This window comes from Streptomyces cellostaticus (assembly GCF_023630175.1).
Taxonomy (GTDB): domain Bacteria; phylum Actinomycetota; class Actinomycetes; order Streptomycetales; family Streptomycetaceae; genus Streptomyces; species Streptomyces cellostaticus_A.
This window is the reverse complement of the sequence record NZ_JALLIN010000014.1, coordinates 57,672-113,963: the sequence shown is the minus strand read 5'-3', so window position 1 is coordinate 113,963 and position 56,292 is coordinate 57,672. Positions and strand designations below refer to the sequence as shown.

52 protein-coding genes, 7 tRNA genes and 2 pseudogenes (2 of these 61 running past the window's edge) are annotated in these 56,292 nt (G+C 73.0%); 45 read left to right on the top strand and 16 right to left on the bottom strand.

Features of this window, described 5'->3' with window-relative positions:
• The 5 genes from MXD57_RS11695 to MXD57_RS11675 form a co-directional block, all read left to right on the top strand.
• Positions 1-1,044, top strand: the 3' portion of a protein-coding gene (locus MXD57_RS11695) for an argininosuccinate synthase (RefSeq protein ID WP_250401292.1). The gene continues 150 nt to the left of window position 1, outside the view; only the last 1,044 of its 1,194 coding nucleotides appear in the window; the start codon falls outside the window, past its left edge; the stop codon is at positions 1,042-1,044.
• Between the two features lie 107 nt (positions 1,045-1,151).
• Entirely contained in the window at positions 1,152-2,609 is a 1,458-nt protein-coding gene (gene argH / locus MXD57_RS11690) for an argininosuccinate lyase (protein WP_250401291.1), read from the top strand.
• Positions 2,610-2,724: 115 nt separating this feature from the next.
• Positions 2,725-3,696 carry an aldo/keto reductase gene (locus MXD57_RS11685; RefSeq protein ID WP_250401290.1) on the top strand — a complete coding sequence of 324 codons (972 nt, stop codon included), beginning with the start codon at positions 2,725-2,727 and terminating at the stop codon, positions 3,694-3,696.
• Between the two features lie 94 nt (positions 3,697-3,790).
• A complete protein-coding gene (locus tag MXD57_RS11680) occupies positions 3,791-4,360 on the top strand; it encodes a TetR/AcrR family transcriptional regulator (protein ID WP_250401289.1) in 570 nt (189 codons plus the stop codon).
• Positions 4,357-5,880 carry an MFS transporter gene (locus tag MXD57_RS11675; protein ID WP_250401288.1) on the top strand — a complete coding sequence of 508 codons (1,524 nt, stop codon included), beginning with the start codon at positions 4,357-4,359 and terminating at the stop codon, positions 5,878-5,880. The genes MXD57_RS11680 and MXD57_RS11675 overlap by 4 nt, the downstream gene beginning before the upstream one ends.
• Positions 5,881-6,057: 177 nt before the next feature.
• Here the strand turns inward: MXD57_RS11675 and MXD57_RS11670 are convergent, their stop codons facing one another.
• Positions 6,058-6,729, bottom strand: coding sequence for a lysophospholipid acyltransferase family protein (locus MXD57_RS11670; protein ID WP_250401287.1), 672 nt, complete (start codon positions 6,727-6,729; stop codon positions 6,058-6,060).
• Between the two features lie 397 nt (positions 6,730-7,126).
• Here MXD57_RS11670 and MXD57_RS11665 point away from each other — a divergent pair, with 397 nt between their 5' ends.
• The 3 genes from MXD57_RS11665 (at position 7,127) to MXD57_RS11655 (ending at position 9,461) form a co-directional block, all read left to right on the top strand.
• On the top strand, positions 7,127-8,311 hold the full coding sequence (locus tag MXD57_RS11665; RefSeq protein WP_250401286.1) for a glycerophosphodiester phosphodiesterase: 1,185 nt from the start codon (positions 7,127-7,129) through the stop codon (positions 8,309-8,311).
• Positions 8,312-8,410: 99 nt separating this feature from the next.
• Positions 8,411-8,917: a sigma-70 family RNA polymerase sigma factor gene (locus tag MXD57_RS11660; RefSeq protein WP_250401285.1), complete on the top strand. Its 507-nt coding sequence runs from the start codon at positions 8,411-8,413 to the stop codon at positions 8,915-8,917.
• Between the two features lie 46 nt (positions 8,918-8,963).
• A complete protein-coding gene (locus tag MXD57_RS11655) occupies positions 8,964-9,461 on the top strand; it encodes a GNAT family N-acetyltransferase (RefSeq protein WP_250401284.1) in 498 nt (165 codons plus the stop codon).
• On the opposite strand, the gene MXD57_RS11650 is transcribed toward MXD57_RS11655, so the two are convergent.
• Entirely contained in the window at positions 9,451-9,870 is a 420-nt protein-coding gene (locus tag MXD57_RS11650) for a hypothetical protein (protein ID WP_250401283.1), read from the bottom strand. The genes MXD57_RS11655 and MXD57_RS11650 overlap by 11 nt on opposite strands.
• A 1-nt stretch (position 9,871) precedes the next feature.
• Positions 9,872-10,231 carry a hypothetical protein gene (locus MXD57_RS11645; protein WP_250401282.1) on the bottom strand — a complete coding sequence of 120 codons (360 nt, stop codon included), beginning with the start codon at positions 10,229-10,231 and terminating at the stop codon, positions 9,872-9,874.
• A gap of 69 nt (positions 10,232-10,300) precedes the next feature.
• Between MXD57_RS11645 and MXD57_RS11640 the strand changes: the two are divergent.
• The 9 genes and pseudogenes from MXD57_RS11640 to MXD57_RS11600 all read left to right on the top strand — a co-directional run.
• A pseudogene (locus MXD57_RS11640) lies at positions 10,301-11,000 on the top strand (HAD-IA family hydrolase); the annotation flags it as partial.
• A 429-nt stretch (positions 11,001-11,429) separates the two neighbouring features.
• Positions 11,430-12,473, top strand: coding sequence for a methionine ABC transporter ATP-binding protein (locus MXD57_RS11635; RefSeq protein ID WP_250401281.1), 1,044 nt, complete (start codon positions 11,430-11,432; stop codon positions 12,471-12,473).
• Positions 12,470-13,207 (top strand): methionine ABC transporter permease, encoded by a 738-nt coding sequence (locus MXD57_RS11630; protein WP_250401280.1) that lies wholly within the window; start codon positions 12,470-12,472, stop codon positions 13,205-13,207. Before MXD57_RS11635 ends, MXD57_RS11630 begins: the two co-directional genes overlap by 4 nt.
• Before the next feature lie 79 nt (positions 13,208-13,286).
• A complete protein-coding gene (locus tag MXD57_RS11625; RefSeq protein ID WP_250401279.1) occupies positions 13,287-14,120 on the top strand; it encodes a MetQ/NlpA family ABC transporter substrate-binding protein in 834 nt (277 codons plus the stop codon).
• A gap of 132 nt (positions 14,121-14,252) precedes the next feature.
• Entirely contained in the window at positions 14,253-14,891 is a 639-nt protein-coding gene (locus MXD57_RS11620) for a GNAT family N-acetyltransferase (RefSeq protein ID WP_250401278.1), read from the top strand.
• A 136-nt stretch (positions 14,892-15,027) separates the two neighbouring features.
• The gene (gene cbiE, locus MXD57_RS11615) at positions 15,028-16,245 is read left to right on the top strand and encodes a precorrin-6y C5,15-methyltransferase (decarboxylating) subunit CbiE (protein WP_250401277.1); all 1,218 of its coding nucleotides are present in this window, start codon (positions 15,028-15,030) and stop codon (positions 16,243-16,245) included.
• 345 nt (positions 16,246-16,590) lie between these two features.
• Entirely contained in the window at positions 16,591-20,625 is a 4,035-nt protein-coding gene (gene cobT, locus MXD57_RS11610) for a nicotinate-nucleotide--dimethylbenzimidazole phosphoribosyltransferase (RefSeq protein WP_250401276.1), read from the top strand.
• A 142-nt stretch (positions 20,626-20,767) separates the two neighbouring features.
• Positions 20,768-22,000, top strand: coding sequence for a uroporphyrinogen-III C-methyltransferase (gene cobA, locus MXD57_RS11605; RefSeq protein ID WP_250401275.1), 1,233 nt, complete (start codon positions 20,768-20,770; stop codon positions 21,998-22,000).
• 92 nt (positions 22,001-22,092) lie between these two features.
• Positions 22,093-22,911, top strand: a complete 819-nt coding sequence (locus MXD57_RS11600) for a TrmH family RNA methyltransferase (protein ID WP_250401274.1) — start codon at positions 22,093-22,095, stop codon at positions 22,909-22,911.
• Here MXD57_RS11600 and MXD57_RS11595 read toward each other — a convergent pair.
• A complete protein-coding gene (locus MXD57_RS11595) occupies positions 22,878-24,260 on the bottom strand; it encodes a serine/threonine-protein kinase (RefSeq protein ID WP_250401273.1) in 1,383 nt (460 codons plus the stop codon). The genes MXD57_RS11600 and MXD57_RS11595 overlap by 34 nt on opposite strands.
• Positions 24,261-24,882: 622 nt before the next feature.
• Between MXD57_RS11595 and MXD57_RS11590 the strand changes: the two genes are divergently transcribed.
• From MXD57_RS11590 to MXD57_RS11580, 3 genes are all read left to right on the top strand, one after another.
• Complete coding sequence (locus MXD57_RS11590) at positions 24,883-25,059, top strand: hypothetical protein (protein WP_250401272.1); 177 nt, start codon at positions 24,883-24,885, stop codon at positions 25,057-25,059.
• 275 nt (positions 25,060-25,334) lie between these two features.
• Positions 25,335-26,288, top strand: a complete 954-nt coding sequence (locus MXD57_RS11585; protein ID WP_250401271.1) for a phosphotransferase — start codon at positions 25,335-25,337, stop codon at positions 26,286-26,288.
• A gap of 80 nt (positions 26,289-26,368) precedes the next feature.
• Complete coding sequence (locus tag MXD57_RS11580; RefSeq protein WP_250401270.1) at positions 26,369-26,680, top strand: TFIIB-type zinc ribbon-containing protein; 312 nt, start codon at positions 26,369-26,371, stop codon at positions 26,678-26,680.
• Between the two features lie 58 nt (positions 26,681-26,738).
• On the opposite strand, the gene MXD57_RS11575 is transcribed toward MXD57_RS11580, so the two are convergent.
• The 5 genes from MXD57_RS11575 to MXD57_RS11555 all read right to left on the bottom strand — a co-directional run bounded on the left by MXD57_RS11575 (position 26,739) and on the right by MXD57_RS11555 (position 27,205).
• Positions 26,739-26,810, bottom strand: a tRNA-Val gene (locus MXD57_RS11575).
• Positions 26,811-26,839: 29 nt separating this feature from the next.
• A tRNA-Val gene (locus MXD57_RS11570) sits at positions 26,840-26,911 on the bottom strand.
• A 36-nt stretch (positions 26,912-26,947) separates the two neighbouring features.
• A tRNA-Val gene (locus tag MXD57_RS11565) sits at positions 26,948-27,019 on the bottom strand.
• Position 27,020: 1 nt separating this feature from the next.
• A tRNA-Cys gene (locus MXD57_RS11560) sits at positions 27,021-27,094 on the bottom strand.
• Positions 27,095-27,132: 38 nt separating this feature from the next.
• Positions 27,133-27,205 (bottom strand) — tRNA-Gly (locus tag MXD57_RS11555).
• A 178-nt stretch (positions 27,206-27,383) separates the two neighbouring features.
• On the opposite strand from MXD57_RS11555, the gene MXD57_RS11550 reads away from it, so the two are divergent.
• The 3 genes from MXD57_RS11550 to MXD57_RS11540 are packed head-to-tail and all read left to right on the top strand — an operon-like array spanning position 27,384 to position 30,143.
• Positions 27,384-28,448 carry a chorismate-binding protein gene (locus MXD57_RS11550; protein WP_250401269.1) on the top strand — a complete coding sequence of 355 codons (1,065 nt, stop codon included), beginning with the start codon at positions 27,384-27,386 and terminating at the stop codon, positions 28,446-28,448.
• On the top strand, positions 28,445-29,266 hold the full coding sequence (locus MXD57_RS11545) for an aminotransferase class IV (RefSeq protein ID WP_250401268.1): 822 nt from the start codon (positions 28,445-28,447) through the stop codon (positions 29,264-29,266). Before MXD57_RS11550 ends, MXD57_RS11545 begins: the two co-directional genes overlap by 4 nt.
• A gap of 52 nt (positions 29,267-29,318) precedes the next feature.
• Positions 29,319-30,143 carry a GNAT family N-acetyltransferase gene (locus MXD57_RS11540; protein WP_250401267.1) on the top strand — a complete coding sequence of 275 codons (825 nt, stop codon included), beginning with the start codon at positions 29,319-29,321 and terminating at the stop codon, positions 30,141-30,143.
• Positions 30,144-30,233: 90 nt separating this feature from the next.
• Here the strand turns inward: MXD57_RS11540 and MXD57_RS11535 are convergent, their stop codons facing one another.
• Positions 30,234-30,755 carry a DsbA family protein gene (locus MXD57_RS11535; protein ID WP_250401266.1) on the bottom strand — a complete coding sequence of 174 codons (522 nt, stop codon included), beginning with the start codon at positions 30,753-30,755 and terminating at the stop codon, positions 30,234-30,236.
• 294 nt (positions 30,756-31,049) lie between these two features.
• On the opposite strand from MXD57_RS11535, the gene MXD57_RS11530 reads away from it, so the two are divergent.
• Positions 31,050-31,505 carry a hypothetical protein gene (locus MXD57_RS11530; RefSeq protein ID WP_250401265.1) on the top strand — a complete coding sequence of 152 codons (456 nt, stop codon included), beginning with the start codon at positions 31,050-31,052 and terminating at the stop codon, positions 31,503-31,505.
• Between the two features lie 122 nt (positions 31,506-31,627).
• Positions 31,628-31,780, top strand: a complete 153-nt coding sequence (locus MXD57_RS11525; RefSeq protein WP_174266498.1) for a hypothetical protein — start codon at positions 31,628-31,630, stop codon at positions 31,778-31,780.
• 81 nt (positions 31,781-31,861) lie between these two features.
• Here the strand turns inward: MXD57_RS11525 and MXD57_RS11520 are convergent, their stop codons facing one another.
• The gene (locus MXD57_RS11520; RefSeq protein ID WP_250401264.1) at positions 31,862-32,422 is read right to left on the bottom strand and encodes a CGNR zinc finger domain-containing protein; all 561 of its coding nucleotides are present in this window, start codon (positions 32,420-32,422) and stop codon (positions 31,862-31,864) included.
• 292 nt (positions 32,423-32,714) lie between these two features.
• Positions 32,715-33,128 (bottom strand): SsgA family sporulation/cell division regulator, encoded by a 414-nt coding sequence (locus tag MXD57_RS11515; RefSeq protein WP_004002642.1) that lies wholly within the window; start codon positions 33,126-33,128, stop codon positions 32,715-32,717.
• A gap of 190 nt (positions 33,129-33,318) precedes the next feature.
• Between MXD57_RS11515 and MXD57_RS11510 the strand changes: the two genes are divergently transcribed.
• The 4 genes from MXD57_RS11510 (at position 33,319) to MXD57_RS11495 (ending at position 35,356) form a co-directional block, all read left to right on the top strand.
• Complete coding sequence (locus MXD57_RS11510; protein ID WP_250401263.1) at positions 33,319-33,780, top strand: TIGR02611 family protein; 462 nt, start codon at positions 33,319-33,321, stop codon at positions 33,778-33,780.
• Positions 33,781-33,874: 94 nt separating this feature from the next.
• Positions 33,875-33,946, top strand: a tRNA-Val gene (locus MXD57_RS11505).
• 852 nt (positions 33,947-34,798) lie between these two features.
• The gene (locus tag MXD57_RS11500; RefSeq protein ID WP_250401262.1) at positions 34,799-35,245 is read left to right on the top strand and encodes an SRPBCC family protein; all 447 of its coding nucleotides are present in this window, start codon (positions 34,799-34,801) and stop codon (positions 35,243-35,245) included.
• Positions 35,246-35,284: 39 nt separating this feature from the next.
• A tRNA-Val gene (locus MXD57_RS11495) sits at positions 35,285-35,356 on the top strand.
• 66 nt (positions 35,357-35,422) lie between these two features.
• On the opposite strand, the gene MXD57_RS11490 is transcribed toward MXD57_RS11495, so the two are convergent.
• Entirely contained in the window at positions 35,423-36,148 is a 726-nt protein-coding gene (locus MXD57_RS11490) for a 3'-5' exonuclease (protein WP_250401261.1), read from the bottom strand.
• Positions 36,149-36,316: 168 nt separating this feature from the next.
• Between MXD57_RS11490 and MXD57_RS11485 the strand changes: the two genes are divergently transcribed.
• The 3 genes from MXD57_RS11485 to thrS all read left to right on the top strand — a co-directional run bounded on the left by MXD57_RS11485 (position 36,317) and on the right by thrS (position 40,285).
• Entirely contained in the window at positions 36,317-36,883 is a 567-nt protein-coding gene (locus tag MXD57_RS11485) for a DUF4365 domain-containing protein (RefSeq protein WP_250401260.1), read from the top strand.
• A complete protein-coding gene (locus tag MXD57_RS11480) occupies positions 36,880-38,112 on the top strand; it encodes a hypothetical protein (protein ID WP_250401259.1) in 1,233 nt (410 codons plus the stop codon). The genes MXD57_RS11485 and MXD57_RS11480 overlap by 4 nt, the downstream gene beginning before the upstream one ends.
• A 196-nt stretch (positions 38,113-38,308) precedes the next feature.
• On the top strand, positions 38,309-40,285 hold the full coding sequence (gene thrS / locus MXD57_RS11475) for a threonine--tRNA ligase (protein ID WP_250401258.1): 1,977 nt from the start codon (positions 38,309-38,311) through the stop codon (positions 40,283-40,285).
• 28 nt (positions 40,286-40,313) lie between these two features.
• Here the strand turns inward: thrS and MXD57_RS11470 are convergent, their stop codons facing one another.
• Complete coding sequence (locus MXD57_RS11470) at positions 40,314-40,973, bottom strand: potassium channel family protein (RefSeq protein WP_250401257.1); 660 nt, start codon at positions 40,971-40,973, stop codon at positions 40,314-40,316.
• A 67-nt stretch (positions 40,974-41,040) separates the two neighbouring features.
• On the opposite strand from MXD57_RS11470, the gene MXD57_RS11465 reads away from it, so the two are divergent.
• Entirely contained in the window at positions 41,041-41,604 is a 564-nt protein-coding gene (locus MXD57_RS11465; protein ID WP_250401256.1) for an HIT family protein, read from the top strand.
• 33 nt (positions 41,605-41,637) lie between these two features.
• Here the strand turns inward: MXD57_RS11465 and MXD57_RS11460 are convergent, their stop codons facing one another.
• Both MXD57_RS11460 and MXD57_RS11455 read right to left on the bottom strand, forming a co-directional pair.
• Positions 41,638-43,284: a hypothetical protein gene (locus MXD57_RS11460; protein WP_250401255.1), complete on the bottom strand. Its 1,647-nt coding sequence runs from the start codon at positions 43,282-43,284 to the stop codon at positions 41,638-41,640.
• A 210-nt stretch (positions 43,285-43,494) separates the two neighbouring features.
• Positions 43,495-45,693, bottom strand: coding sequence for an elongation factor G-like protein EF-G2 (locus tag MXD57_RS11455; RefSeq protein WP_250401254.1), 2,199 nt, complete (start codon positions 45,691-45,693; stop codon positions 43,495-43,497).
• Between the two features lie 249 nt (positions 45,694-45,942).
• Between MXD57_RS11455 and pgsA the strand changes: the two are divergent.
• From pgsA to secD, 12 genes and pseudogenes are all read left to right on the top strand, one after another.
• Positions 45,943-46,659 (top strand): annotated as a pseudogene (gene pgsA, locus MXD57_RS11450) (phosphatidylinositol phosphate synthase); the annotation flags it as partial.
• A gap of 134 nt (positions 46,660-46,793) precedes the next feature.
• Positions 46,794-47,702 carry a phosphatidylinositol mannoside acyltransferase gene (locus MXD57_RS11445; RefSeq protein WP_250401253.1) on the top strand — a complete coding sequence of 303 codons (909 nt, stop codon included), beginning with the start codon at positions 46,794-46,796 and terminating at the stop codon, positions 47,700-47,702.
• On the top strand, positions 47,699-48,859 hold the full coding sequence (locus MXD57_RS11440; protein ID WP_250401252.1) for a glycosyltransferase family 4 protein: 1,161 nt from the start codon (positions 47,699-47,701) through the stop codon (positions 48,857-48,859). The genes MXD57_RS11445 and MXD57_RS11440 overlap by 4 nt, the downstream gene beginning before the upstream one ends.
• 49 nt (positions 48,860-48,908) lie before the next feature.
• A complete protein-coding gene (locus MXD57_RS11435) occupies positions 48,909-49,451 on the top strand; it encodes a hypothetical protein (RefSeq protein ID WP_250401251.1) in 543 nt (180 codons plus the stop codon).
• 127 nt (positions 49,452-49,578) lie between these two features.
• Complete coding sequence (pdxS, locus tag MXD57_RS11430; protein WP_308290703.1) at positions 49,579-50,484, top strand: pyridoxal 5'-phosphate synthase lyase subunit PdxS; 906 nt, start codon at positions 49,579-49,581, stop codon at positions 50,482-50,484.
• 13 nt (positions 50,485-50,497) lie between these two features.
• A complete protein-coding gene (pdxT, locus tag MXD57_RS11425) occupies positions 50,498-51,103 on the top strand; it encodes a pyridoxal 5'-phosphate synthase glutaminase subunit PdxT (RefSeq protein WP_250401250.1) in 606 nt (201 codons plus the stop codon).
• 49 nt (positions 51,104-51,152) lie between these two features.
• Positions 51,153-51,905 (top strand): YebC/PmpR family DNA-binding transcriptional regulator, encoded by a 753-nt coding sequence (locus MXD57_RS11420; RefSeq protein ID WP_250401249.1) that lies wholly within the window; start codon positions 51,153-51,155, stop codon positions 51,903-51,905.
• A gap of 136 nt (positions 51,906-52,041) precedes the next feature.
• On the top strand, positions 52,042-52,581 hold the full coding sequence (ruvC, locus tag MXD57_RS11415; RefSeq protein ID WP_250401248.1) for a crossover junction endodeoxyribonuclease RuvC: 540 nt from the start codon (positions 52,042-52,044) through the stop codon (positions 52,579-52,581).
• Positions 52,578-53,183: a Holliday junction branch migration protein RuvA gene (ruvA, locus tag MXD57_RS11410; protein WP_250401247.1), complete on the top strand. Its 606-nt coding sequence runs from the start codon at positions 52,578-52,580 to the stop codon at positions 53,181-53,183. The genes ruvC and ruvA overlap by 4 nt, the downstream gene beginning before the upstream one ends.
• A 28-nt stretch (positions 53,184-53,211) precedes the next feature.
• Complete coding sequence (gene ruvB / locus MXD57_RS11405; RefSeq protein ID WP_250401246.1) at positions 53,212-54,282, top strand: Holliday junction branch migration DNA helicase RuvB; 1,071 nt, start codon at positions 53,212-53,214, stop codon at positions 54,280-54,282.
• Between the two features lie 166 nt (positions 54,283-54,448).
• Positions 54,449-54,955: a preprotein translocase subunit YajC gene (gene yajC, locus MXD57_RS11400; protein ID WP_250401245.1), complete on the top strand. Its 507-nt coding sequence runs from the start codon at positions 54,449-54,451 to the stop codon at positions 54,953-54,955.
• Between the two features lie 140 nt (positions 54,956-55,095).
• Positions 55,096-56,292: the 5' portion of a protein translocase subunit SecD gene (gene secD / locus MXD57_RS11395; RefSeq protein ID WP_250401244.1), read on the top strand. It continues 573 nt past the right edge of the window; only the first 1,197 of its 1,770 coding nucleotides appear in the window; the start codon lies at positions 55,096-55,098; its stop codon lies beyond the right edge, outside the window.

Below are 56,292 nucleotides of genomic sequence, written 5' to 3'. Positions count from 1 at the left end.
GCCCTCGCGTGCGGTGCCGTCGAGGCCGAGGTCGCCGACGCCAAGGACGAGTTCGCCGACGAGTACTGCCTCCCGGCGATCAAGGCCAACGCCCTCTACATGGACCGCTACCCGCTGGTCTCGGCCCTGTCCCGGCCGACGATCGTCAAGCACCTGGTCGCGGCCGCCCAGAAGCACGGCGCCACCACGGTCGCCCACGGCTGCACCGGCAAGGGCAACGACCAGGTCCGCTTCGAGGCCGGCATCGTCGCCCTCGCGCCGGACCTGAAGTGCATCGCCCCGGTCCGGGACTACGCGATGACCCGGGACAAGGCGATCGCCTTCTGCGAGGCCAAGCAGCTCCCGATCGCCACCACCAAGAAGTCGCCGTACTCCATCGACCAGAACGTCTTCGGGCGCGCCGTCGAGACGGGCTTCCTGGAGGACATCTGGAACGCGCCGATCGAGGACATCTACGAGTACACCTCCAACCCGGCCGTCCAGCGCGAGGCCGACGAGGTGGTCATCACCTTCAAGGAGGGTGTCCCGGTCGCCGTCGACGGCAGGCCCGTCAGCGTCCTGCAGGCCATCCAGCAGCTCAACGAGCGGGCCGGCGCCCAGGGCGTCGGCCGGATCGACATGGTCGAGGACCGCCTGGTCGGCATCAAGTCGCGCGAGGTGTACGAGGCACCCGGCGCGATCGCCCTGATCACCGCCCACCAGGAGCTGGAGAACGTCACCGTCGAGCGCGAGCTGGCCCGCTACAAGCGGCAGGTCGAGCAGCGCTGGGGCGAGCTGGTCTACGACGGCCAGTGGTTCTCCCCGCTCAAGCGCGCCCTGGACGGCTTCATCGACGAGGCCAACCAGCACGTCTCCGGCGACGTCCGGATGACCCTGCACGGCGGCCGCGCCGTCGTCACCGGCCGGCGCTCGGAGTCGTCGCTCTACGACTTCAACCTCGCCACCTACGACACCGGCGACACCTTCGACCAGGCGGCGGCCAAGGGCTTCATCGACATCTACAGCCTGTCGTCGAAGATCGCCGCCAAGCGGGACCTGGGGTAACCCCGCACGCAGGGGTTCCCTTCGCGCACATCGCCGGACAGCCGCCTCCCCGCCTGCAAGGGTGGGGAGGCGGTCGCACAGAGACGAACTTCCGAGGAGCAACGCAAGTGAGCAGCAACAGCGGTGACGTACGGCTCTGGGGCGGCCGTTTCGCCGACGGTCCCGCCGAGGCCCTGGCGAACCTGTCCGCCTCCGTCCACTTCGACTGGCGGCTCGCGCCCTACGACATCGCCGGCTCCCGCGCCCACGCGCGCGTGCTGCACAAGGCGGGGCTGCTCACCGAGGACGAGCTGACCCGCATGATCGCCGGGCTGGACCGGCTGGAGGCGGACGTGGCGGACGGCTCCTTCGTCGGCACCGTCGCCGACGAGGACGTCCACACCGCCCTCGAGCGCGGTCTGCTGGAGCGCCTCGGCCCGGACCTCGGCGGCAAGCTGCGCGCCGGACGGTCCAGGAACGACCAGGTCGCGACGCTCTTCCGGATGTACCTGCGGGACCACGCCCGGATCATCGGCGGTCTGATCGCCGAACTCCAGGACGCGCTGATCGGCCTCGCCGAGGCCCATCCGGACGTGGCGATGCCCGGCCGCACCCACCTCCAGCACGCGCAGCCGGTGCTCTTCGCCCACCACATGCTCGCGCACGTCCAGTCCCTGTCCCGGGACGCCGAGCGGCTGCGGCAGTGGGACGAGCGCACGGCCGTCTCGCCGTACGGCTCCGGTGCCCTGGCGGGCTCCTCGCTGGGTCTGGACCCCGAGGCGGTGGCACGGGACCTCGGCTTCGAGCGCGGCAGCGCCGGGAACTCGATCGACGGCACGGCCTCCCGTGACTTCGTGGCGGAGTTCGCCTTCGTCACCGCGATGATCGGGGTCGACCTGTCCCGGATCGCCGAGGAGATCATCATCTGGAACACGAAGGAGTTCTCCTTCGTGACCCTGCACGACGCGTTCTCCACCGGTTCGTCGATCATGCCGCAGAAGAAGAACCCGGACATCGCCGAGCTGGCGCGCGGCAAGTCGGGTCGGCTGATCGGCAACCTGACGGGTCTCATGGCCACGCTGAAGGCCCTGCCCCTCGCGTACAATCGCGACCTCCAGGAGGACAAGGAGCCGGTCTTCGACTCCTGCGACCAGCTCGAGGTCCTGCTCCCGGCCTTCACCGGCATGATGGCCACCCTCACGGTCCACCGTGAGCGCATGGAGGAGCTGGCCCCGGCCGGCTTCTCGCTCGCCACCGACATCGCCGAGTGGCTGGTGAAGCAGGGCGTTCCGTTCCGGGTGGCCCACGAGGTCGCGGGCGAGTGCGTCAAGGTCGCCGAGGCCGAGGGCAAGGAGCTGGACGAGCTCACGGACGAGCAGTTCGCGAAGATCTCGGCCCACCTCACTCCGGAGGTCCGTTCGGTCCTGGACGTCCCCGGAGCCCTCGCCTCCCGCAGCGGCCGCGGCGGCACGGCGCCCGGCGCGGTCGCCGTCCAGCTCGCCGAGGTCAGGTCGGACGTTGCGGCGCAGCACGCGTGGTCCACGGCGCCCCGCAGGACGCACGGGGCACCGCGCGGCGAGTCGTAGGGCGGCGGCCCTCGCCCAAGCGCCGATCCGGCCGGGCCGTCGGGCGGACCAGGAGGTCGTCGCGGGTTACGTTGGTCGTCGAAGCCGTACCGGAGCCGACCGAACGGAGCCTGCGATGTCCTTCGCCCGCCTCGCGGCAGCGACCACGCCGACGAGCCACATCGGCCTCGGCCTGGCCGCGGTGGGCCGCCCCGGCTACATCAACCTCGGCCGCGAGCGGGACCTCGGGGAGAACCGCAGTGCCGAGGCGCTGCGCGAGCGCACCCACGAACTCCTCGACGCCGCCTACGCGCAGGGTGTGCGCTACATCGACGTGGCCCGCTCCTACGGCCGCTCCGAGGAGTTCCTCGCCGGCTGGCTGGCCGCCCGTCCGGACGTCGACGACGTGGTCGTCGGCAGCAAGTGGGGCTACACCTACACCGCCGGCTGGTCCACCGACGCCGAACGCCACGAGGTGAAGGACCACGGCCTGGCGACGTACGAGCGGCAGCGCGCCGAGACCGGCGAACTCCTCGGCGACCGGCTCGACCTCTACCAGATCCATTCGGTGACCCCGGACAGCCCGGCCCTCACCGACAAGGAACTCCACGCCAGGCTCGCCGAGGCCGCCGCCGGCGGTCTCACCGTCGGCTTCTCCACCAGCGGCCCCGCCCAGGCCGACGCCATCCGTGCCGCGCTCGAGGTGACGGTCGGGGGCGAGCCCCTCTTCCGTACCGTCCAGTCGACGTACAACGCCCTGGAGACCTCGGCCGGGCCCGCGCTGGCCGAGGCGCACGACGCCGGGCTGACGGTGATCGTCAAGGAGGGCATGGCCAACGGCCGGCTCGCCGCGCCGCACGCCCCGGACATGCTGAAGGCCGTGGCCGAGGAGACCGGCCTCGGCTGCGACGCCGTCGCCCTCGCCCTGATCCTGCGCCGGCCCTGGGCCGGGGTCGTCCTCTCCGGTGCCGCGACCCTCGGACAGCTCGCCTCCAACCTGCACGCGGCCGTGGTGGACCTCGACGTGGACCAGCTCACCCGGCTCGCCACGCTGGTGGAGGACCCGCACGCCTACTGGGAGCGGCGCGGGCAGCTCCCCTGGCACTGACGGACCTCCTCTCCGAACCGCCTCCGACCAGCGGTCATGAGTCACGTATGCCTACGATGAGACAAGAGTGTCTCATCTGGGTTATCCTTGTCTCATGGCCCTCGATCGTGACCACGTGCTGCGCAGCGCAGCCGCCCTGCTGACCCGCAAGTCCACCGCGACCATGGACGAGGTGGCCAAGGCCGCCGGGATCAGCCGGGCCACCCTCCACCGTCACTTCGCGGGACGCGACGCCCTCGTCCGGGCCCTGGAGGCGCTCGGCATCGCGGAGTGCGAAGCCGCCCTGGACGCGGCCCGCCTGGACGAGGGGCCGGCGGCCGAGGCGGTCCGCCGCCTGGTCCGGGCCCTCGAACCCGCGGCCGGCCTGCTCGCCTTCCTCTACACCGAGAACCAGCTCTTCGAGGGCGAGGAGCAGAACCAGGGCTGGACCCGCCTCGACGAGCGCCTCACGGCCCTGTTCCGGCGCGGCCAGGAGAGCGGCGAGTTCCGCATCGACCTCACCCCGGCCTGGCTCGCCGAGGCGCTGTACGGCCTGCTGGCCTCCGGCGCCTGGGCGGTCGCGGAGGGCCGGGTGGCCGCCAAGGACTTCAGTCACATGGTCGTCGAGCTGCTGCTCGGCGGCGCACGGCGTGCGTACGACGCACCAAGAAGAGAGGAATCATGACCAGCACCCTGCGGCCGGCCCTCACGCGCGGGGCGGTGAAGCGCCCGGGCCGCTGGCTCGCGCTCTCGGTCCTCGTCCTGGCCGTGCTGCTGGTGGCCGTCGACGCCACCGTCCTCGGCCTGGCCACCCCCTACATCAGCGAGGACCTGCGCCCGTCCGGCACCCAGTTGCTGTGGATCGGCGACGTCTACTCGTTCGTCATCGCCGGGCTGCTGGTGTCCATGGGCAGCCTCGGTGACCGCATCGGCCGCAAGCGCATCCTGCTCGTCGGTGCCACGGCGTTCGGCGCGGTCTCCGTCCTGAACGCCTACGCGGCCACCCCCGAACTGATGATCCTCGCGCGGGCACTGCTCGGCGTCGCGGGGGCCACCCTGATGCCCGCCACCCTCGCCCTCATCCGCAACCTCTTCCACGACCCGCGCGAGCGCAGCCTCGCCATCGGCATCTGGGGCGCCACCGCCTCCGCCGGCACGGCCGTCGGCCCCATCGCGGGCGGCTTCCTGCTGGAGCACTTCTGGTGGGGCTCGGTGTTCCTGATCAACCTGCCGGTCATGGCCGTGCTGGTCCTGGTCGGCATCCGCACGCTGCCCGAGTCCCGCAACCCCCACCCCGGGCCCTGGGACCTGAGCAGTGTCGTGCTGTCCCTCGTCGGCATGATCGGCGTCGTGTACGCCGTCAAGGACGCCGCGGCGCACGGCCCGACGCCGGTCGCGCTGACCGCGGGCCTGCTGGGCGCGGCCGCCCTGTACGGCTTCGTGCGCCGTCAGCTCACCATGCCGGTCCCGCTGCTGGACGTGCGCCTGTTCCGGCGCCGGGGCTTCAGCGGTGCCGTCCTCGCCGACCTGCTGACCGTGCTGGGCATGTCCGGCCTGGTGTTCTTCCTCTCCCAGTACCTGCAACTCGTCCAGGGCAGGCGCCCGTTCGAGGCCGGTCTGGCCGAACTGCCGGCGGCCGTGGGTGCGGTGGCGGCCGGCCTGGTCGCGGGCCGCGCGGCGCGCCGCCTCTCGGTACGCGCGGTGGTCTCCGGCGGCCTGGCGGCGGTCGGTGCGGCACTGGCCGTGCTGACGACGCTGAGCCGGTCGACCGGTTACCCGCTGCTCGGCGCCGCGCTGCTCGTCGTGGGCGTGGGCGCCGGCCTCTCCTTCACGGTGACCGCCGACGTCATCCTCGCCGGCGTCCCCAAGGACGAGGCGGGCGCGGCGTCCGCGGTCTCGGAGACGGCGTACGAACTCGGCGCGGCACTGGGCATCGCGCTGCTGGGCTCCATCGTCACGGGCGCCTACCGCGGCTTCACCGGCCCGGCGGGGACCCCGGCCCAGGCCCACGAGTCACTGGGCGGCGCGATGGAGGCCGCCGGGGACATGCCGGCCCTCCCGGCCCAGCAGATGCTGGACGCCGCCCGCGACTCCTTCGTCCACGGCCTCCAGCTCGCCTCGGGCGCGGGAGCGGCGGTCCTGCTCGCCACGTCGGCGGCGGCGTGGTTCCTGCTGAAGGGCCAGAGGCTGGAGAACTCCGGCTGAGCGAGCGCCCCCGCCAGGCACTGTTCCGTGATCCCCGGTGGATCGGCGCCGTGCGCCCGCCGGGGACCGCGGGACTGCCCTCGGGGGCTCGGGGAGCCGCGTGACCGGCCGGGAAGCACCTGCGGCGCACCGGGGCCGGAACCGCCGCGGCGGCGACCCGCGTAGCCGCGGGAGCGGCTACGCGGCCTTCGCCTTGGTGGCGTACATGTCCACGTACTCCTGGCCGGACAGCCGCATGACCTCGGCCATCACCGAGTCGGTCACCGCCCGCAGCACGTAGCGGTCGCGGTCCATCCCCTCGTAGCGGGAGAACTCCATCGCCTCGCCGAAGCGCACGGTCACCCGGCCGGGCCGCGGGATGCCCGCCCCGCCCGGCTGCAGCTTGTCCGTGCCGATCATGGCGAAGGGAACCACCGGTGCACCCGTCATCAGGGTGAGCCGGGCGATGCCGGTGCGGCCCCGGTAGAGGCGGCCGTCGGGGGAGCGGGTGCCCTCGGGGTAGATGCCGAAGATCCTGCCCTCCTCGAGGACGCGGCGCCCGGTCATCAGGGCGGCCACACCGCCGCGGCCGCCGTCGCGGTCCACCGGGATCATGCCGACACCGGTGAAGAACCAGGCCATGAGCCGCCCCTTGAGGCTCTTGCCGGTGACGTACTCGTCCTTGCCGATGAAGACGACCTGGCGGTCGCAGACCAGGGGCAGGATCATCGAGTCGATGAAGGTCAGGTGATTGCCGGCCAGGATGACCGGCCCGTCCCCCGGGATGTGCTCCACGCCCTCCACCTGGGGGCGGAACATCAGACGCATGATCGGTCCGAGCACGGCCTTGATGAGCGCGAAGCGGGACAACGGGTCCTCCGATGTCGAGGTGAGCGATATGTGTCTGTGCAGGTGAGGACATTACTCGCGGCTCCGGGGGAAGCGCACATCGGGGAGCCGCGGTTCACCGAGGTCTTACGCACTGTTGACACTGGTTTACCTGCGGTGAAGCACCGGAACCGGGGTGCGGCGTCCGGGTGGGCGATGTGACGGACGTCGCGCGGGGCCGTACCGTCCGGCTACCCGCACCGCGCAAGGCGATGCCGACGCACCGTCACTTCCCGCCGTCCGCCGGACATCCCGTGTCACCCGCGTGTTCGAACAGGGGTCTCCCCCAGGTCACACCGGCACCCCTACGATCGGCGCGCACCGGCGCCCCGGAACCGGAGCGCCGGGAACGGACACGCAGCGAACGGCAGGAGGGCGCATGGACCGCATGGACGGCGACCGGGCGAACGAGGGACAGCGGACCAGCGGACGGCGGGCCGTGCTCGGCGCGGCGGTGCTCGGCGCGGGCGGGGCGGTCCTCGGACTGCCCGGCACCGCCCGGGCTGCCGGAGCCGGGGCGGCCGCGCACGGCGGGCGCGGGCTGAAGAGCCTGCCGGTGCCGACGATCATCGGCCACCGGGGGGCCAGCGGCTACCGCCCCGAGCACACCTTCGGCTCCTACGAGCTGGCCCTCGACCTCGGCGCGGACGTCGTGGAGGCCGGCGACCTGGTGCCCACCCGCGACGGCCATCTCGTGTGCCGGCACGAGCCCGAGATCGGCGGCACCACCGACGTCGCCTCGCACCCCGAGTTCGCCGGCCGCCGGACCACCAAGGTGCTGGACGGGGTCTCCACCACCGGGTGGTTCACGGAGGACTTCACCCTCGCCGAGCTGAAGAGGCTGCGCGCCGTCGAGCGCATCCCCGCCAACCGGCCGCACAACACCCTCTACGACCGGCGCTGGGAGATCCCCACCTTCGAAGAGGTCCTGAGGTGGCAGGACGAGCAGACCCGCAGGCGGGGCAGGCAGGTCTGGATCTACCCGGAGACCAAGCACCCCACCTACTTCCGCAAGCTGGGCCTCGGCCTGGAGGAGCGGGTGGCGAAGCTGCTGCGCAAGCACGGCAAGGACGGCCGGAACGCGCCGGTGATCCTCCAGTCCTTCGAGCCCACCAGCGTCCAGCGGCTCAACCGGCTCGTCGACAACCCGCTCGTCGTGCTGCTGTCCTCGGCGAGCAGCCGCCCCTACGACTTCGTGGACACGGGCGACCCGCGCACGGTCGCCGACCTCGTCACGCCCAAGGGCCTGCGGGAGATCGCCGGTTACGCCCAGGGCATCGGCCCCACCCTGGACCTGGTCATCCCGAAGAAGGCGGACGGCACCCTCGCCGAGCCGACCGCACTGGTCGCCGACGCGCACCGGGTCGGGCTGGTCCTGCACCCCTACACCATGCGCAACGAGAACCCCTTCCTCCCGGCCGAGTACCGCAAGGGCGGCGAGGTGGACGCCTACGGTGACCCCTTCGGTGCCTTCGCCACCTACTTCGCGACCGGTATCGACGGCGTCTTCACCGACAACGCCGACACCGGTGTGCTCGCCCGGGCCGACTTCCTGGCCCGCTGATCCCGCGGGCCGCGTCAACGCCCCGGTGAACCCGCACCCTTTCGGGCTGAGCGTGCGCCGTCCCGGAACCCGGCACCGGGGCGGCGCGTCGTTCCGCTCATGACCCACGACCTGGTGGCAGCCCTCGGTCCCCTGCTCAGCGCCGAGGCGTCCGCCGAGGCGCAGGCGGCCGGGAGCGAGCCGGCCGACCTGGAACAGGCCGTCTGGCTGCGGCTGCTGGAGCGCCTGGCGGCCGCCGGGCCGCCGCCCGACCCGTACGGCTGGCTGCGCGGCGCCGTTCGCGCCGAGGCCCGCCGCTCCCGCCGCACCACCCGGCGGGAGCGGCCCTACGGAGCCGAACCGGCCGACGACGCGCGCCCCGGACCGGAGCAGCTCGCCCTCACCGCCGCCCGGTACCGCGCCCTGCGCGAAGCGGTCGGCCGACTGCCCGGGCGCTGCCCCCGCCTGCTGGAGGCACTGCTCTCGCCGACCGACCCGACATACCGGGAAATCGCCGGGGAGTTGGGTATCTCACAGGGCAGTCTCGGGCCGGAACGCTCCAGATGTCTGGGTTGTCTGCGGCGATTGCTCGCACCGGAGGTTGCGGCCCGCGGAGCGCGGGGATAGGAGTGTGGGGACGACCGGTGATCAGGTGAGCGGGAGGCATGCGCACATGGGCATGAGCGTGACCATCTCGGCGGCGACCGAGCAGGACGCGGAGCAGATCTTCAGGCTCCAGTACCTGTGCTTCCAGAGGGAGGCGGCGCTGTACGGCAACTACCGCATCGATCCGCTCGTGCAGAGCCTGGACTCCGTCCGCCAGGAGGTGGCCGCCGACTGCGTGTTCGTCGCACGGCTCGGCGAGGAGGTGGTCGGCTCGGTGCGCGGCAAGGTGACCGAGGACGGCGCGGCCGCCATCGGCAAGCTCTGCGTCCACCCGCGGCTCCAGGGCCACGGCATCGGCGCGCGGCTGCTGCGCGCCGCCGAGACGGCGCTGTCCGAGCAGCGCGGCGCCACCCGGTTCCGCCTGCACACCGGGCACCGCAGCGAGGGCAACCTCCGGCTGTACCGGCGGGTCGGCTACGAGACGGTGGGCCGGTCCACGGGCGCCGACGGGGTCGAGCTGATCGTCCTGGAGAAGCGGGCGGGCGCCTACGCGACTACCGCGTGACGCGCTCGCGCGACCTGCGCAGCCAGTACATCGCCGACAGCGGCAGCAGCACCGGAATGAAGACGTACCCCATGCCGTAGTCGGACCAGACGGTCGCGTCCGGGAAGGCGGAGGGGTCGGCCAGGGTCCACGTCCCCACGATCAGCACGCCCGCGAGCTCGGCGGCACAGCACACCAGTGCCGCCCTGCGGGCCGTCTCCCCGCCCCGGACCAGCGAGTACGTGATGAACCCGTACACCAGGCCGGCCACCGCGGACAGCGAGTAGGCCAGCGGCGCCCGGTCGAAGTCGGTCGCGATCTGGTACGCCGAGCGCGACACCGCGCCGACGACCATCACCCCGTAGAACCAGACCAGCAGCATCCCCGGCCCGCTGATCAGCCGGGCCGGCTTCTCCTGAACCGCCGTCATCTCAGGCTCCCCAGATGTCATACAACCGCACCTCCAGCACGGCGAGGACGACGCCACCGGCGGCCACCGTCACGGAGCCCCAGCGGGTCCGCTCGGCCAGTGACATGAAGCCCGCGGCCGGCACGCACGCGAACGCCCCGAGCAGGTACGCCACGAAGATCGTCGTGCCCTGCTCCGGCTTCTCGCCCCGCGCCAGCAGGACGACCCCGACGACGAGCTGCACCGCGGCCAGCAGGGACACCACGGCCATGCCGAGGAAGTGCCAGTCCTTGGTCGGCTGGTCCCGGTAGGCGGCCCAGCCGCACCAGGCGGCGAGCAGCAGCGCGGTGAGTCCGGTCACCAGCGTCAGGCCATTGAGCATGCGGTGACCATATTACGGCGGAAACGACCCGACGCCGCCGGCCCCGGTGTACGCCGCAGGGTCCAGACCATGACGATCCACGCACGAGCCCTCCTGTTCGACAACGACGGCACCCTGGTCTCCTCCCTCGAGTCCGTCGAGCGCTGCTGGACCCTCCTCCCTTGGACTACGACAGGCTTCGTCCAAGGGGGGACCCCATGGCGCGGGAGTACGGGATCACGGCCGAGGAGTTCGGGCCGAGGAGTTCGGGCGGGTGGAACTGCACGGGCGGCCCGCGGTGGAGATGGCCGCCGACCTGCCGCCCGCCCGCCTGGTCCCCGAGGCGGTGGCGCGGGTCGAGCAGCTCGAGGTGGAGGACGTGCCGGACGCAGGGGTGCGGCTGCTGCCCGGGACGCGGACCTTCCTGGACTCGCTGCCGGCCGACCGCTGGGCCGTCGTGACCTCCGCCACCCGCCGGCTCGCCGAGGCCCGGCTGGACGCGGTCGGCATCCTGCCCGAGACGTTCGCCGCCGCCGACGACATCACCCGCGGCAAGCCCGACCCCGAGCCCCACCTGCTGGCGGCCCGGCGGCTCGGTGTGGACCCGGCCCGCTGCGTGGTCTTCGAGGACGCCCCCGCCGGGCTCCAGGCGGGCCGCGCGGCCGGTATGACCACCGTGGCGTTGGCCACAACGCACCAGGCCGCGGAGCTGCGGGCCGACCTGGTGGTCGGGGATCTCTCGGCCTTGTCCGCACTGGCCACCGGCGAGGGCGTGGAGATCTCCGTCCGCGGCCGAGCGGGTCCCCGCCGGTGTCCACAGCCGTCCAGCATGCGGACAGCGGTCACCGGGCGGCACCGCCGGTCTGGTTTACTGCTCGCATGACCACGACGAGCAGCCGCATCCCCGCGACCGAGGCGACCATGCCGCCCGGTGCTCGCTGCATGTGTCGAATGTGCGCCTTCTAGAGGGCCCCCGCACCACCTGAGCCTCGCGCCCCGAAGCGAGAGCCGCGGCCTGTCCCCGCCGCCCCCGCGGCGCCGTGGACCGACGCCCACCCCACTGCCCGAACGGCGTGGGGCACCCCCACCGCGCACACGACGTTCTCCCCGGTTCCATCGCCACCGCGAGAGCCGTGCCGCGTCCCTGACCGAATGCAATGACATGCACCCCTGCCCGGGCACACCCACGCCCGCGCACTCGACAGTGACGGAAATCCCAGTGATCACCACATCGGGCCTGACCAAGGTCTACCGCTCCCGCGGCCGCGAGGTCACCGCCCTCGACGGCGTCGATCTCCATGTCCGCGAGGGCGAGGTCCACGGCGTCATCGGCCAGTCCGGCGCCGGAAAGTCCTCGCTCATCCGCTGCGTCAACCTGCTGGAGCGGCCCACCTCCGGCACCGTGACCGTCGCCGGGGAGGACCTCACCGCCCTCGCCGGCCGCGGCCCCCGGGCCGGCCGGGAGCTGCGCCGGGCGCGCAGCCGCATCGGCATGGTCTTCCAGCACTTCAACCTGCTCTCCTCGCGGACCGTGCAGGACAACGTCGAACTGCCGCTGGAGATCCTCGGCAAGTCCGGCAAGGAGCGCTCCCGCAAGGCCCTCGAACTGCTGGACCTGGTGGGTCTCGCCGACCGGGCGAAGGCCCATCCCGCCCAGCTCTCCGGCGGCCAGAAGCAGCGCGTCGGCATCGCCCGCGCCCTGGCGGGCGACCCCAAGGTGCTGCTCTCCGACGAGGCCACCAGCGCCCTCGACCCGGAGACCACCCGCTCGATCCTGCAACTGCTGCGCGACCTGAACCGGCAGCTCGGCCTGACCGTCCTCCTCATCACCCACGAGATGGACGTGGTGAAGTCGATCTGCGACTCCGCCGCCCTCATGGCGAAGGGCCGGATCGTGGAGTCCGGCACGGTCGGCGAACTGCTGGCCACCCCGGGCTCCGCGCTGGCCTCCGCCCTCTTCCCGGTCGGGGGCGGGGCCTCCGGCGCCGACCGGACCGTCCTGGACGTCACCTTCCACGGTGAGGCGGCCGCCCAGCCGGTCGTCTCCCGGCTCGCGCGCACCTACCACATCGACGTATCGATCCTCGGTGCCGCCGTCGACACCGTCGGCGGACTCCAGGTCGGCCGCATGCGCATCGAACTGCCCGGCCGCTGGGAGGACAACGTGGTCCCGGTCGGGTTCCTGCGCGAGCAGGGTCTGCAGATCGACGTGGTCGAACCCGAGGGCCACGAGCCCGTGCTGGTGAAGGAGGGCGCGAAGTGACCTGGTCCGAGATGTGGTCGCTGCTGGAGCCGGAGTGCTGGAACACCGCCTACATGGTGGGCTGGTCCACGCTCCTCGCCGTCGCCGGCGGTCTGCCGCTCGGCATCCTGCTCGTGCTCAGCGAGCGCGGCGGCCTGCTGCAGAACGTCGTGGTGAACAAGGTCCTCGGGCAGGTCGTGAACATCACCCGCTCCATGCCGTTCATCATCCTCATGGTCGCCCTGACCGGCTTCACCCGGTCGGTCACCGGAACCAGCATCGGCCGTGACGCGGCCATCGTGCCGCTGGCCATCGGCGCCATCCCGTTCTTCGCGCGCCTCGTCGAGACGGCCGTCCGCGAAGTGGACGGCGGACTCGTGGAGGCCGTGCAGTCGATGGGCGGCAACACCCTCACCATCGTCCGCAAGGTCCTGGTGCCGGAGGCCCTGCCGTCGCTGATCGCCTCCGCGACCACCACCCTCGTCGCGCTCATCGGCTACTCCGCCATGGCCGGCACCGTCGGCGCCGGCGGCCTCGGCGACCTCGCCGTCCGCTACGGCTATCAGCGCTTCGAGACCGGCCTGATGTGGGTGATCGTGGTGATCCTCGCCGTCGTCATCTCCCTCGTCCAGTTCGCCGGCGACTACGCGGCCCGCGCCGTGCACCACCGCGGCGCCCGCTCCGGCCCCGCCCCGAAGCTCCGCCTGCTCAAGGCCCGTGAGCCCGCGGCCGCCGACGTCACCGAGGTCGCCTGAGCGGCACCGCCGCGCCCCCCCCAGAACCCCCCGTCCACCTGTCACGGGGTCGCACCACCCATAAGGAAAGGCACTTTTCGTGCGTAACACCGCCCAGCTCACCACCGCCGTCCTCGCCGCCGGAGCCCTCACCCTCGGGCTCAGCGCCTGCGGCTCCGGCGGGGACTCTGCCGGCTCCTCCGACCACGACGGCCCGCTGGTCGTCGCCGCGAGCCCGACCCCGCACGCCGAGATCCTCGACTTCGTCAAGAAGAACCTGGCGAAGAAGGCGGGCCTCGACCTGGAGGTCAAGGAGTTCACCGACTACATCACGCCGAACACGGCGACCGAGGACGGCTCGGTGGACGCCAACTACTTCCAGAACCAGCCGTACCTGGACGACTTCAACGACAAGCGCGGCACCCACATCGCGCCCGTCGTCACGGTGCACCTGGAGCCGCTCGGCCTCTACTCCCACAAGGTGCGGAAGGCCGGCGCCCTGAAGAGCGGTGCGACCATCGCCGTCCCCAACGACGCCGTCAACGAGGCCCGCGCCCTGAAGCTGCTCGCCGCCAACGGGCTCATCACCCTCAAGGACGGCGCCGGCACCGGGACCACCCCGCGGGACATCACCGAGAACCCCGGGAAGCTCCAGTTCAAGGAGGTCGAGGCGGCCCAGACCGCACGCTCCCTGGACGACGTGGACGCGGCGGTGATCAACGGCAACTACGCCATCTCCTCCGGGATCAGTCCCGCGAAGGAGGCGCTGGTCCTCGAGTCCGCGAAGAACAGCCCGTACGGCAACTTCCTCGCGGTCAAGGAGGGCAACGAGAAGGACCCCCGGGTCAAGAAGCTCGCCGGGCTGCTGACCTCGCCCGAGGTGAGGAAGTTCATCGAGGACAAGTACCAGGGCTCGGTCATCCCGTCCTTCTGAGCCCATATCGCCACGCACGGGGTCCGCTTCCTCACACGGGGTGGGCCCCGTTGTGCGACTGGGTGCTTTCATGCTGCATGCTGGGCAGTTCAGCAGCCCCTGCAGGATTTTCCGAAGGTTACGGAGCGGCGCATGAGTAGCACCTTCCCCAACGTCTCCATCAGCACGGAGCGGTTGGTGCTGCGACCCCTGGACGAGGACGACGTGCCCGCGATGGCCGAGATGATGAACGACGAGCAGATCGCCGCCTGGACCGACGTGCCGCAGCCGTTCACGGAGAACGGCGCCCGGCACTGGATCACCGCGTACGCGCCCGCCGAACGCGCCGCGGGCCGGGGGCTGGACTTCGCGGTCACCGAGTTCCTCACCCAGCGCCTGGTCGGTGTCGTCCAGCTCGCCAGGACCGACTGGCACATCCGCTCCACCGAGCTGTCGTACATCATCGCGCCCTGGGCCCGCGGCGAGGGCTACGCGGCCGAGGCCGCGCTGGCCACCGCCCACTGGCTGTTCGGCGACCAGAAGTTCGAGCGCATCGAACTGCGCACCGCCGCCGACAACGCGGCCTCCCAGCAGGTCGCCCAGAAGATCGGCTGCATCAGCGAGGGCGTGCTGCGCAACGCCTGCATAGTCCACGTCCGGACCGCGGACGGCACCTGGACCGACACCCGCACCGACTTCATCGTCTGGAGCCTGCTTCCGGAGGACCTCGAAGGCGGCGACGGGCAGTTCGCCGACACCGGTGGTTTCGGCTCCTACTCCGACTGGAACTGACACCCCGGGACCGCCCGCGGCCGCGCACCGCCCCCCATCGCGCGTCAGCAGGCTCCACCGGGTACGCTCACGGAGCCCGCCAGGCCCGCCCAGGGCCCGTATCCCAGACGACCCGCGAAAACGGAGACTGACGACGATGGCCGACCGGGTCACGGTGATCGGCTGGGACGGCTCGCCGCCGACCGAAGCGGCACGCGCCGCCCTCGGCGCCGCCACGCTCGTGGCGGGCGCGGCCCACCATCTGGCGCTCCCCGAGATCCCCGCCGCCGCCGAGCGCGTCCGCCTCGGCAGCGTCGCCCTGGCCGCACGCCGTATCGCCGCGCACCGCGGTACCGCGGTGGTGCTCGCCGACGGTGACCCCGGCTTCTTCGGCGTCGTGCGGACCCTGCGCGCACCGGAGTTCGGACTCGAGGTCGAGGTCGTCCCGGCCGTCTCCTCCGTGGCCGCCGCCTTCGCCCGCGCCGGTATGCCCTGGGACGACGCCCAGGTGGTCGTCGCCCACCGGCGCACCCTGCGCCGCGCCGTCAACGTGTGCCGGGCCCACACCAAGGTCGCCGTCCTCACCTCGCCGGGCGCCGGACCCGCCGAACTCGGCCTCCTGCTGGAGGGGGTGCACCGGACCTTCGTCATCTGCGAGGAACTGGGCACCGAGCGCGAACAGGTCACCGTCGTCACCTCCGACAAGGCCGCCGACCACACCTGGCGCGACCCCAACGTCGTCATCGTCGTCGGCGGCCGGGCGGGGAGGGCCGAGGACGGCGGCTGGATCGCCGGGCGCGACCCGGGCACCGGGCCCCGCGGGTGGGTGATGCCGGACGAGGAGTACGGCGGGCACGGCGGTCTCGGCGAGGGCGAGACCCAGTCGCTGCGGGCCGCCCAACTCGCCCGTCTCGGCCCCCGTGTCGGTGACCTGGTCTGGGACATCGGCTGCGGCAGCGGCGCGTTGGCCACCGAGGCCGCGCGCGCCGGGGCCGCCGTCATCGCCGTCGACCGGCTGCCCGAGGCCTGCGCCCGGACCGAGGCGGCCGCGCGCCGCTTCGGCGTCCAGCTCCAGGTGGTCCACGGCACCGCCCCGCACGTCCTCGAGAACCTGCCCGAACCCGATGTCGTACGGGTCGGCGGCGGGGGAGCGGCCGTGGTCTCCGCGGTCGCCGACCGCCGGCCGCAGCGCATCGTCACCCACGCGGCGACCCGTGACGAGGCCGAACTCGTGGGCCGCGGGCTGACCGAGCACGGATACCGGGTCGAGTGCGCCCTGCTGCAGTCCGTCGAACTGGACACCGGGGACTGGACGGAGACCGAGCGGAACGTTGCGTTCCTGCTCAGCGGGGTGCTGGCCGATCGCGCCCCGTGATCCTGTTGTCGTACCGCGCGCGGTAGGCTGGCCGATCGTTGTGCCGTACCGGTGGCCCGGAGCTTCGTTCTCAATGTCCGGAAAGCGCGCCAGTTTTGGGGTGGGTGTGGTACGGCGTGACCCGAGGACGCGCAACGTGGCGCAGTCCACAGCGGGCTGTCGCGGATCACGCTGTCGCGACGGCGCAACGGCCGGGACAATGCCACTGAATGGCTTTGTCGCCTTTTCCGGGCGGTCGTTCGTGCCGCTGGGCACGCACGCTCGTTCTTCACTACGGGGCGGTCGGTGCGCCGTTCCGGGTGAGCTGGTCGCAGAGAAGCACTAACCGATGGGCGAGGGGTACGCATGACCGACACCGGCCAGGTCCCGGCCGAGGGACAGCCGGAGAGCGCAGGCATGGTGGAGCAGCCGGGCGCCCCCGCGCACGGCGCGTACACCTACCTCTCCGAGCTTCCCGCCGAGGACGAAGACCTGCTGCTGCCGGGCGCCCAGGGCGCCTGGGGCAACGAGGTTCCGCCGCCCGCGCCGGAACCGGTCGTCGAGACCTTCCGGGAGCCGGGTCCGCACGAGACGGCCGGCCGGGACAGCGGCTCGGTCGACCTCAGCGGCGTCCGCCTGCCCGACCCGGGACCGGCGTCCGCACCCCGTTCCCCGGTCGCTTCCGCCTCCCAGGAGACGACGGCGGCACAGCAGCCGCGCCGCCCGCTGCACCTCGGCCCGCCGATCCCCAACGCCTCCGCAGGCCCGGTCCGCTCCCTCGCCGACCGCGGCCCCGCCGGAGCGCCGGTCCGGCAGTCCGGACCGGCCACGACCGGGCCCGAGTACCTCGATGTCCAGGCCCTGCCCTCAGTCGCCCCGCGGGGCGCGGCCCCCTGGGGCGCCGCGCCCGCCGCCGTGGCCCGGGACGACGCTCGGGAGCCGGCTGCGGAAACGGTTGCTCCGGCCGGTGGGCCCGAGCCCACCGCCGACGTCTCCGGCGCCGCCCAGGCCGCGGTGGCCCGTCTCACCACCCAGGTGACCGCGCAGGCCCGAGCCGAGGAGCCCCAGGCTCCGGTCCCGGCCCAGGACGTGCACGGCCAGGACGGGGTCCAGCCCGCACACGGCCAGGACGAGGTGTACGCCGCTCCGGCGGACCGGGGACCGGGTGCCGAGGGCGGTCCGCTCGCGGTGGACGCCGGCCGGGAACCGCAGGCCGCGGCCGCGCCCGGTGCGCCCGTGGCGGCGCCGCCGGTGCCGGAGGCCGGGGGAGCACCCGTGGCCGGGGCCCACGGCGCCGGGCCCGGCCAGGCGCTTGCCGGCCCGGACGCCGACGGCGTCGCGGATCCGGCCGACGCGGACGCGCGGGCGCAGGCCGCACCGGTCCCGGAGGCGGTTCCCGCACCCGCGCCCGCGGTGTCCGGCGAGGCCGCCGAACCCGTCCAGCCGGATGGGAACACGGCGCGGACGGACGTACCGTCCGGCGCCGGGCCGGAGGCCGCCGGCGCCGTCGCGGCACCGGATGCGGTCCCGGCCGCGGCCGTCGCACCTCAGGACGCGACCGAGTCGGCCGAAGCGGTGCAGCCCTCCGTGGCCGTCCCCGCGCAGGCCCCCGGGCCCGTTCCCGTCGAGGCGCCCGAAGCCGCCCAGGCGCCCGCCGAGCACCCGTCCGCCGTGTCCGCGCAGGCCGGTGCCGCCGTACCGGCCCCCGCCGCGGAGCCGCTGCCGGCGCCCGACCAGGCCCAGGTCTCCGACCAGGCCCAGACGCCCGATCAGGCTCCGGCGCCCGAGGCCGCCGAGGTGCCCGATCAGGCTCCGGCGCCCGAGGCCGCCGAGGTGCCCGATCAGGCTCCGGCGCCCGAGGCCGCCGAGGTGCCCGATCAGGCTCCGGCGCCCGAGGCCGCCCAGGTCCCCGAGCCGGCTGAGGCTCCCGACCCGGCACAGGTCCCCGGAGCGGTACCGGCCGCACAGCCCGTGGCCCCGGCACCGGAGGCCGACACGGCACCCGCGTTCGACACGGCACCGGAGGCCGACACGGCGCCGGAGTCCGACACGGCACCCGACGCCGGTACGGTCCCGCCGGCCGCCGGGACCGTACCCGGGCCCGTCGTCCCCCAGGCGCAGGGCCCGCAGATCACCGCTCCCGCCACGCCGGACGGCGACGCGGCGCCCCCAGCGCAGGAGCACCGGCCCCACGCCGTCGAGGACGCCGCCGGCGACGGCACGCCCACCCCGCCCACCGGCCCCGGCGCGGCCTCGGGCCCGCAGCTCCGGCCCGCCGCGGAGACGCCCGCACCGGCCGCCGCCGAGACCGCGTCGCCGCCCCCGCCCGCCGCGGGGCCGGACCCGGCCGGGCCCCTGCCCTCCGCCGTTCCGCTGCGGCCGGACCCCGAGCAGCCGCTCGGGCAGTTCGTGCCCGTGGACGGCCAGGTGCCGACCACACCGCACCTGGCACCGACCCCGGCGCACCCCATCGTGCTGCCCGCCCAGGACCAGCAGGAGGCGGCGGCCACGGTCCCCGCGCCCCGCGAGGCCGAGCCCGCCGGGGCGCCGCCGGCGCCGGACGCCGAGGCCGCCGCCGACGTCGTACAGGACGCGGAGGACCTGCGCACCACGGCCGCCGACCAGGAGGACAGCGCGACCGGGGCGGAGGAACCGGCACGGTCCGCCGGACCGGCGGCGCCCGCCTACGACGACGCCGAGCGCGCGGCCGTGCTGAAGGTGATGCGCGAGCGCCGCGACATCCGCAACGGCTTCCGTGGTGACCCGATCCCGCACGAGGTGCTGCTGCGCGTCCTGGAAGCGGCCCACACGGCGCCCTCCGTGGGCCACTCGCAGCCCTGGGACTTCGTCGTCATCCGCTCCGCCGACACGCGGCGGGCCATGCACGAGCTCGCCATGCGCCAGCGGGGGGCCTACGCCAAGTCGCTGCCCAAGGGCCGGGCCAAGCAGTTCAAGGAACTGAAGATCGAGGCCATCCTCGACACCCCGGTGAACATCGTGGTCACCGCCGACCCGACCCGCGGCGGCCGCCACACCCTCGGCCGGCACACCCAGCCGCAGATGGCCCCGTACTCCGCCGCGCTCGCGGTGGAGAACCTGTGGCTCGCCGCGCGCGCCGAAGGCCTCGGGGTCGGCTGGGTCAGCTTCTTCGACGAGCGGGAGATGGTCCGCGCCCTCGGCCTGCCCGAGCACCTCGAGGTCATCGCCTACCTGTGCGTCGGATACGTCGACGAGTTCCCGGACGAACCCGAGCTGATGCAGGCCGGCTGGTCCAAGCGGCGCCCGCTGTCCTGGGTGGTGCACGAGGAGACGTACGGCCGCCGCGCCCTGCCCGGAGAGGAACCCCACGACCTGCTTGCCGAGACCGTCGCACAGATCCGCCCGCTCGACGCCAAGGCCCTCGGCGAGGCCTGGGAGCGCCAGAAGCGCATGACCAAGCCGGCCGGCGCGCTCGGCATGCTGGAGATCATCTCCGCCCAGCTCTCCGGGCTGTCCCGGCAGTGCCCGCCGCCGATCCCGGAGCCCGCGGCCGTCGCGATCTTCGCCGGCGACCACGGAGTGCACGCCCAGGGCGTCACCCCCTGGCCGCAGGAGGTCACCGCGCAGATGGTGGCCAACTTCCTCGGCGGCGGAGCGGTGTGCAACGCCTTCGCCGGCCAGGTCGGCGCCGAGGTGTGCGTCGTGGACGTCGGTGTCGCCGCGGACCTGCCCGCCACGCCCGGACTGCTGCCCCGCAAGATCCGCGGCGGCACCTCCGACATGACCACCGGCCCGGCGATGACCCGCGAGGAGGCCAAGGCCGCCGTCGAGGTCGGCATCGAGACCGCCCGCGACCTGGTGGCGGCCGGCAACAAGGCGCTGCTCACCGGCGAGATGGGCATCGCCAACACCACCGCGTCCGCCGCGCTGATCTCGGTCTACACCGGCGCCGACCCGGCCGAGGTCACCGGCCGGGGCACCGGCATCAACGACGAGACGCTGGCCCGCAAGACCGACGTCGTCCGCCGCGCCCTGGAACTGCACCAGCCGGACCCGGCCGACCCGATCGGCGTCCTCGCGGCCCTCGGCGGCTTCGAGCACGCGGCCCTGGTCGGCCTGCTCCTCGGCGGCGCCTCCCTGCGTACGCCGGTGATCCTGGACGGTGTCAGCGCCGGCGCCGCGGCCCTGGTCGCCCGCGCGATCGCCCCCGAGGTCCTCGCGGCCTGCATCGCCGGTCACCGGAGCGCCGAGCCCGGCCACGCGGCCGCGCTCAACAAGCTGGGCCTGCGTCCCCTGGTCGACCTCGACCTCCGCCTCGGCGAGGGCACCGGCGCCCTGCTGGCCCTGCCGCTGGTGCAGAGCGCCGCACGGGCGATGCACGAGGTGGCCACGTTCGACTCGGCGGGCGTCACGGAGAAGTAGCGGCCCGGCGGCGGGCGGTCCGGTGTTCAGCCACCGGACCGCCCGTGCCCCGCTCGCTCCCACGTCCTAAAATCCGCACGTCAGGGCCGCTCCAAAGTCGCAGCGCGCCCATCGCAGAGAGCTGCACGAGGAGCCGTCCCTCATGGCCGAACACCCCGCCTACCCCGTAGGCCTCCGCCTCTCCGGCCGCCGTGTGGTCGTCCTCGGCGGTGGCCAGGTCGCCCAGCGCCGCCTCCCGGCACTGATCGCGGCAGGCGCCGACATCGTCCTCGTCTCCCCGGAGGCCACGCCCTCCGTCGAGGCCATGGCGGACGGCGGTGAGATCACCTGGCAGCGCCGGCGGTACGCCGAGGGCGACCTCGATCAGGCCTGGTACGTCCTCATCGCCACCAGCGACCCCGAGACCAACGCCGCCGCGTCCGCCGAGGCGGAGCGGAACCGCGTCTGGTGCGTGCGCTCCGACGACGCCGACCGGGCGACCGCCTGGACCCCGGCGACCGGGCACAGCGAGGGAGTCACGGTGGCCGTCCTCACCACCGACGCCCGCGGCCGCGACCCCCGGCACACGGCCGCCGTCCGCGACGCGGTCGTCGAGGGCCTGCGCGACGGCACCCTCGTCGCACCGCACCACCGCACCCGCACCCCCGGAGTCGCGCTGGTCGGCGGCGGCCCCGGCGACCCGGACCTGATAACCGTGCGCGGCCGCCGTCTCCTCGCCGAGGCCGACGTCGTCATCGCCGACCGCCTCGGCCCGCGCGACCTGCTCGCCGAGCTGCCGTCGCACGTCGAGGTCATCGACGCGGCGAAGATCCCGTACGGTCGTTACATGGCCCAGGAGGCCATCAACAACGCCCTGATCGAGCATGCCAGGCAGGGCAGGTCGGTGGTCCGGCTCAAGGGCGGCGACCCGTTCGTCTTCGGCCGGGGCATGGAGGAGGTCCAGGCACTCGCCGAGGCCGGCATCCCGTGCACGGTCGTGCCGGGCATCTCCAGCTCCATCTCCGTGCCCGGCGCCGCCGGCATCCCGGTCACCCACCGGGGTGTGGCGCACGAGTTCACCGTGGTCAGCGGCCACGTCGCCCCCGACGACGACCGGTCCCTGGTCGACTGGCCGTCCCTGGCCCGGCTGACCGGCACGCTGGTGATCCTGATGGGCGTCGACAAGATCGGGAAGATCGCCGACACCCTCGTCGCGCACGGCAGGCCGCCGCAGACCCCCGTCGCCCTCGTCCAGGAGGGCACGACGGCCGCGCAGCGCCGCGTCGACGCGACCCTCGCCACGGTCGCCGAGACCGTGCGCACCGAGGACGTCAGGCCCCCGGCGGTCATCGTCGTGGGCGAGGTGGTGAACGTGGGCCCCGAACCGGCGGCCTGAGCCCGCACGACCCGGAGCACCGGGCCCGGGACGTCCCGCCCGCCTCCCAGCCGCCGGCAACCGACCCACCCAGGACAAGGCAGTATCACCCCGTGGCCGAACTCATCACCATCGAGGATCCCGACGACCCGCGCCTGCGCGACTACACGGGCCTGACCGACGTCGAGCTGCGCCGCAGGCGCGAGCCCGCCGAGGGCCTGTTCATCGCCGAGGGCGAGAAGGTCATCAGAAGGGCCAGGGACGCCGGGTACGCGATGCGGTCCATGCTGCTCTCGGCGAAGTGGATCGACGCCATGCGGGACGTCATCGACGACATCCCGGCGCCGGTGTACGCCGTCACCCCGGATCTGGCCGAGCGGGTCACCGGCTACCACGTGCACCGCGGCGCCCTCGCCTCCATGGGGCGCAAGCCGCTGCCGACGACGCAGGACCTGCTGCGCGACGCCCGGCGGGTCGTGGTCATGGAGGCGGTCAACGACCACACCAACATCGGCGCGATCTTCCGCTCCGCGGCCGCCCTCGGCATGGACGCGGTACTGCTCTCACCGGACTGCGCCGACCCGCTGTACCGGCGCAGCGTCAAGGTCTCGATGGGCGCGGTCTTCTCCGTGCCCTACGCCCGCCTGGAGACCTGGCCCGCGGGCCTGGACCCGGTGCGCGAGGCCGGCTTCGCTCTCCTCGCGCTCACACCCGACGACCGGGCCCGCACCCTCGACGAGACCGCCCCGCACCTGATGGACCGGGTGGCCCTGATGCTCGGCGCCGAGGGCGACGGGCTGTCGGCCCGGGCCCTGGCCGCCGCCGATGCATGGGTCCGCATCCCGATGTCGCACGGCGTCGACTCCCTGAACGTCGGCGCGGCGGCCGCGGTGGCGTTCTACGCGGTGGCCTCGGGACGGCCCGGGGCCTGAACCGGGGAGGCCGCAGACCCCTCGGCCGGCGGGCGCTGGCCCAGCCCCACGTGCTGCTGCTGCTGCCGCCGCCCGTCGCCGCCCAGACCACGTGCCGGACCCTGGCAGCCCTGCGCGACCGCGATGCCGAGCGCGACCAGCAGCGTCACCACCACGAAAACGAACAGCCGCTGCCGCAGCAGCCGGGGATTGGCCGGCCGCAGCCTGCTTCCCGTCGGACGCGGTGCCGACCGCCCCGGACCGCTGCGCGGACCGGTACGGCTGCCGGAGCGCGGGCCGCCTCCGCGCGGCGGCGGGGTGGACCGGGCCGCACCCGGCCGCGAGGCGGTCCCGCTGTTCCGCGCGACGCCGCCCCGGGTGGGCCGGCCGCCCCGGGCGGGGGTGTTCCCACGCGGCAGCGGAGTACCGGGAGCCGTGCGCCGCTGGGCGCGCTGCTGCTCGGGGTAGGTGTCGGCGAGCCGACCGGTGGGCAGGTCCGCCTCGGCGGCACGCTGCGCGGGCGGCCGGACCTCGGCCAGGCCCTGTGCCTCGCGGGCGGCGATCTCCTTCAGCCGGAGCGACAGTTGCAGCGTGCTCGGCCGGTCGTCCGGATCCTTGGCCAGACAGGCCCGGACCAGCGGGGCGAGGGCGTCCGGCACCCCGTGGAGCTGGGGCTCCTCGTGCACCACCCGGTACAGCATCACCTCGGAACTGCCCTGCCCGAACGGCGAGTCGCCGGTCGACGCGTAGGCCAGCGTCGCCCCGAGCGAGAACACGTCCGTCGCCGGTGTCACGGCGGCGCCGCGCACCTGCTCGGGAGCGAGGAAGCCCGGTGAGCCCACCGCCGTGCCGACGTGGGTGAGCGTGGAGGCGCCGGTGGCCCAGGCGATGCCGAAGTCGATGATCCGCGGTCCCTTGGGGGACAGCAGGATGTTGGACGGCTTCAGGTCCCGGTGCACGACACCGGCCTCGTGCACGGCGACCAGCCCCTCGGACAGGGCCGCGCCGATCGCCGCCGCGTCGGCCGCGCCGAGCGGGCCGTCGTCGGCGACCTTGTCGTGCAGGGAGGGCCCGGGGACGTACTGCGTGGCGAACCAGGGCCGCTCGGCCTCCAGGTCCGCGGCCACCAGCCGGGCCGTGCACCCGCCCCTGATGCGCCGGGCCGCCGAGACCTCGCGGGCGAAGCGCGACCGGAACTCCTGGTCCTCCGCCAGATCGGGCCGGATCACCTTGAGCGCGACCCGCTGGCCCTTCTTGTCGGAGCCGAGGTAGACCACGCCCATACCGCCCGCGCCGAGCCGTCGGTGAAGCCTGAACGAGCCGACGACGCGCGGGTCCTCGCGCCTCAGGCGCATCATCGCCATGTTCATCCCCGCTGCCCGGTCCCTGTGACGTGGCACAGCTTACGTTTCCACGGCCGCCCGCGCGCATAGGCCGCGCCCTCTCGGCCCGGGGGATTGTCCGCCGCGCGCGGGCGGGGTGAGACAGGGTCAGCAAACCGTCCCGCACCGGGCCATTGAGGCCAAGGCGGCTTCAACCGTGCTGTGGGAAAAGGGTGTTGATCCGGAGCGCGGTGACCGGGCGCAGGCCGCGGCGGCCCGGCCGCGGCACTCGCGGTCGCACCGGAACGGGGTCGGCGGGGCCGGCCGCGGGACGATCGGGACACCCCGCGCCGACCGCCCGGAAAAGGAGGAAGTGATCGAACTCACTCGAAGTGACGCGTCGGCGGGTCCGGACATGACGGGGCACAGCGGACGCCCCCTCCGGGAAGACCCCGAGAGTCAGGTCCATGTCTCCACCCAGGGGAGTACGCCACCGGTTGCCGCTCATCCTCCGGGAGGCCCGCCGATCGATACGAGGGCATGACGCCCACCAGGCCCCCCGCGCCTAGATTTGAGGTCAAGCGGCGGGTGCCAGCACTCGTCCCCCGAGGTCGGGCACCCGCCGCTGCTGGAACAAGAGCAAGTACGACAGACGGTCAGGAGAGGGACCATGGCCCACGCGGCACCGCGGCGCACCACGTTCGCCCCCCGCCGCACGGGCCGTCGCCACCCCTTGGTGGCGACGCTCATGGCCCTTCCCCTGGCGGCCCTGCTCCTGCTCGTCTTCGACGGCTGGGAGACGGTGGCCACACAGGCGTCGTCCGTGGGTGCGATGCTGGGGCGCTGAGCGGCGACCCCAGGCCCGGAAGAGCGGTCCGGGCGGGGACATCCATCCATGAAACCCCGTGGGGACGGGGGTGCGGCGGACGGCACGAATGCCGGCGCAGCTGGGGAGCTGCGCCGGCATTGCGCCGTCCCGCGTGCGGGGCGCCCGCCTGCCGCGTCCACCACCGGGGCCCCGGGTCCGGCGGACACCGTCCACCACCACGGCGCGACCCCACCCCCGCCCTGCGCGGGCGTAGGCTCCCCGGGCCACCCCACCTCCGAGGCCGAAGTGACCCCGTGAATCTCCTGACCGCGCTGACCGCCCAGGCCGGAGCCGCCGCCCACGCCCACGCACTCCCCGGCGCGGGCCCCTGCGCCTGCCGGGGAGCGACCCTCGCCGACCGGCCCGACGCCACCGTCGTCCGGCACGCCGGCACCGTGGCCAAGGCCCACGCCCCGGACACCGAACCGGTCGGCCTCACCCTCCGCCTGGCCGTCGCGGCCGGCGCCCCGGAGGTCCTGCTGCCCCCGCTCGCCACCGCGCCCACGGCCCTGTGCGGCCGACTCGTCACCCTCTGGCCGTACGGCGTCCCCGTCGCCCCGGACGACCCCGGCGCCGCACCTTGGGAGGCGGCCGCCACCCTCCTCGCCCGGCTGCACCGAACGGTCCCGGGCGGCCTCGTCCCCCCGCCCGCCATGCGCGGACCCGTCAAGGCCGCCAAGGCCCTCGACCTCCTGCGCACGGCCCTGGGCACCGCCCCGCACCCGGCCGGACCCCCCGTCCTGCGTGCCTGGACCGCGCTCCCCGCCTGGGCCCGCGCCGAGGCCCCCATGCCCGGCGCTCCCGCCCTCTGCCACGGCGACCTGCACCTCGGTCAGCTCGTGCGGCACCCCGCCCCCGACGGTCCCTGGCGGCTGATCGACGTGGACGACCTCGGCCTCGGCGTACCGGCCTGGGACCTCGCCCGCCCGGCCGCCTGGTACGCCTGCGGCCTGCTCCCGCCCGACGAGTGGACCCGGTTCCTCTCCGCCTACCGAGAGGCCGGCGGCCCCGCCGTACCGGCGAACGGCGACCCCTGGGCCGCCCTGGACGTCCCCGCCCGCGCGCTCACCGCGCAGACCGCGGCCCGCGCCCTCACCAAGGCGATCGCCGCCGGCCGTCCGCTGGACGAGGTGGAGCGGGCGCTGGTCGACGCGTGCGCCCGAATGACCTCCGCCCCGCACCGGTTGACGCGCGGGTTCCCGGCGTAGGGTGCAACCGACCGGGGCCGCGCGGAGTCTGTCCTGGGGAAACACCAAGCAGGACCGACCGGCGAGGAGTTGAGCCGACCATGCAGTGTCCGAAGTGCCACGCGCCGATGCACACCTACAACCGCAACGGCGTCCAGATCGAGCAGTGCGGTGGCTGCCGCGGCATCTTCCTCGACTACGGCGAGCTGGAGGCGCTGACCCGCCTGGAGTCCCAGTGGTCCCAGCCGATGCCCCCGCCCCCGCCCCCGGCCGCCCCGCAGGCGTACCCGGCTCCGTCCGCACCCGCCTGGGGCGCCCCGTACGGTGGGGGCCATCACGGCGGCCACCACGGGGGCCACCACGGCGGCCATCACCGGCACAAGAGCTTCGGCCGCATGCTGTTCTCGAGCTGAGCCACGGATCACGCGGAAGCCCCCGGCCGTACGAGACGGCCGGGGGCTTCCTGGTGTGTGGACGATACTGGGATTGAACCAGTGACCTCTTCCGTGTCAGGGAAGCGCTCTCCCGCTGAGCTAATCGTCCGCGGACTGTGACCTTCACGTCACAGGCAGTGCGCGATACTGGGATTGAACCAGTGACCTCTTCCGTGTCAGGGAAGCGCTCTCCCGCTGAGCTAATCGCGCGGGTTCGGATCCTGCCGTACCAGCCGGCGGATCCAGTGGACGATACTGGGATTGAACCAGTGACCTCTTCCGTGTCAGGGAAGCGCTCTCCCGCTGAGCTAATCGTCCTTGGAGGTGGAGACGGGATTTGAACCCGTGTAGACGGCTTTGCAGGCCGTTGCCTCGCCTCTCGGCCACTCCACCAGGAGTGTAGGGGATCGGGACGACCCCTTCTTCCTTCGAGCGGACGACGAGGCTCGAACTCGCGACCTCAACCTTGGCAAGGTTGCGCTCTACCAACTGAGCTACGTCCGCCTGTCGTTTCGGTCCGCTCCCGCGTCCCGGCGACGTGATGAACTCTAGCGGATTCCCGGGCCAGTACAAAAACGCGTTTGCGCAGCGTGCTGCGCTGCACCCGGCGGATCAGGCGGCCGGCGCCTCCCGGGGGACGTCTCCCGGCCGCGATTCGGACACCAGCCCTAGACTCGACCCCGTGCTTCACCACCCTTCCGGCCCACCTCCCCTGGCCCGCTTCGGCACCCGCCTCGCCACCGGTCTGCTCGACGTCACCGACGACCCGGCGGCCCTGGACTCGGCCGGTTTCTGGGCCGTCTGCGCCGACTTCGAGGGCCGCCTGACCTGCGCCCGCTTCGCCGAAGTCCGGCAGGAGCCGGTGCCCGCCCCGGTGCCGGGCGGCTGGCGCGGCCCGGCGGGGACCGACTGGACCTCCTCGCTGGACCGCGCCGGGTACACCGCGGCCGTGGACCGGATCCGCGAGCACATCGCCGCCGGTGAGGTCTACCAGGCCAACCTCTGCCGGGTGCTGAGCGCGCCCGTCGCCCCCGACGCCGACGTGGACGCCCTGACCGCCCTGCTGGCCCGCGGCAACCCCGCGCCGTACGCGGGCACCGTCCGGCTGCCGGAGCACGGCGTGGAGATCGCCACCGCCTCACCGGAGCTGTTCCTGCGCCGCGCGGGCCGGACCGTGGAGTCGGGCCCCATCAAGGGCACCGGCCGCACCGAGGCGGACCTGCTGGAGAAGGACTACGCCGAGAACGTGATGATCGTGGACCTGGTCCGCAACGACATCGGACGGGTCTGCGCCACCGGCGGCGTGAGCGTGCCCGACCTGTGCGCCGTGGAGAAGCACCCCGGCCTGGTCCACCTGGTCTCCACGGTCCGCGGCGAACTGCGCCCGGACACCGGCTGGCCCGAGCTGCTCGCCGCGGCCTTCCCGCCCGGATCCGTCACCGGTGCCCCCAAGTCCAGCGCGCTCAGGATCATCGGGGCCCTGGAACCCGTCCCGCGCGGCCCGTACTGCGGCGGCATCGGCTGGGTCGACGCCGACCGGGGCGTCGGAGAGCTGGCCGTCGGCATCCGCACCTTCTGGATCGACCGCTCATCCCCCGGCGCGCCGGTGCTGCGGTTCGGCACCGGTGCCGGCATCACCTGGGGATCCGATCCCGAGGGGGAGTGGCGGGAGACCGAGCTGAAGGCGTCCCGGCTGCTCGCGGTAGCGTCGGGGCTGTACCAGGAAAGTGGAGGGGCTCTCACATGAGGATCTGGCTGGACGGCGCTCTGCGGGACATCGACTCCGCCCGGGTGTCCGTCTTCGACCACGGGCTGACCGTCGGCGACGGCGTCTTCGAGACGGTGAAGGCCGTCGACGGCGAACTCTTCGCCCTCACCCGCCACCTGGACCGGCTGACCCGCTCGGCCCGTGGCCTGGGCCTGCCCGACCCCGACCTCGACGAGGTCCGGCGCGCCTGCGCGGCCGTGCTCGGGGCCACCCCGACGCCACTGGGGCGGATGCGCATCACCTACACCGGCGGCCACGGACCGCTCGGATCCGACCGCGGTGAGCACGGCCCGACCCTGGTGGTCGCCCTCGGCGACACCGCCCGCCGCCCGGAGAGCACCGCCGTGATCACGGTGCCCTGGACCCGCAACGAGCGGGGCGCGCTCACCGGCCTGAAGACCACCTCCTACGCCGAGAACGTCGTCGCCCTCGCCCGCGCCCACCAACACGGCGCCTCCGAGGCCCTGTTCGGCAACACGGTCGGACAGCTCTGCGAGGGCACCGGGTCGAACGTCTTCGTCGTCCTGGACGGCGAGGTCCACACCCCGCCGGTCGCCTCCGGCTGCCTCCCCGGCATCACCCGCGCCCTGGTGGTGGAGTGGACCGGTGCCAGGGAGACCGATCTGCCGCTGGACGTGCTGGAGCGCGCCGAGGAGGTCTTCCTCACCTCCTCCCTGCGCGACGTCCAGGCGGTGCACCGGATCGACGACCGGGAGCTGCCCGGCGCCCCCGGTCCGGCGACCCTCAAGGCGATGCGGATCTTCGAGGAGCGGTCCGGGCACGACCTGGATCCCTGACCGGCCCGAAATTCGGCTGACCCGGGCCCGCCGAGCGGGTAGAACACCCGTGATGACGACGACCCTGCGGCCGGCCGAGCCGCTTCAGCGCAACGCCGACGGAACACGCTCGCGCCGGTACCAGGTGTGCGTGAACAGCCGCCCCGTCGGTGTGCTCCACCTCGGCACCTCGGCGAACCTCGGTGACGCGGTGGCGCGCATCATCGAGGTGCGGATCGCCGAGCCGGACCGGCGGCGCGGCAGGGGGACGGTGGCCGCGCTGGCCGCGGAGGAGGTCGCCCGCGGCTGGGGCTGCACCCGGATGGAGGTCGTGGTCCCGGCCGCGGAGGAGGGCGCGACGCGGCTGGTCGGCGCTCTCGGCTACTCCCTGCGCAACCGGAGCATGGAGAAACGGCTCGGCGGCGCTCCGCCCGAACTGCCTCCGGAAAGCCAGGCCCGGCCCATGACCCCCGCCGAGTTCGCCGCCTGGCAGGAACACGCGCTGGAGGACTACGCCCGGATGTGGATCGAGCGGGGCGTGCCCGAGGCGGCCGCGCACGCCAAGGCCCGCAGGGACCACGAGACGCTGCTGCCGCAGGGGCGGTCCACCGGGGACATGAGTTTCAGCGTCCTGGAGCACGCGGGCACGCGGGTCGGTGTGCTGTGGCTGGCCCTGCAGGAGGACAGGGGGTTCGTCTTCGACGTCGAGACCGACCCGGACCACCGGGGCCGGGGGCACGGCCGGACGCTCATGCTGCTGGCGGAGCGCCGGGCGATCGCGGCCGGCCGGCCGGTCCTCGGGCTCAACGTCTTCGCCGGCAACGCCCCGGCCGAGCGGCTGTACGAGTCACTGGGCTACGAGACGAAGGAGTCGGCCTTCAGCAAGCCGCTGCTGTAGGCCGTGCCGCCGAAATCGAGTCGTCCGCCCGTCGGGCGTCGCGGGGCGGACGGGCGTGCGGCCACGGGGGCCGACGGTGGCCGGGCCGGGTCACGCCCGCTCGGCCAGCAGCCGGTCGGCGATCTCCTCGATCCGCTCGCGCAGCCCCTCCTGGCTCTTGCCGCCGTCGAGGCGCTCGCCGCCGATGACGTACGTCGGGGTGCCGGTCACCCCGACGGCCTTGCCCTCCGCCTGATCGGCGTCGACGATCAGGATGTGCCGGCCGTCGATCAGGGCGGTGTCGAACTCCTCCGCGTCCAGACCCAGTTCGCGGGCCACCTCGACCAGGAGGGGCTCTCCCGCACGGTCCAGCTCCGTGACCCGCTCCAGCACGGCTTCCACGTACGGCCAGCCCTGCCCCTGGGCCAGGGCCTCCTCGGCGGCCTGGGCGGCGGCGAAGGCGTGCTTGTGCTTCTCCAGCGGGAAGTGCCGCAGCCGCGGCTCCAGCCGGTCCCCGTAGCGGGCGCGCAGGGCACGGACGTCGTCCAGGGCGCTCCGGCAGTCGGGGCACTGGAGTTCGCACCAGACGTCGAGGACGAGGGGTTCGGCGCGGTGGGGTGAGGAGTCGCTCATGGTCACCAGTCTTCCAGGCGGGCACTCGGGGACCGAATCGGGCGCCGCCCCGGGCCCGCGGGAGGCCCAGGGGACCGTCGTCCGGGCCCGCCTCGCGGGTTCGGGGGGCCTCGCGCGGACCGTCCCGGGGCGGCACGCGGACCGGACCCACGGAGGAGACGACCCGGAGATCTCCCTGATGTCGGGCCGGAGCGTGGCCCGGCGGGACCGGGACGGTGCAGGATGGAACAGACGAGGCGCACACCCCGTGCCGTCCTCGACCCGCCGGCCGACCGAGCCCGCCAGGAGGACCGGATGATTGCCGAGACCGTCTGCTCCGCCGTGTCCGCGGCGGGCCTGGGCATTGCGGTGGTCACCGCCTACCGCAAGCGCTACCTCTCCGCCGCACGGATCGCGGCCTACTCCCTCGTGCCGATCGGCCTGGTGATGACCGGGATCGTCGGGTGGCTCTCCGACACCGCCCTCAGCCCCACGGCCTGGGCCGGCTTCGGTGTGCTGGCCGCGGCCGGGCTGCTGTTCGCCGGGACGCGCGCCGTCGAGCGCCGACGCGGCGGCACCCGCGCCGACCGCAGGGCCGAGCGCGCCGCCGCTCGCGGTGCCCGGACCGACGCGGTGGCGCCGGCGGCCTCGGCGCCCTCGCTCGGCGCCGGGAGGAGCCCGGCCGCCCGGCCGGCCTCCCCGCCCGAGGGCGCGACCTCCGGCGACGACTTCAGCGACATCGAGGCCATCCTGAAGAAGCACGGCATATGACCTGAAACCGTTCACATCCGGAACCAAGGTGAACCGGTCCGTGGGGAAAACGGTGCACACCCGCACTCGGTGGGTGTGCTGATCGCCAACGGGGTGCCGTCTGGTCCATCATCGGCCGCGAGATGCTGGACACGTCAGAGAGCGAGGCCGCGCCGCCGAAGGACGAGCCGCGCGGATGCCTCTTCGCCCTTTCCCAGCCACCGTTGATGATCTTTCTTGCGGTGATCGGGTGTCTCATCCTCATGGCTGCGCTGCACGACCTGCTGTTGCTGTGAGCCGTACACGTCCGTCCCGGCGTCACCCGCCGGGACAGGCGTCGCCCCGACGGGCACGAGCGGTCCGGCCCACCCGGACGGTCAGCCCGCCGCCTCCTTGCGCCGTGCCCGGTACGCGGCCACGTGCAGCCGGTTGCCGCAGGTCCGGCTGTCGCAGTAGCGCCGTGAGCGGTTGCGGGACAGATCCACGAAGGCGCGCCGGCAGTCCGGTGCCTCGCAGCGCCGCAGCCGCTCCTGCTCCCCGGCCACCACGAAGAAGGCGAGCGCCATGCCGCAGTCGGCCGCCAGATGGTCCGCGACGGACGCGCCGGGAGCGAAGTAGTGCACGTGCCAGTCGTAGCCGTCGTGGTCCGTGAGGCGCGGGGTGGTGCCGGCCGCGGCCACCAGTTCGTTGATCTGCGCCGCCGCCGCCCGGGCGTCCGGCGCGGCGAAGATCCCCGCGAACCGGCTGCGGACCTTGCGCACCGCCGACAGGTCGAACTCCGACAGCACGCCCACGTCGCTCATGTTGTGGCTTCGCACGAAATCGGCGAGTGCCGCGACATCCGGCAGCCCGTCCGCCGCCGCCCCGTCGTCCGGCACGGAGTTCACCAGATCCACCACGGTGTCGAGGGCGCAGCGGGTGTCGTGGGTGATCAGCACGTTTCGCTCCCTGGCCTGGAGGTCGGGCGGGCGCCCGCCGATGCCGGCCGATAGTAGCGACAACCGCGCCCACCACATCGGGTACCGCCCCGCCGGCCGTCCGCCGGCACGGCGCCCCGTGCCCCTGGGAGTCCCGAGTCTCCCACGCCCGGACGCGCGCGGTACACACGCAGGCGCGCACCATCACCGTGAGCACTCACGGTGACGGCGCGGGCCTGTGCCGTATGCGGTTGTCCTGAGCCCGAGCCGTCTCCCCGAGTGGACGGCGCCGGGCGGCTTGGTGGGGCGCGGCCTAGCTCTCCGCCAGGATGTGCGAGAGCTCCTGATCCAGGTCGAAGTGCCGGTGCTCCGTGCCGGGCGGCACGGCGGCGTCGGTTCGCTTCAGGAAGGACTCCAGGGCCCGCGCCGGGGCCTCCAGCAGAGCCTCTCCCTCAGGGGAGCTGAGGGCGATGCAGACCACGCCCTGGCCATGACTGCGAGACGGCCAGACGCGGACGTCTCCGGTGCCGGTGGGGCGGTGGAGACCCTCGGCGAGGAGGTCGCGGGCGAACACCCACTCGACGGTCTCCTCGGCTCCGGTGTGGAAGGTGGCGTGCACGGCGTAGGGGTCGGCCGTGTCGTACCGCAGGCCTGCGGGGACAGGCAGGGAGGACTCGCTCGACACAACGAGGCGCAGGTGCAGCTCGCAGCTGACCGTGGTGTTCATAAGCGCCAGGGCCTTTCGCTCAGTGTGCGCTCGGGGATTCGCACGTCGGCGAAATCGACATGCCACCTACGGTGCCGTTGTAAACCCCTCTGAGGGTTTTGCGTGGGTTTACGTAACTCTTCCGGCCGAGAACTTCGGTGAGGGTTGCGACCATTCCGGTGACTGATTCACTACGGTAGGGTTTGTCTGTATGAATACGGGGAGTGACGACCGGGGCGGCGTTGTCGTGGCCATCGACGAGGCGGGCGAGATGAAGACAGGCGAGGAGCGGGCCGAGCGGGGACTCGGCTCCAGGGCTCCGCGGTTCGTCCGGTCACGCAGAGTCCTGCATCTGAGCTGGCAGGTCGGCGTCTTCGTGATCGGCCTCGCGGTCGTCGCGGCCGGGATCGTCATGCTGCCGCTGCCCGGCCCCGGCTGGGTGGTGATCTTCGGCGGCATGGCGATCTGGGCGACCGAGTTCGTCTGGGCGCAGCTCGTGCTGCGCTGGACCAAGCGCAAGGTCACCGAGGCGGCCCAGCGGGCCCTCGATCCCCGGGTGCGCCGGCGGAACATCGCGCTCACCGTGATCGGCCTGGTGACGATCGGGGTGCTGGTGGGGATCTACCTGTGGAAGTTCGGCCTGGTGATGCCCTGGAAGATCGAGAACCAGTGAGCGGAGCCGCCACCGGTGCGCCGGACCCCGGCAGCCCGGCCCGCCCCCTGGTCGGAGGCACCCCCTGACATGGGGTAATGTTCTTCCTGCGCCCGGGCGATTAGCTCAGTGGGAGAGCGCTTCGTTCACACCGAAGAGGTCACTGGTTCGAACCCAGTATCGCCCACCCGGAACACGGCCCACCTGCGAGAAGCAGGTGGGCCGTCGTCGTCGGGGCACGGGGCACGCCGCGCGCGGTCGTCCCCCGACCGACGGGGCCTGCCCGTGCCTGTCGGGCGCCTCGTCGCCCCCTGCGGGAACCGGCGGGAACCCTGCGGGGCACACGGCCCGAGGCCGACCGGTTCCCCGGCCGCCGCCCCGGGTGCCCGGCGACGTTCCCGGGCTTCGGCCGCGGTGCGGCGGGGCGGTCGTCCCGGGTTCGATGCGGTGACCGTCCGTTACTGCCGGTGGCTGTCGAAGGGCGGGCCGGGAAGATCGAACGGCGTTTCGCGCTCTTCGGGAAAGAGTGCTCCAAGATCAAGGTCAAGACCGACTTCCGGACGTATCAATCGTTCCGGGAGAAGTTCCGGACGCGGCCGCCGACGGAAATCCCGCAGGCGTTTTCCAAAACGTCGTCACCTTCCCCCGGAAGTACGACAAGCGCGGAATTCCCGACGGCCTCAGGATCAGGTGCCGCAGAACGATCTGAGCCCGGATCACTTCCGCGCGGGCGGCGCGAAGGACGGCGAGGCCGGCGGCGAGCGGCGCGGAAACGCACCGGCCCCACGGCACCGCGGGCACCGGCCCCCGCGACGGCGCCCCGAGCCCGGCGGCGACCGCGTCCGCGGCCCCGCGGTCCGCTTCACCGTGCCGGGGTCGCGACGCCGCGCAGGAGTGACCGGCTGACGAAGGGTCACGTGGCCTGCGCCGTCGCACGGGCGGCGGCGCCCGCCCCCCGGGTCTGCCGGGCGTCGTGTACCGCGTGTCGCCGAGTCCGCGTACGCGGACTCGGATCCGGCGCCGCGGGCAGACTCGGGCCATGGACTGGAACCACTACCGTTTCCGCGCCCTGTGGTCCCTGCCCGCTGCGCCGGCCGACGTGTTCGCCGTGCTGGAGCGGCCCGAGGACTATCCGCGCTGGTGGCCCCAGGTGCGCTCGGTCAGCCGCCCCGACGCCGCCACCGGTGTCCTCACCATCCGCTCCCTGTTGCCGTACGACCTGACGCTCACCGTCCGCGAGACACGTCACGACCCGGCCGCCGGCGTCCTGGAGGCCGCCGTGTCCGGCGACATCGAGGGCTGGGCCCGCTGGACCGTCACCCCCGCGGGCCCGGGCACGCTCGCCCGCTACGAACAGGTCGTCGATGTGACCAAGCCCCTGCTCAGGCGGCTCGCGGTACCGGCCCGGCCGCTCCTGCGGGCCAACCACGCGCTGATGATGGCCGGCGGCCGCCGCGGACTGCTGCGCCACCTCCGAGCGGTTTGAAGTAACCCCGCGGAGCCCTGTATTGTTCAGGGCGTCGCCGGGCGATTAGCTCAGTGGGAGAGCGCTTCGTTCACACCGAAGAGGTCACTGGTTCGAACCCAGTATCGCCCACCGTGTCCGGTACGCCAGGGTCCTTCCTCCACGGGGAAGGACCCTGCCGCGTTCGGCGCGCCGCGCTCACGCCGCCGCCGGCAGGTCGGGGCGCAGCGGCCAGTCCGTGCTGACCGTCTCCTCCGAGCCGCTGCGGGCGAACCAGGCCTGCAGGCCGCGTGCCTGGGCCGCGTGCCAGTTGACCTGCAGGGTGTGCAGTTCGGTGGGGGAGAGGCGCTCCAGGCGGGTCGCGAAGCGGCGGCCCACCGCCCGTACGACCTCCAGCGCGGCCAGCGCGTCCGCCGCCGCCTCGTGCGCGCCGTCCAGGTCGACGCCGTAGTGCGCGCACAGGTCGGTCAGCGTGCGGCGGCCCTTGCGGTAGCGGTCCAGATGCTTGTCCAGCACCCGAGGGTCCAGCACCCGCAGCGGGGCCGCCTGGAACCAGTGGTCCAGCGAGGACGCCCGGTGCCGGCGCAACTCCCGGTCCAGCAGGGTGAGGTCGAACGGCGCGTTCATCACCACCAGCGGCCGTCCCATCGCGGCGTGCTCGGCGAGCCGGTCGGCTATCTCGTACATCACCGGCGCCGGCCAGCGGCCGTTGTGCTGCAGGTGCTCCTCCGTCAGCCCGTGCACCGCGGTCGCCGCCCCGGGCACCGGTACACCGGGGTTCACCAGCCAGCGGACGATCCGCGGCCGGGTGCCCGGCGCGTCCTGGACCACGACGGCGGCCGACACGATCCGGTCGGCCTCGACGTCCACACCCGTCGTCTCCGTGTCGAAGGCGGCCAACGGCCCCTCGTACCAGCTCGTCATCGCAATACAACTCCTCGTTCACCCGCGGCGGGTGACATCCCGTCTTCTGCCTGTTTGGTGATACCCGGGCCGTTTGCGCCGTACGCCGGAAGGACACAACAGGAGTACGGGTCTTTGCAGTTCAGCGGCCCGTCACGGGGAAACCCCTGGCTCGGAAGGCTGTTGGTCATGGCCATTGCGCAGCCCGAGCGGGGCGGGCTGCTGCCCGAACGCACGGGTCACCTCCGCGGCACGCTCGCCACCACCGCCTGCATGGAGACACTGCAGGTCGGCTATCTGCACGCGGTCGCCGCCGCGGCAGGCTGCTCGCTGTCCCAGCCCTTCCCGGACAACGGCATCGACTGGCACGTCAGCCACAGCGCGCCCGGTCACACCGTCGACGACGAGGTCACCATCAAGGTGCAGCTCAAGTGCACCTACCAGATCGCGCCGAACCCCCCGGGCCGCTTCTTCTCGTTCACGCTCGACAACGACCACCTGCGCAAGCTCGCCCGCACACCCGTCTCGGTGCACAAGATCCTGGTCGTCATGCTGGTCCCGCGGTCCCCGGACGACTGGCTGCGCGCCGGCCACGACCGGCTCGACCTGCGGCACTGCTGCTACTGGGTCAACCTCGCCGGGCAGCCGGTCACCGGCCGGCACCGGACCACCGTGCGGATCGCGACCTCACGCATCTTCGACGACCGGGCGCTGTGCGAGATCATGGCGCGGGTCGGGACGGGAGGCAGGCCATGAGGAGCCGTCCCCAGGAGGAACTTCCGCGCCGGGCCCGGCCGCACCCCGACGACCCCGCCTGGCACCGGCCACCCGACCCCGCCGCGGTCGACCCCGCCGTGCTCGGCGCCCTGCTGCGCCGGCACGGCTGGCGGCGGCGCGGCGGCGCGGCCGGGCGCTACGGCCGCTGGACCCCGCCGGGTCCCGGCGGAGCCGGCACCAGCCTGCTGCTCCCCGAGAGCCGCGCCTTCCCCGACAGCGACGACCTGCTCGGCGAGGCCCTCGACGCGCTCGCCCGCAGCGGCACCCCGTCCGCGCGCGAGGTCCTGATCTCCCTCGCCGTGCCCAGTGACGAGATCCGCTGGTGGCGGGACACCCCGGGCGGACCGTCCGGGGCCGCGGCCTGGACGGCCGACGAGCGGCTGCGCGGCGCGGCCCGCCGACTGCTCCTCGCCGCGGCCCTCGCCACGCGTGCGCGGGCCGGCTACCACGGCGCCCGGCACCGCTCCGCAGCCGCGGCCCTGCTGGAGAACGTGCTCGTCGGCCCCGGCGCCGAGGGGCGCCGACTCACGGCCTTCGTGCCCGTGGCCGGCGGCCGCCCGCTCGCCGTCCGTCTCCACCACGCGCTGTACGCGGTGCGCGAGGCCGTCGACTACCAGCGCGCCACCGGCGGCATGGACGCCTTCGACGGCGCCGTCGAGGCCGGTGCCAGCCGTGAACTGACCGACGCGCTCACCGCTCTCGTGCGCGGCACCGAGGGGGCCCGCGTCGCGGTCGCCTGGGCGCCCGGAGCCGGCGTCCCCGAGGGCTGCGCGGCCCCGGCCGAACCCGTCGAGTTCTCGCCGGGCGACCTGCCCGCCCTGCGCGCGGCCGGCGCCCGCTACCTGCGCGCCGAACCCTCCGTGCCGGTGCGGATCACCGGCGCCGTCGTCCGGCTGCGCCGCTCCGGACCGCTGGGCGAGGGCGCCGTGCGGCTGCGGGTCCTCGCGGGCGCCGACGTCCCGCACGTCCGCGTCATCCTGGGCGAGGAGGACTACCGCATCGCCGGGCACGCGCACCTCGTCGGACTCCCGGTCCGGGTGCACGGCCGGCTGGAGCGCCGGGGCGGCTTCCGCAGGCTCACCGGCGCCGGCGGGGTCGTACCCGTCCAGGTCGACGACGCCGAGCGGGACCGGCTGATGAAGTCGCTGCACGAGAACCTCGACTTCTTCGAGGAGGCGTGCGGGGAGGCGTACCGGGACGGGGACTGAGACGCGCCGGGAGGGGACCGGCGCGACCGGGGCGGACCGCGGCACGGCACCGGGGCGCGCGGGCACACGGGACCGAGGCGTACCGGGATACGGACTGAAAGTAACCGTTTCGCGGTCGGCGGTCCCGGGTCGGTACGATCCCTTGTGCGCGCGCTCCTGGTATGGCGCCGCCCCCACCTTCAGTCAGGAGAGACCGGTGTCAGACGTCCGTGTGATCATCCAACGCGATTCCGAGCGGGAAGAACGCGTGGTGACGACGGGCACTACGGCCGCCGACCTCTTCGCGGGCGAGCGCTCCGTCATCGCCGTGCGCGTGGCCGGTGAGCTCAGGGACCTCAGCCACGAGCCGGCCGACGGTGACGAGGTCGAAGCCGTCCACATCTCCTCCGAGGACGGCCTGAACATCCTGCGCCACTCCACCGCGCACGTCATGGCGCAGGCCGTGCAGGAGCTCTTCCCCGAGGCCAAGCTGGGCATCGGCCCGCCCGTCAAGGACGGCTTCTACTACGACTTCGACGTCGAGAAGCCGTTCACGCCCGAGGATCTCAAGGCCGTCGAGAAGAAGATGCAGGAGATCCAGAAGCGCGGGCAGCGCTTCTCCCGCCGCGTGGTCACCGAGGAGTCAGCCCGCGAGGAACTGGCGCACGAGCCGTACAAGCTGGAGCTGATCGGCCTCAAGGGCTCGGCGTCGCACGACGACGGCGCGGACGTCGAGGTCGGTGCCGGCGAGCTGACGATCTACGACAACCTCGACGCCAAGACCGGCGAGCTGTGCTGGAAGGACCTCTGCCGCGGTCCCCACCTGCCCTCCACCCGCCTGATCCCGGCGTTCAAGCTGATGCGCAACGCGGCCGCCTACTGGCGCGGCAGCGAGAAGAACCCGATGCTCCAGCGCATCTACGGCACCGCCTGGCCGTCCAAGGACGAGCTCAGGGCGCACCTCGACTTCCTCGCCGAGGCCGAGAAGCGCGACCACCGCAAGCTCGGCAACGAACTGGACCTGTTCTCCATCCCGGAGCAGATCGGCTCCGGCCTCGCCGTCTTCCACCCCAAGGGCGGCATCGTCCGCCGCGTGATGGAGGACTACTCGCGCCGCCGGCACGAGGAGGAGGGCTACGAGTTCGTCTACACCCCGCACGCGACGAAGGGGAAGCTCTTCGAGACGTCCGGGCACCTGGACTGGTACGCCGAGGGCATGTACCCGCCCATGCAGCTCGACGAGGGCGTGGACTACTACCTCAAGCCCATGAACTGCCCGATGCACAACCTGATCTTCGACGCGCGCGGCCGCTCCTACCGCGAACTGCCGCTGCGCCTGTTCGAGTTCGGGACCGTGTACCGGTACGAGAAGTCGGGCGTCGTGCACGGCCTCACCCGGGCCCGCGGCTTCACCCAGGACGACGCGCACATCTACTGCACCCGTGAGCAGATGTCCGAGGAGCTGGACAGGACGCTCACCTTCGTCCTCGGCCTGCTGCGCGACTACGGCCTGACCGACTTCTACCTGGAGCTGTCCACCAAGGACCCGGAGAAGTTCGTCGGCTCGGACGAGGTCTGGGAGGAGGCGACCGAGACGCTGCGCCAGGTCGCCGAGAAGCAGGGCCTCCCCCTCGTGCCGGACCCGGGCGGCGCCGCGTTCTACGGCCCGAAGATCTCCGTCCAGGCGAAGGACGCCATCGGCCGGACCTGGCAGATGTCGACCATCCAGCTCGACTTCAACCTGCCCGAGCGCTTCGACCTCGAATACACCGGTCCCGACGGCGCCAAGCAGCGTCCGGTGATGATCCACCGCGCCCTGTTCGGCTCCATCGAGCGGTTCTTCGCGGTGCTCCTGGAGCACTACGCGGGCGCCTTCCCGGCGTGGCTGGCCCCCGTCCAGGCGATCGGCATCCCGATCGGTGACGCGCACGTGGAGTACCTGGAGAAGTTCGCGGCCGCGGCCAGGAAGCAGGGTCTGCGCGTCGAGGTGGACTCCTCCTCGGACCGTATGCAGAAGAAGATCCGCAACGCCCAGAAGCAGAAGGTGCCCTTCATGGTCATCGCGGGCGACGAGGACATGTCGGGCGGTTCGGTGTCCTTCCGCTACCGCGACGGCTCGCAGGAGAACGGCATCCCGTTCGACGAGGCCATCGCCAAGATCGCGAAGGTCGTGGCGGAGCGGGCCCAGGTCTGATCCGCGCCCTCGGAGGGCCGCCGGGGAGTCACCTTCCCGGGGGCCCTTCGTCGCCCTCGCGGGCGAAGGTCTGCATCAGCCACGACGAGAACGAACCCGTCACCGCGCCGAGCAGGCCGAGACCGCCGGCCATCATCCCGGTCGCGATCACCCGGCCGGCCGTGGTCACCGGGATGACGTCCCCGTAGCCGACCGTGCTCAGGGTCGAAGCGGCCCACCACACGGCGTCGCCGAACGTCTTCATGGTGGCGCCCGGCGCCCCGCGCTCCTCCTGGTAGACCGCGAGGGCGCCGGAGAAACCGAGCAGCAGGGTGGACAGGCTGGCGTAGGCGATCACGCGCGCGTACAGCGAGAGCCGGGGCTCTCCCTGCCTGCGCTGGATCACGTCGTAGAGCGGCACGATCCGCAGCGGGCGCAGCAGTGGCAGGACCACGACGACGGTGTGCAGGAAGTGCGTGCTGACGAAGCGCAGGAACCGCTGCCCGCCGAGTCGCCAGCGCACCAGGTAGTCCGCCGCGAACAGCGCCCACAGCGTGAGCATGGTGGCCAGGCACAGCCCCCGCCAGAAGGACGGGATGCCCAGGGCCAGGACCCGGGTGGCATAGGCGGCGATGAAGATCAGCGACCCCAGGAAGAGCGGGATCTCGGTGCGCTGCTCCCAGCGGGCCGCGGGGCTGTCGTCGTCCACCGGCCCAGCTTGGCCGCTGACGGGGGCCCGGACGCCCCGGCGACACGCCGCGAACGGGCGAAGCAATATGCTGCCTTGCATGACGAGTGAGCCGGAACAGCAGATCGGAGTGGGGACGCAGGACGCGTTCCAGCGCCTGTGGACGCCCCACCGGATGGCCTACATCCAGGGCGAGAACAAGCCGAGCGGCCCGGGGGCCGACGACGGCTGCCCCTTCTGCTCGATCCCGGCCAAGTCGGACGAGGACGGCCTGATCGTCCGCCGCGGCGAGCACGTGTACGCGGTCCTCAACCTCTACCCGTACAACGGCGGCCACCTGATGACCGTGCCGTACCGGCACGTGGCCGACTACACGGACCTGACCCTGCCGGAGACGGCCGAGCTGGCCGAGCTGACCAAGCAGGCCATGACCGCGCTGCGCACCGCGTCCGGAGCCCACGGCTTCAACATCGGCATGAACCAGGGCACGGTGGCCGGCGCCGGCATCGCCGCCCACCTGCACCAGCACATCGTCCCGCGCTGGGGCGGCGACACGAACTTCATGCCGGTGGTCGGCCAGACCAAGGTGCTGCCGCAGCTACTGGCGGACACCAGGAAGATGCTCGCCGAGGCCTGGCCGGCGCCGGCGTAGGTCCGCGGGTGCCCTCGGGACCGAGGGCACCCCTCACGCGTCGTACAGATCGGCCTTCCGCGGCGTCGGGTCCTGCACCAGGCCGCTGAGGACGGACGAGCGGTTGCCGAACTTCTCGGTGTCCACGCCGTTCTCCCGCAGCACCCGGATCGCGGCCGAGTGCACCACCCGCAGCACCGGGGTGGCCGCGCGCAGCGCGTCGTCGGCCATGAAGCGGTGCCGCCACGGCTGGTCCGCCCAGGCGTGCCGCAGCCCGAACGGCTCCGGCAGGGCGAGCGAGCCGCCGAGCCACTTGAGCATCGGCGGGTACCAGGTCAGCGGGGCGCGCGCGGTGAGCCGCACCACCTCGTCGGTGGGTACCAGGGGCAGGCTGACCGTGCGGCTCTCCCAGGGCTTGAGCGACTTGGCGACCTCCTTGGTGGGCGCCGCCGGCTTCGTGGTGAACAGCGGGTTCACCGGTCCCAGGGCGTGCCCGGTCACCTCGATGCGCAGCGTCTCGTGGAGCACCGTCACCGTGATCATCATGGTGATCACGAGCTGCCCGTCCCACAGCGTCCACTGCACCCCCAGGTAGTGCCGGTCGCCGCTGCCGAACTGCTGCTTGTTGCAGATGTCCTGGACCGCGTGCTGCTTGATCTGGAACGCCTCGACGTCCGTGCCCTCGGGCCGGGACACCTCCTTGGAGTTCTCCCCGATGGGCGTGACGATCCAGTGCCGTATCGACGGCCGGGGGAAGCCACCGGTGTTCAGCGGCCCCCGCTCCAGCATGCGGAGCTGGTCGTGGATGGCGCGTACGACGTCCCAGCTCCGGAAGGGGTGGATCTCCCGCGAGGGGTCCGCCGGCTCGAGGTCCTCGGCGAGTTGCCAGGAACCCCAGCGGGTGCCCATGCCGAGTATGCCCTTCGGCCCGGCGTAGAAGACGGAGTTGGACCGCTGCTCGGCATCGAGCCGGGCCAGCGACTGGCGCAACTGCTCGGCCGCGGTCTCGCCCGGAGCGCGCGGCACTGCCTCGGGCACCTTGGCGCCGACGCTGCTGCCGGAGAGCAGGCCCTCCCAGCGCGCCCGCAGATCACGGGCGCTGCGCTCGCAGATCCGCTTGGCCCAGAACCAGCCGAGCACCGGGATCACGACGCAGCCGCGCGCGTACCACCCCCAGAATCCGCCGAACGGCATCTTCAGCAGGAAGAGCGCGGCGAGCACGCCCACCCCGGTGAGGAGCACCGTGGCGAGCGTCCCGGCACGCTTGTCGTCGCGCTTGGCGACGAACGTGCGCAACTGGAAGACCAGCAGCCAGCCGATGAACCCGGGCAGGAAGATCAGGCCGCACAGCACCACGACGACGGACAACCGGTTGTCGCGCTCGCGCCGGATGTTGTTCGCCGCCAGCGCGTGCTCCACCACGACCTGGGGCTCGGCGCCGAAGGACTGGATGAGCGGCTTTCGGCCCGGGGCGATCATGCGGTCGACCACGGCCCGTGAGAAGGCCTCGCCGAGGTTGGGCCTGAGCAGGGATATCCGGCCGGCCTTGACGGTCGACTGGTGCCATTCGTTGTCGGTCTTCTTGATGTCCTCGATCACGTTGTCCCGGTAGGCGGCCGAGGCCAGCGCGAACGTCGCCGCCTGTCCCTCGTCGCCGGAGACGGGCACCTGCGGGCCGTCCCACTCCGTACCAACCGACATTCCCGCCCCCTCGCCGCCGGTGTCGCTCCTGCGGCCTTCCCGACTTCACTGCCCCGCACACCTGTTGAACAGGCCAACCTGCCGGATCCGCAGGACAGCCGCACGACTTCGGCACGACGTGATCAGGTGATCAGCGTATCCGCAGCCACCGACGGCGCGCCGGGGTACGGCCGAAGCCGCCCACCGGCGCACCGGGCCGGGCGGAGCGGGTCACGGCGACTCGCCGGCCTGCTCGCGGACGCGCTCGGCGATCTGCGGCGGCATCGGCTCGTGCCGTGCGTAGGCGCGGTCGAAGCGGGCGGTGCCGTGGGACAGGGAACGCAGGTCGATGGCGTACCGGCCGATCTCGAACTCGGGCACCTCGGCCCGGATCAGGGTCCGTCCCGAGCCCACCTGCTCGGTGCCGAGCACCCGGCCGCGCCGGCTCGACAGGTCGCTCATCACCGGGCCCACGTAGTCGTCCGGGACCAGCACGCCCACCTCGCTCACCGGCTCCAGCAGATGGATCCGCGCGCCCGCCGCGGCCTCGCGCAGGGCCAGCGCGCCCGCCGTCTGGAACGCGGCGTCGGAGGAGTCGACCGAGTGCGCCTTGCCGTCCAGCAGCGTGATCCGCACGTCGATGAGCGGATAGCCCGCGGCGACGCCCCGGGCGGCCTGCGCCCGTACGCCCTTCTCCACGGACGGGATGAACTGGCGCGGTACGGCACCGCCGACCACCTTGTCCACGAACTCGATGCCCGAGCCGCCGGGCAGCGGCTCCACCTCGATCTCGCAGATGGCGTACTGGCCGTGCCCGCCGGACTGCTTCACGTGCCGGCCGCGCCCGGCGGCCCTCACCGCGAACGTCTCCCGCAGGGGGACCTTGTGCGGGACGACGTCGACCTGGACGCCGTACCTGCTGCGCAGTCGCTCCAGGGCGACGTCCGCGTGCGCCTCGCCCAGGCACCACAGGACCACCTGGTGGGTGTCCTGGTTCTGCTCCAGGCGCATCGTCGGGTCCTCGGCGACCAGGCGGGAAAGGCCCTGCGAGAGCTTGTCCTCGTCGGCCTTGCTGTGCGCCTGGATGGCGAGCGGCAGCAGCGGGTCGGGCATCCGCCAGGGCTCCATCAGGAGCGGGTCGTCCTTGGCCGAGAGGGTGTCCCCGGTCTCGGCGCGGCCGAGCTTGGCCACGGACACCAGGTCGCCGGCGACGGCGTGCGCGACCGGGCGCTGCTGCTTGCCGAACGGGGTGGACAGGGCGCCGACCTTCTCGTCGACGTCGTGGTCCTCGTGCCCGCGGTCCGTCAGCCCGTGCCCGGAGACGTGCACCGTCTCGTCGGGGCGCAGGGTGCCGGAGAAGACGCGGACCAGGGAGATGCGGCCGACGTAGGGGTCGGAGGAGGTCTTCACGACCTCGGCGACCAGCGGGCCGTCCGGGTCGCAGGCCTTCAGCTCACGCGTCTCGCCGCCGATCGTGGTGACCCCCGGCATGGGGTGCTCGAACGGCGTCGGGAACCCACCGGTGACGAGTGCCAGCAGTTCCACCGTGCCGAGGCCCTGCCGGGCGCCCTCGGCGGCGGGCGCGGCGGCCAGGACCGGGAAGAACGTGCCGCGCGCCACGGCCCGCTCCAGGTCCTGGACCAGCGTCTTGACGTCGACCCGTTCGCCGCCCAGGTAGCGGTCCATGAGGGTCTCGTCCTCGCTCTCGGCGATGATCCCCTCGATCAGCCGGTCACGGGCCTGCTCGATGTCCGGGAGCTGGTCCGCACCGGGCTCGGACTCCTTGCGCTCGCCGGTCGAGTAGTCGAACAGCTTCTGCGACAGCAGGCCGACGAGGCCCGTCACCGGAGCGTGTCCGTCGGGGCCCTCGGGGCCGCGCAGCGGCAGGTACAGCGGCAGCACCGCGTCGGGGTCGTCTGCGCCGAAGGCCTCCGCGCAGACCCGGGTCATCTCCTCGAAGTCCGCGCGCGCCGACTCCAGGTGCGTCACCACGATCGCCCGGGGCATGCCGACGGCCTGGCACTCCTCCCAGACCATGCGGGTCGAGCCGTCCACCCCGTCCGAGGCCGAGACGACGAAGAGGGCCGCGTCCGCGGCCCGCAGACCGGCCCTCAGCTCCCCGACGAAGTCGGCGTACCCGGGGGTGTCGATGACGTTGACCTTGATGCCGTCCCATTCGACCGGGACCAGCGAGAGCTGCACCGAGCGCTGCTGCCGGTGCTCGATGTCGTCGTGGTCGGAGACGGTGCCGCCGTCCTCCACGCGGCCCGCCCGGTTGACCGCGCCCGCGGTCAGGGCGAGGGCTTCCACCAACGTGGTCTTGCCCGATCCGGAGTGGCCGACCAGCACCACATTCCTTATGGACGCGGGGTGGTCGGCCGCCCTTGCCCTGCCGGCGGCTCCGGGATGTGTCTGTGCCTTGTCGCCCATGGTCCTGCCTCCCGTGCACGGTGAGGTCACTGTGGGCGCGGACGCGCGGGACCCGCGTGCTCTGGCGGCTCCGGCGACGCCCGCGGTCCTTCGAGCTTTCCACTCCCGTAACGCCGCGTCCATACGAACGGCCGTGAAGCGGCCACGGCGGCGCGGGCGCGTCACTGCCGCCCGCGCCGGGGGTGTGCGCGGGGCGGCGGCACGGGCTCGCGGGTGCCCGCCCGCCACGCACGCGGGCGCGTGACTACGATGGGCCAGCCGGAGGCCACCAGGGCCACGGCGACAACGACCGTCGGGAAGGCCATGCTGAACAAGTACGCGCGTGCATTCTTCACGCGTGTCCTCACGCCGTTCGCCGCGTTTCTGATCCGCCGGGGCGTCAGCCCCGACACGGTCACGCTCATCGGCACCGCCGGTGTGGTGGCGGGCGCGCTGGTCTTCTATCCCCGAGGCGAGTTCTTCTGGGGCACGGTCGTGATCACGCTCTTCGTCTTCTCCGATCTGGTCGACGGCAACATGGCCCGCCAGCTCGGCCGCTCCAGCCGCTGGGGCGCCTTCCTGGACTCCACCCTGGACCGGGTCGCCGACGGCGCGATCTTCGGCGGCCTCGCACTGTGGTACGCGGGCAACGGCGACGACAACGTCCTGTGCGCCGTCACGATCTTCTGCCTGGCCAGCGGCCAGGTCGTCTCGTACACCAAGGCGCGCGGCGAGTCGATCGGGCTGCCGGTCGCCGTCAACGGGCTCGTCGAACGCGCCGAGCGGCTGGTGATCTCGCTGGTCGCGGCCGGTTTCGCGGGACTGCACAAGTTCGGTGTGCCGGGCATCCAGTGGCTGCTGCCCGTGGCCCTGTGGATCGTCGCCGCGGGCAGCCTCGTGACGCTGGTCCAGCGGGTCGTCACCGTCCGCCGCGAGTCCGCCGAGGCCGACGCGGCGGCCTCGGCGGGGCAGAGCACCTCCCACGCGGCCGGGGAGAGCACCTCCCACGCGGCCGGGCAGAGCACCTCCCACGCGGCCGGGCAGAGCACCTCCCACGCGGCCGGGGAGAGCACCTCCCACGCGGCCGGGGAGAACGCCTCCCAGGGGAGGGAGACGGCGAAGTGAGCACCGCCGACCGGCTCACCGACGCGCTCTACGGACTCGGCTGGAGCACCGTCAAAAGGCTCCCCGAACCCGTCGCGGTCCGTCTCGGCCGGACCGTCGCCGACCTCGCCTGGAAGCGGCGCGGCAAGGGCGTACAGCGCCTGGAGGCGAACTACGCGCGCGTGGTGCCCGACGCCGGCCCGGACCGGCTCGCCGAGCTCTCGCGCGCGGGCATGCGCTCCTACCTGCGCTACTGGATGGAGTCCTTCCGGCTCCCGGCCTGGAGCCCCGAGCGGGTCCGGGCCGGCTTCGAGGCCAAGGACCTGCACCACCTGACCGACGGCCTCGCCTCGGGGCGCGGCGTGATCCTGGCCCTGCCGCACCTGGCCAACTGGGACCTGGCCGGCGCCTGGGTCACCACCGAGCTGCGGACCCCGTTCACCACGGTCGCCGAGCGGCTGAAGCCCGAGACCCTCTACGACCGCTTCGTCGCCTACCGCGAGGGACTGGGCATGGAGGTGCTCCCGCACAGCGGCGGCTCGGCCTTCGGCACCCTGGCCCGGCGGCTGCGCGAGGGCGGCCTGGTCTGCCTGGTCGCCGACCGCGACCTGTCCGCGTCCGGCACCGAGGTGGACTTCTTCGGCGCCCGGGCCCGGATGCCCGCCGGACCGGCCCTGCTGGCCCAGCAGACCGGCGCGCTGCTGCTGCCCGTCACCCTCCGGTACGACGACTCCCCCGTCATGAAGGGCCGCGTGCATCCCCCGATCGAGGTACCGGAGACGGGGACGCGGGCCGAGAGGACGTCCGCCATGACACAGTCGCTCGCCGACGCCTTCGCCGCCGGGATCGCCGAGCACCCGGAGGACTGGCACATGCTCCAGCGCCTGTGGCTCGCCGACCTGGACCCCACGAAGGGACCCGCGTGAGAATCGGGATCGTCTGCCCGTACTCCTGGGACGTGCCCGGCGGCGTCCAGTTCCACATCCGCGACCTCGCCGAGTACTTCATCCGGCTCGGCCACGAGGTCTCCGTCCTGGCGCCCGCCGACGACGACACCCCGCTGCCGCCGTACGTCGTCTCGGCCGGTCGCGCGGTCCCGGTGCCGTACAACGGTTCGGTGGCCCGGCTGAACTTCGGCTTCCTGTCGGCCGCGCGCGTGCGCCGCTGGCTGCACGAGGGCGCGTTCGACGTGGTCCACATCCACGAGCCGACGTCGCCGTCGCTCGGCCTGCTGACCTGCTGGGCCGCGCAGGGCCCCATCGTGGCGACCTTCCACACGTCCAACCCCCGCTCGCGCGCGATGATCGCCGCGTACGCGATCCTGCAGGCCGCGCTGGAGAAGATCAGCGCGCGGATCGCGGTGAGCGAGTACGCCCGCCGCACCCTGGTCGAGCACCTGGGCGGGGACGCGGTGGTCATTCCCAACGGCGTCGACGTCGACTTCTTCGCGGAGGCCGAGCCCAGGGCGGAGTGGCAGGGCGACACCATCGGTTTCATCGGCCGCATCGACGAGCCCCGCAAGGGCCTGCCGGTACTGATGAGGGCGCTGCCGAAGATCCTGGCCGCCCGCCCGCGGACCCGGCTGCTGGTCGCGGGGCGCGGCGACGAGGAGGCGGCCGTCGAGGGCCTGCCGGCCGAACTGCGTTCGCGCGTGGAGTTCCTCGGCATGATCAGTGACGAGGACAAGGCCCGCTTCCTGCGCAGCGTCGACCTGTACGTCGCGCCCAACACCGGCGGCGAGAGCTTCGGCATCATCCTGGTCGAGGCGATGTCGGCGGGAGCCCCCGTCCTCGCCTCCGACCTGGACGCCTTCGTCCAGGTCCTCGACCAGGGCAAGGCCGGCGAGGTCTTCGCCAACGAGGACGCCGACGCGCTGGCGCGGGCCGCGGCCGACCTGCTGGCCGACCCGGAGCGACGGGCCGAGCTGCGGGACCGGGGCAGCGCGCACGTCCGCCGCTTCGACTGGTCGACGGTCGGCGCCGACATCCTGTCGGTGTACGAGACCGTCACGACCGGCACGTCGGCGGTGGCCACGGACGAGCGCCCGGGCCGGCGGTCCCGGTTCGGTCTGGCCCGGGACTGACCCGACGGGGGGCGACGGCACGGCCGCGGCGTCCCGATAGCCTTCGCCCGTGACCGCAACCCTCATCTGGATCCTGCTCGCGCTCGTCGCCGTCGGCGTCTACCTGAGCTGGACGGCCGGGCGGCTGGACCGGCTGCACGTGCGCATGGACGCCGCGCGGGCCGCGCTGGACGCCCAGCTTCTGCGCCGGGCCTCCGTGACCCAGGAACTCGCCACCTCGGGCGTCCTGGACCCGGCGGCCTCGATAGTGCTCTACGAGGCCGCGCACGCCGCCCGGCAGGCGGAGGAGGACCAGCGGGAGGTCGCGGAGAGCGAGCTGAGCCAGGCCCTGCGCGCCGTGTTCGAGGACCCGCGGCAGGTCGAGGTCGTCCGGGACGCCCCGGGCGGGGACGAGGCGGCCCGTGAGCTGGCCGAGGCGGTACGCCGGGTCCCCATGGCCCGCCGATTCCACAACGACGCCGTCGGTGCCGCCCGCCGGCTCCGCGAGCACCGCAAGGTGCGCTGGTTCCGGCTGGCCGGCCACGCCCCGTTCCCGCTGGCCTTCGAGATGGACGACGAGCCGCCCGCGGCCCTGGTGGAGCGGGCGGCCTGAGGCGGGCCCCGCGCCCCCGGCCGGGCAAAACGATCCACCGGGTCGCCATTGGCCCTTGCTGTGGACTGGTCGCCTCGCGTTTCCTCGTCGGTGCAGTCACACCCGTCTTCCTTCAGTGAGGTCACCCGTGTCCACCACCGACAACCAGGCTCCCGAGACCGGCACCGCCCGTGTGAAGCGCGGCATGGCCGAGCAGCTCAAGGGCGGCGTGATCATGGACGTCGTCACGCCGGAGCAGGCGAAGATCGCTGAGGACGCGGGCGCCGTCGCCGTCATGGCCCTGGAGCGGGTCCCGGCCGACATCCGCAAGGACGGCGGCGTGGCCCGCATGTCCGACCCCGACATGATCGAGGGCATCATCGAGGCCGTCTCGATCCCGGTCATGGCCAAGTCCCGCATCGGTCACTTCGTCGAGGCCCAGGTCCTGCAGTCCCTCGGTGTCGACTACATCGACGAGTCCGAGGTGCTCACCCCGGCCGACGAGGTCAACCACTCCGACAAGTGGTCCTTCACCACCCCCTTCGTCTGCGGTGCCACCAACCTGGGCGAGGCGCTGCGCCGCATCGCCGAGGGTGCCGCGATGATCCGCTCCAAGGGCGAGGCCGGCACCGGCAACGTCGTCGAGGCCGTCCGCCACCTGCGCCAGATCAAGAACGAGATCGCCCGCCTGCGCGGCTTCGACAACCACGAGCTGTACGCCGCGGCCAAGGAGCTGCGCGCCCCGTACGAGCTGGTCAAGGAAGTCGCCGAACTGGGCAAGCTCCCGGTGGTCCTCTTCTCCGCCGGCGGTGTGGCCACCCCGGCCGACGCCGCGCTGATGCGTCAGCTCGGAGCCGAGGGCGTCTTCGTCGGCTCCGGCATCTTCAAGTCCGGCGACCCGGCCAAGCGCGCCGCCGCCATCGTGAAGGCCACCACCTTCTACGACGACCCGAAGATCGTCGCCGACGCCTCCCGCAACCTCGGCGAGGCCATGGTCGGCATCAACTGCGACACCCTGCCCGAGACCGAGCGCTACGCCAACCGCGGCTGGTAAGGCGACACGGCACATGAGCACCCCCGTGATAGGCGTCCTGGCACTCCAGGGCGACGTGCGGGAGCACCTCACCGCCCTGGCCGCGGCCGACGCCGTGGCCAGGCCGGTGCGGCGCCCCGAGGAGCTCGCCGAGGTGGACGGCCTCGTCCTGCCCGGCGGCGAGTCCACCACCATCTCCAAGCTGGCCGTCCTCTTCGGAGTGATGGAACCCCTCCGCGCGCGCGTGCGCGGCGGCATGCCCGTCTACGGCACCTGCGCCGGCATGATCATGCTCGCCGACAAGATCCTCGACCCGCGCTCGGGCCAGGAGACCATCGGCGGCATCGACATGATCGTGCGCCGCAACGCCTTCGGACGGCAGAACGAGTCCTTCGAGGCAGCGGTCGACGTCCGGGGCGTCACGGGCGATCCTGTGGAGGGCGTCTTCATCCGCGCTCCCTGGGTGGAGTCCGTGGGCGCCGGGGCCGAAGTGCTCGCCGAGCACGAGGGACACATCGTCGCGGTCCGCCAGGGCAACGCGCTCGCCACGTCGTTCCACCCGGAACTGACCGGCGACCACCGCGTGCACGCGCTTTTCGTCGACATGGTGCGCGCCAACCGGACACCCGAGTCCTTGTAGGATCTCTGGAGTTCGTTGCAGAGATGGGTTACGCGAAGGAGACAGGCAGATGTCCGGCCACTCTAAATGGGCTACGACGAAGCACAAGAAGGCCGTGATCGACGCCAAGCGCGGCAAGCTCTTCGCGAAGCTGATCAAGAACATCGAGGTCGCGGCACGCATGGGCGGTGTCGACCTCGACGGCAACCCGACACTGTACGACGCCGTCCAGAAGGCCAAGAAGCAGTCGGTCCCCAACAAGAACATCGACTCCGCGATCAAGCGGGGCGGCGGCCTGGAGGCCGGCGGCGCCGACTACGAGACGATCATGTACGAGGGCTACGGCCCCAACGGTGTCGCGGTGCTCATCGAGTGCCTCACCGACAACCGCAACCGCGCCGCCTCCGACGTGCGCGTGGCCATGACCCGCAACGGCGGCAGCATGGCCGACCCGGGCTCGGTGTCCTACATGTTCAGCCGGAAGGGCGTCGTCATCGTCCCCAAGGGCGAGCTGACCGAGGACGACGTCCTCGGCGCCGTCCTGGACGCCGGTGCCGAGGAGGTCAACGACCTCGGCGAGACCTTCGAGGTCATCAGCGAGGCCACCGACCTGGTCGCGGTCCGCACCGCCCTGCAGGGAGCCGGGATCGACTACGACTCCGCCGACTCCAGCTTCGTGCCGTCCGTCCAGGTCGAGCTGGACGAGGAGGGCGCCAAGAAGATCTTCAAACTGATCGACGCGCTCGAGGACAGCGACGACGTGCAGAACGTCTTCGCCAACTTCGACGTCAGCGACGAGATCATGGAGAAGGTCGACGCGTAGCGCTGCCGTGCTGAGCGGTTCGGCGGGCCGGTGGGACACGTCCACCGGCCCGCCGCCGTTGTCACAGGCAGCGGTTAGCCTGGCGGCATCCGTGGATCACCTAGGCATCCGCGGATCACCACGGAGGGAGGGCGCGGTGCGCGTACTGGGGGTGGACCCCGGCCTGACCCGGTGCGGCGTCGGTGTCGTGGAAGGAGTGGCGGGCCGTCCGCTCACCATGATCGGCGTCGGTGTCGTACGGACGCCCGCGGACGCCGAGCTGGGGCACCGCCTGGTCGCCGTCGAGCGGGGCATCGAGGCCTGGCTGGACGAGCACCGGCCCGACTTCGTCGCCGTGGAGCGGGTGTTCAGCCAGCACAACGTGCGCACGGTGATGGGCACCGCCCAGGCCAGCGCGGTCGCCACGCTCTGTGCCGCGCGCCGGGGCATCCCGGTCGCGCTGCACACCCCCAGCGAGGTCAAGGCCGCCGTCACCGGCAGCGGACGCGCCGACAAGGCGCAGGTCGGTGCCATGGTCACCCGGCTGCTCCGGCTCCCCGCACCGCCCAGGCCGGCCGACGCGGCCGACGCCCTCGCCCTCGCCATCTGCCACATCTGGCGCGCCCCCGCGCAGAACCGACTCCAGCAGGCCGTGGCGCTGCACGCGGCCCACGCGAAGAAAGGCCGTACGGCATGATCGCCTTCCTCAGCGGCACCGTCGCCGCACTCGCCCCCGACGCGGCGGTGATCGAGGTGGGCGGCGTCGGCATGGCCGTCCAGTGCACGCCGAACACACTCTCCACGCTCCGCCTGGGCCGGCCCGCCAGACTGCACACGTCCCTGGTCGTCCGCGAGGACTCCCTGACGCTGTACGGCTTCGCCGACGACGACGAGCGCCAGGTCTTCGAGCTGCTCCAGACCGCCAGCGGGGTCGGACCGAGGCTCGCCCAGGCCATGCTCGCGGTGCACACGCCGGACGCGCTGCGCCGCGCCGTCGCCACCGCCGACGAGAAGGCACTCACCGCCGTGCCCGGCATCGGCAAGAAGGGTGCCCAGAAGCTGCTGCTCGAGCTGAAGGACCGCCTCGGCGCCCCGGTCGGCGCCCCCGCGGTGGGCGCGCCCGTCACCCAGGGCTGGCGCGACCAGTTGCACGCGGCCCTCATCGGTCTCGGGTACGCCACCCGCGAGGCCGACGAGGCCGTCGCCGCCGTGACCCCCCAGGCCGAGGCCGCGGGCGGCACCCCGCAGGTGGGTCAGCTGCTGAAGGCGGCTCTGCAGACCCTGAACCGCGCCCGCTGACCGACCACACCACCCCGAGGCACACCACATGAACTGGGACGACACGACCGACCCCACCGCCCCCGAGCGGCTGGTGGGCTCCGCCGCCGACGGGGAGGACCAGGCCGTCGAGGCGGCCCTGCGCCCCAAGGACCTCGACGAGTTCATCGGCCAGGAGAAGGTCCGCGAACAGCTCGACCTCGTCCTGCGCGCCGCACGCGCGCGCGGCGCCACCGCCGACCACGTGCTGCTCTCCGGCGCCCCCGGCCTCGGCAAGACCACCCTTTCGATGATCATCGCGGCCGAGATGGGCGCCCCCATCCGCATCACCTCCGGCCCCGCCATCCAGCACGCCGGCGATCTCGCCGCGATCCTCTCCTCGCTCCAGGAGGGCGAGGTCCTGTTCCTCGACGAGATCCACCGCATGTCCCGGCCCGCCGAGGAGATGCTGTACATGGCGATGGAGGACTTCCGTGTCGACGTCATCGTCGGCAAGGGCCCCGGCGCCACCGCCATCCCGCTGGAGCTGCCCCCGTTCACCCTGGTCGGCGCCACCACACGGGCGGGCCTGCTGCCGCCCCCGCTGCGCGACCGCTTCGGCTTCACCGCGCACATGGAGTTCTACGAGCCGCGCGAGCTGGAGCGCGTGGTGCACCGCTCGGCGAGCCTGCTCGACGTCGGCATCGAGCCGGACGGCGCCGCCGAGATCGCCGGCCGCTCCCGGGGCACGCCCCGCATCGCCAACCGCCTGCTGCGCCGCGTCCGGGACTACGCGCAGGTCAAGGCGGACGGTGTGGTCACCCGTGAGATCGCCGCGGCCGCCCTCGCCGTCTACGAAGTGGACGCCCGCGGCCTCGACCGCCTCGACCGGGCCGTGCTGGAGGCGCTGCTGAAGCTGTTCGGCGGGGGCCCGGTCGGCCTGTCCACGCTCGCCGTCGCGGTGGGGGAGGAACGCGAGACGGTCGAGGAGGTCGCCGAGCCCTTCCTGGTCCGGGAGGGACTGCTGGCCCGCACTCCGCGCGGCCGCGTCGGCACCCCGGCCGCCTGGGCGCACCTCGGTCTGACCCCGCCCCGCACGGTCACCGGGGGAAACGGACAACAGGACCTGTTCGGGGCGTGACGGCGAGGGCATTGGCGGGGGCAGGAACCCAGGTGCCATGCTGAGCGTTGTTCCATGCGCGCGGACTCGCTTAGACTCCGCCGATGCCGCCCTTGCGGGCGGCGCCGACCCACCCCCATCAACAGGCCGCTCTCACCGCGCGGTCGCGCGAAGGAAACCCCGTCCCGTGAATACCTTGACCCTTCTCCCGTTCATCGTGCTCATCGCGGCCATGTTCCTGATGACGCGCTCGGCCAAGAAGAAGCAGCAGCAGGCCGCGAACATGCGCAACGAGATGCAGCCCGGCTCCGGCGTCCGCACGATCGGGGGCATGTACGCGACGGTCAAGGAGGTCAGCGAGGACACGGTCCTCCTCGACGCCGGACCGGGCGTCGACCTCCTCTTCGCCAAGAACGCGATCGGCGCCGTCCTCACCGACGACGAGTACAACCGGATCGTCCACGGCATCGAGCACGACCTCAAGACCGACGCCGACGTCGTCCCGGACGACGCCTCCTCCCTCACCGAGACCGGCGAGACCGACGCGCCCGCCGCTGCCGCCGCCTCCGGCGACAAGGCCGTCGACTTCGGTAAGAAGGACGTCGCCGAGGACGGGACCGACGCCGCCGAGGTCGCCGAGGCCAGGACGGACGAAGAGCCGAAGAAGACCGACGGCGACTCCGAGGCGAAGTAGGCACGTCCCGGGGTGCGCGGCGCGGCCCGGCCGCGTCCCGCGCACCCCGGGCGCCCCTGTTCGCCGCACGGAGCCCGACACCATGTCATGGCCGACCGCGCCGACCTGGCGCGGGGCGGCCCGAGAGGGAGTACGAGAAGGTGGCAGCACCTAAGAGGGGCCGGAGCGGGAGCGCCCAGAGCAAGCCAGGGCGCTCGCTGGCCCTCATTTTGATCGCCATCGTGGCGCTCACCGGGGGGATGTTCCTCTCCGGGCACACGACACCGCGCCTCGGCATCGACCTCGCCGGTGGTACGAGCATCACGCTCAAGGCGAAGGCCGACCAGGGGTCCGCGATCAACCAGGCCAACATGGACACCGCGGTCGACATCATGAACCGCCGTGTCAACGGTCTGGGCGTCTCCGAGGCGGAGGTGCAGACCCAGGGGCGCGATCACATCATCGTGAACATCCCCAAGGGCACCAACTCCAAGGAGGCCCAGCAGCAGGTCGGCACCACCGCCAAGCTGTACTTCCGCCCGGTGCTCGCCAGCGAGCCCAGCGGCGCCACCCCGGCGAACCCCTCGCCGAGCGCGTCCTCCAGCGGCGGCGCCTCCCCGAGCCCGTCGGGCTCCGCCAAGGAGAAGGCGTCCTCGTCCTCCTCCGCCTCCCCGTCGGCCTCCGCGACCTCGCAGGGCCGCGCCGTCACCGACGCGCTCAAGGCCGACGCCTCGCCGTCGGCCTCCCCGAGCGCCTCGTCCGGCGCCGAGACCTCCGCCAGCCCGTCCGCCCCGGCCACGGGCACCCCGGACACCAGCAAGCTGCAGGCCCAGTACACGGCCCTGAACTGCGCCAAGCCCGCCGAGCGCGCCAAGGCCGGCACCAACGCCAAGCCCGGTGAGCCCACCGTGGCCTGCGGCCAGCGGGACAAGGTCTGGTACAAGTACCTGCTCGGCCCGGCCGGCGTGGACGGCACCGAGGTCAAGAAGGCCCAGGCGGTCTTCGACACCCAGGGCGGCTCCGGCTGGCAGGTCCAGATGACCTTCACCAAGGCCGGGTCCAGCAAGTTCGCGGACATCACCGGCGAGCTGGCCAAGAACCAGAGCCCGCAGAACGAGTTCGGCATCGTCCTCGACGGCGAGGTCGTCTCCAGCCCGTACGTGCAGAACGCCATCACCGGCGGCCAGGCGGAGATCTCCGGCAGCTTCACGCAGGACGAGGCGCAGAGTCTCGCGAACATGCTGTCCTACGGCGCGCTCCCGCTCTCGTTCAGCGAGGACACCGTCACCACGGTGACCGCCGCGCTGGGCGGCGAACAGCTCCGCGCGGGCCTGATCGCCGGCGCGATCGGCCTCGCC

Bases quoted from the DNA above. Each gene is read 5' to 3' on its own strand.
- MXD57_RS11685 (WP_250401290.1), top strand. From the start codon at position 2,725: ATGTCCTTCGCCCGCCTCGCGGCAGCGACCACGCCGACGAGCCACATC.
- MXD57_RS11680 (WP_250401289.1), top strand. From the start codon at position 3,791: ATGGCCCTCGATCGTGACCACGTGCTGCGCAGCGCAGCCGCCCTGCTG.
- MXD57_RS11675 (WP_250401288.1), top strand. From the start codon at position 4,357: ATGACCAGCACCCTGCGGCCGGCCCTCACGCGCGGGGCGGTGAAGCGC.
- MXD57_RS11665 (WP_250401286.1), top strand. From the start codon at position 7,127: ATGGACCGCATGGACGGCGACCGGGCGAACGAGGGACAGCGGACCAGC.
- MXD57_RS11660 (WP_250401285.1), top strand. From the start codon at position 8,411: ATGACCCACGACCTGGTGGCAGCCCTCGGTCCCCTGCTCAGCGCCGAG.
- MXD57_RS11655 (WP_250401284.1), top strand. From the start codon at position 8,964: ATGGGCATGAGCGTGACCATCTCGGCGGCGACCGAGCAGGACGCGGAG.
- MXD57_RS11650 (WP_250401283.1), bottom strand. From the start codon at position 9,870: ATGACGGCGGTTCAGGAGAAGCCGGCCCGGCTGATCAGCGGGCCGGGG.
- MXD57_RS11645 (WP_250401282.1), bottom strand. From the start codon at position 10,231: ATGCTCAATGGCCTGACGCTGGTGACCGGACTCACCGCGCTGCTGCTC.
- MXD57_RS11620 (WP_250401278.1), top strand. From the start codon at position 14,253: ATGAGTAGCACCTTCCCCAACGTCTCCATCAGCACGGAGCGGTTGGTG.
- cbiE (WP_250401277.1), top strand. From the start codon at position 15,028: ATGGCCGACCGGGTCACGGTGATCGGCTGGGACGGCTCGCCGCCGACC.
- cobT (WP_250401276.1), top strand. From the start codon at position 16,591: ATGACCGACACCGGCCAGGTCCCGGCCGAGGGACAGCCGGAGAGCGCA.
- cobA (WP_250401275.1), top strand. From the start codon at position 20,768: ATGGCCGAACACCCCGCCTACCCCGTAGGCCTCCGCCTCTCCGGCCGC.
- MXD57_RS11595 (WP_250401273.1), bottom strand. From the start codon at position 24,260: ATGAACATGGCGATGATGCGCCTGAGGCGCGAGGACCCGCGCGTCGTC.
- MXD57_RS11590 (WP_250401272.1), top strand. From the start codon at position 24,883: ATGGCCCACGCGGCACCGCGGCGCACCACGTTCGCCCCCCGCCGCACG.
- MXD57_RS11580 (WP_250401270.1), top strand. From the start codon at position 26,369: ATGCAGTGTCCGAAGTGCCACGCGCCGATGCACACCTACAACCGCAAC.
- MXD57_RS11545 (WP_250401268.1), top strand. From the start codon at position 28,445: ATGAGGATCTGGCTGGACGGCGCTCTGCGGGACATCGACTCCGCCCGG.
- MXD57_RS11540 (WP_250401267.1), top strand. From the start codon at position 29,319: ATGACGACGACCCTGCGGCCGGCCGAGCCGCTTCAGCGCAACGCCGAC.
- MXD57_RS11535 (WP_250401266.1), bottom strand. From the start codon at position 30,755: ATGAGCGACTCCTCACCCCACCGCGCCGAACCCCTCGTCCTCGACGTC.
- MXD57_RS11530 (WP_250401265.1), top strand. From the start codon at position 31,050: ATGATTGCCGAGACCGTCTGCTCCGCCGTGTCCGCGGCGGGCCTGGGC.
- MXD57_RS11525 (WP_174266498.1), top strand. From the start codon at position 31,628: ATGCTGGACACGTCAGAGAGCGAGGCCGCGCCGCCGAAGGACGAGCCG.
- MXD57_RS11515 (WP_004002642.1), bottom strand. From the start codon at position 33,128: ATGAACACCACGGTCAGCTGCGAGCTGCACCTGCGCCTCGTTGTGTCG.
- MXD57_RS11510 (WP_250401263.1), top strand. From the start codon at position 33,319: ATGAATACGGGGAGTGACGACCGGGGCGGCGTTGTCGTGGCCATCGAC.
- MXD57_RS11500 (WP_250401262.1), top strand. From the start codon at position 34,799: ATGGACTGGAACCACTACCGTTTCCGCGCCCTGTGGTCCCTGCCCGCT.
- MXD57_RS11490 (WP_250401261.1), bottom strand. From the start codon at position 36,148: ATGACGAGCTGGTACGAGGGGCCGTTGGCCGCCTTCGACACGGAGACG.
- MXD57_RS11485 (WP_250401260.1), top strand. From the start codon at position 36,317: ATGGCCATTGCGCAGCCCGAGCGGGGCGGGCTGCTGCCCGAACGCACG.
- MXD57_RS11480 (WP_250401259.1), top strand. From the start codon at position 36,880: ATGAGGAGCCGTCCCCAGGAGGAACTTCCGCGCCGGGCCCGGCCGCAC.
- MXD57_RS11465 (WP_250401256.1), top strand. From the start codon at position 41,041: ATGCTGCCTTGCATGACGAGTGAGCCGGAACAGCAGATCGGAGTGGGG.
- MXD57_RS11460 (WP_250401255.1), bottom strand. From the start codon at position 43,284: ATGTCGGTTGGTACGGAGTGGGACGGCCCGCAGGTGCCCGTCTCCGGC.
- MXD57_RS11455 (WP_250401254.1), bottom strand. From the start codon at position 45,693: ATGGGCGACAAGGCACAGACACATCCCGGAGCCGCCGGCAGGGCAAGG.
- pdxT (WP_250401250.1), top strand. From the start codon at position 50,498: ATGAGCACCCCCGTGATAGGCGTCCTGGCACTCCAGGGCGACGTGCGG.
- MXD57_RS11420 (WP_250401249.1), top strand. From the start codon at position 51,153: ATGTCCGGCCACTCTAAATGGGCTACGACGAAGCACAAGAAGGCCGTG.
- ruvA (WP_250401247.1), top strand. From the start codon at position 52,578: ATGATCGCCTTCCTCAGCGGCACCGTCGCCGCACTCGCCCCCGACGCG.
- ruvB (WP_250401246.1), top strand. From the start codon at position 53,212: ATGAACTGGGACGACACGACCGACCCCACCGCCCCCGAGCGGCTGGTG.